Consider the following 52,518-nt stretch of genomic DNA (forward strand, 5'->3'; position numbering starts at 1 on the left):
ATGGGGCTGGGAGTTAGACAACCAAATTCAGCAAGCAGGAAGCGATTCTGTTCCCGAAGATTTTTTCTTTAACAATCCGGGGTCCTACACGATGAGCATTAACAACGGAGGTTGTACAGTTACATCAGAACCTTTGCACTACCAAACGGTTTCTTGTGAAGGTTGTCCAACAGCTAAACCTGAATTGAAAAGTATTACTACAAATAATACACCTTATTGCTCATATACGGTAGTGATAGAAATTTTAAACTTTAGTGGGACACCCTACCAAGCAACAATTTCAAACACATCCAACAATGCAATCATTACACCCGCATCATTTACAATCGATCCCAATAGTACATTCTATACCTTCACAATCATACCTACCGGTCCAATTATAGGCAGCACCACTGATTGGTTGTTACAAGGTAATGTACCGGGCGGTGAAAATGGGTACAACCCATGTCAGATTAGTTTTGGTTTAACAACGTACGAATGTGAAGAAAACAACGAATCTTCTAAAACAGCTTTAACTGAAACAGAATTGAGTCAAGGAGTACAACACCAAGTAAACCTATTCCCCAATCCAGCCAAAGAATCAGTTGCCGTGCAATACAATTTAAGCACCACAGCTGCGATCACTCTGTATGATTTAACAGGTAGAGCATTGGCCGAACATGCAACATCGAATGTCTCAGGCGAATGGAATCTAACCACGGGAACCTATCCCGCAGGTATCTATTTAGTGGTGCTCAAACAAACCGACGGTAAAGTTTGGCAACACAAATTAGTAATTGAATAAATAAACTTCAAACTCAAAACCACCCTTCTCAAAACGAGAAGGGTTTGGGTTTGAAAAAAATTACTATATTTATTCGCACCAAAATCTACGTTTCATTAATCTTTAAATACACAGTTATGTATAAAAAAATACTACTCTTACTATTAGTAACAACTTTCCCGTCTTACTCTCAATGCTTTGGAACTCTCTCTGTAGGCGGAGCTCATGTAACCACTATCAAACCCAACGGCACACTTTGGGGTTGGGGCTACGCAGAATATGGACAATTTGGCAATACTTCTTGGAATGAGCCATTACCAATACAAATAGGCACAGCCAATGACTGGGCTCTTGTAAAAAGTGGGGGTGCTAATACTTTTGTCATTAAAAACAATGGCACCTTGTGGGGATCCGGCGATAACTTGTACGGAGGATTAGGAATTGGAAGCACAGCTATTAATTCCAATGTCTTTTTACAAATTGGGTCGGCTACTAATTGGTCTAAAATAGCAGCTGCTCAATTTTTTACTATCGCTCTTAAAACCGATGGAACTATTTGGGGATGGGGTTTAAATGATTATTTTCAAGTAATTGGTGGCACAGTAGCAAATCAACTCGTTCCTGTTCAAATTGGTACAGCTACCGATTGGGTGGACATCGAAACTACATCAAATAGAACTTCTTTTGCCATCAAATCCAACGGAACACTATGGGCATGGGGAGCTAATGCTGGACACATGCTAGGTCCTTCTAGTATTTCAAGCCTTTCAACCCCAACACAACTAAACACCGCGACCGATTGGGCTAATTTATCAGCTGGAGCTGCTCATATATTGACTTTAAAAACCAATGGTACCCTATGGGTTTGGGGAGACAATACATATGGTCAACTAGGAAATAATACCACCAACACAAGCGTCAATCCTATTCAAATAGGTACTAATACATGGGTTCATATTTCGGCTGGTACACATACTTCCTTTGGAATCAAATCAGATGGCACCCTATGGTCTTGGGGTCGTAATAATAATGGTCAATTAGGTCATGGTACTACAACCAATATTCCAATTCCCACTCAAATTGGCTCTGCTACCGATTGGGCAACCGTTGATACCAACCAATATAATTTTACAGTAGCCACCAAAACCGATGGTTCGGTGTGGGCATGGGGTGATAATTATTTTGGAGAGTTCGGCAATGGCACTACTGTGGGTTCTACTGTACCGGTACAAATAACTTCTATTTGCGTGTTAGATACGCCGGAAATGACCGCTCCAAAACAAATAACACTCTACCCCAACCCAACAAAAGATATACTAACTATAGAACTAAATAACAAGAGCACATACGAACTATATTCTTTAAATGGAAGGCTAGTAAAAAAGGGAGCGTTAGAACAAGGCACCAACCAAATCTCGCTCGATACATTCACCTCAGGTTACTACCTAATCAAAATAACCGACGAACTTGGAAACACCTCCCATGAAAAAATCAGCAAACTCTAAATGTCTTTGCGTCCCGTATTTCCCTCCTCCTTGTCTCGTCCGAAGGCGGATGGAGGGGTTGTCCGCCACGGCGGACGGGGTGGTTCTTATCACTTAAAAACCAATTTCTTAAAAATCAGCAAACACTAAATGTCTTACTACTTAATACTAAAATCTTAACACCTTCAAAACCCTTAGAACCTCAGAACCTCAAAACCTCAGAACCTCAAAACCTTTAAAACCATGAAAAAATCAGTAGGACCTGACAGAACACAAACTATTATAAAATAAAATACAACCCGCTATAAAACAACAATCCCATCAATTTGATGGGATTATTTTTTTAACTAACTCCAATAAAAACAAAACTACTTTATTTACTTTTTAAAAGTTGCACCGCTTCCGTAGCATTCGAAAGTTCCGCATGTTTTAAAGCGGTAAAACCATTTTTACATTTTGCTTTTACATCTGCTCCTTTTTCCATTAAGAACTCCATAATTTCTGTTTGATTGTAACGGGCGGCATACATTAAAGGGGTCATGCCGTTTGTTTTTTCATTAACATCGGCTCCGTAAGAAACCATTTTTTTAACTACATCCAACTCTCCTTTGCTAATTGCAATACACAAGGGTGTTGCATAATATTTTGCATACACAAATTTCTCTGCCTCTGAACGATTAAAATCTGATACGTTGGAAGCTAAAGTAACATTACTAAAAGCCAATAAGGCCAATCCTAAAATACTGATCGTTTTTTTCATGATGATTGATTTAATGATTAATGATTGATTACTTATATAGACGACAAAAATTCCTAATCGTTACAAAATGAATTTCTTATAACAAAAATTTAACAGTTAACAATAAAAAAACCACGCAGTTGCGTGGCTTTATAATTATGATAAAAACGAACGGTTACAACGATGCCAAAAAGGCAACGACATTCTTTTCAATTCGTTCCTGTATATTTGAAATGTCGGCTTTAATAAAAGGTTCGCCTAAAATATTTTCATACAATTCAATATAACGTTCCGAAACAGTGTGGATATAGTCTTCTGTCATATTTGGAATTTGTTGGCCTTCTTTTCCTTGAAAACCATTGGCTATTAACCATTGTCTGACAAATTCTTTTGACAATTGTTTTTGAGCTTCTCCGCTATCTTGTCTTTCCTGATAGCCGTCTGCATAGAAATAACGCGAAGAATCGGGGGTGTGAATTTCATCGATTAATACAATCTTTCCTTCCTTCGTTTTTCCGAACTCATATTTGGTATCTACTAAAATTAAACCTTTTGAAGCGGCTATTTCGGTACCTCTTTGGTATAAAGCTCTAGTATATTTTTCAAGAACTAAATAGTCAGCTTCAGAAACAATGCCTTTTTCTAAAATGGCTTCTCGGGAAATGTCTTCATCATGCGAACCATTATCAGCTTTTGTTGTGGGTGTAATGATTGGCTTCGGAAAACGATCGTTTTCTTTCAATCCTTCCGGCATTGCAACACCGCAAAGTAAACGTCTTCCTGCCGTATATTCTCTGGCAGCATGTCCGGATAAATAACCTCTAATCACCATTTCCACTTTAAAGGGTTCGCATAAATGCCCCACTGCAACGTTGGGATCAGGTGTAGCAATCAACCAATTGGGAACGATATCTTCCGTAAGTTGCATGAATTTCGTAGCAATCTGATTCAAGATTTGACCTTTATACGGAATGCCTTTTGGCATCACTACATCAAATGCAGACAATCTATCGGTGGCAATCATGACTAAAATTTCATCATTGATGGAATAAACCTCTCGTACTTTGCCTCGATAAACCGATTTTTGGTTGGGAAAATTAAAATTTGTGGTCGTTATTGTATTCATAGTTGTGTGTTGTTGTGAAGTGCAAAAGTAAAAATTTAAACTCATTTTTAAAGTATCACCTCTAATATTATATATAAAAAAAGGACAACCGTTAGGTTATCCTTTTTTTATAATTCTACTTTTTAACTAGAACATGATGTTGTAAGTAACACCAAGACCTACAACTTGCAAATCGATATCGTTTTGAGCAAAAGTATGCTGGTAAAAACCATAGATGTTCCATTTTACATTATGGTATCCAATTTGTGGATTAATGTATAAACCTCCCGAATTATTGTCGGTGTTAGTTAAAAATCCATACCCTAAGTCTGTTCCTAAAAACAATCCTTTAGGTTGGAAATAATAACGAACAAAACCGGCCAAAGGAATTAATCCAAAATCTTGAAAATCGTCTTTACCAAAAAAGTGATTGTATCCTGAAGCTACACCAATTCCAAAACTAGGCGTTACAAGGTGTTGTCCTCTAAAATCGGCTCCTACCGTAAGTGAAGTAAAATCGGCTGTATCCCCAAGAGGCATACCTACATTTACTCCTGCCTTAAACCAAGAATTTTCCGGAGTGATAACCAGATCCTGAGCATACGAAAAAGTCACAGCTACCAAACTCAATGCTAAAAATACTTTCTTCATTTTTTTTTTGTTTAAATGTTATACTTCAATTAGACAATTATCGTGCCGAAAAGTCAGAATATTCAACGACACTGAACATTAGACTCTTATAACGCTTAGAACTGACAAATTATTTTTTCAATCGAACAAAAAAATGTAAAAGCCGCAACAACATTGTATAAATCAAATAAATAACCCGTTGGGTGTAATTATTTAATTCAATAGTATTCTGGATATTTTTGCCACGAATTCACAAATTATAAATTTAGTAAATGCAATAATTTGTTCATCTTTGATGAAAATTCGAATTTAATCGAATAATTAGTCTAAAAAATTGGTGGCCCGAGCGTAGCGAACAGACGAAGTAAATTAGTGGTAAAATTATTTGAAAATTTAATTACACCCAACGGGTTAAATAAATACAAAAAATAACAACAAAAAAGCGGCAATCACCCACAAAGGATATACGGTAGTATGCCAGCCCGGAATGATAGAAGTAAAAAAATCCATCGTGTTGGAAAGCACGAAAACAATAACTAGTGCAATGACCATAAGGAATATCTTTTTCATTGTATTGATTAAAAAATCCCCATCAAATGACGCATTTGATGAGGATTTACACATTTAAATAATTATTTAATCATGATTCTCTATGCTTTTGTAAGCATCAATAATTTTCTTCACCAAACGGTGTCTTACAATATCTTTATCGTCTAAGTAGATGATGCCAACCCCTTCAACATCTTTCAAAATCAACAACGCTTCTTTTAAGCCTGAAATGGTTCTTCGCGGCAAATCTACCTGTCCCGGATCTCCGGTTATAATAAACTTGGCGTTTTTTCCCATACGGGTTAAAAACATCTTCATTTGTGAATGCGTCGTATTTTGTGCTTCATCCAATATCACAAAAGCATTATCCAAGGTCCTACCTCTCATAAAAGCCAAAGGTGCAATTTGAATAATCCCTTTTAAAATATAATCTTCCAACGTTTGTGGCGGCAACATGTCTCGCAAAGCATCATATAAAGGTTGCATATACGGATCTAATTTTTCCTTCATATCACCCGGAAGAAATCCTAAATTTTCTCCGGCTTCCACTGCAGGACGGGTCAAAATGATACGCTTGACTTGTTTTTCTTTTAGTGCTTTTACCGCCAAAGCCACTCCGGTGTAGGTTTTACCCGTTCCGGCCGGTCCCACGGCAAAAACCATATCATTCTTCTGAATCAACTCCACCATTTTCTGCTGGTTAGGCGTCATCGCTTTAATTAACTTACCTCCTATTCCATGCACTAAAATCTTATCTTGATCGTGCATCTTGTGTTCCTCGGCAGAATTGCTTTGAATCACCCGATCAATAACATTGGTATCAATATTATTGTAACGTGTAAAATGTACCATTAATCTGTTAAAGCGATTTTCAAATTCGTCAAGCTCTTCCCGTTCTCCAAATACTTTTAATGTGGTCCCTCGTGCTACAATTTTAAGCTTAGGATAGTATCTTTTGATGGTTTCAAGATGGGCGTCTTGAGCACCCCAAAACTCTTTTGGGGCAATGTCGTGAAGTTCAATAATTCTTTCGTTCAAAAGCAATAGTTTTAAAATTAAAAAATAGGTTTTTAATTATTAGATTTGCATCACTCAAATTTAATGAAATTTCATTGAAGGTTTCACGAATAGTTATAAACAAAATGATGTCAATAATTACCCTTACTACAGATTACGGATTAAAAGACCACTTTGTCGGTGCTTTGAAAGGGAAAATTTTAACCGAGGCTCCCGATGCTAAAATCGTTGACATATCGCACAACATCGACCCGTTTAATACTACCGAAACCAGCTATATCATCACAGCAGCTTACAGTAGCTTTCCTAAAGGAACCGTTCACTTGATTGGTGTTGATGCCGAACGCAATTTAGAAAACGAACACATCGCCATGCTTTGGAATGATCATTATTTTATTTGTGCTGATAATGGAATTTTGAGCATGCTTACCCAAAAAATACTCCCGCAACAAGTGGTTGCCATTAATATTCATGACCGATTGACTGTGGATGCCACAGATATGGATGTCTTTAAAACCGTTGCTTGTCATCTGGCCAAAGGCGGTTTGTTGAACGTTATCGGACGGGAAATAAAAACGTTGAAACCCATAACCAACCTGCAGCCTATTGTTTCTAAAACGGGCGACTCTATAAAAGGGAATGTTATTTATATTGACCATTTTGGAAACGTTGTGGTGAATATTACCAAAAAACTTTTCATTGAAACCGGAAAAGGGCGACCTTATGAAATTGCCATTAAACCTAAAGCCTTAAAAACCATTTTACCCAATTATTCGGCCATCGCTCAATCGGGAAAATTTCCGGTGAAGAATTATGAAGGACAGAATTTGGCTTTGTTTAATGAAGCGGGGTATTTGGAAATTGCCATTTTTAGAAGTAATCCCGCTACGGTGGGAAGTGCTACTTCTTTATTGGGCTTGAATTATCGCGACACTATTACCATTAATTTTTTACCCACTGATTGATATGTTTATTCGAATCGTAAAAATGAGTTTTCATCAAGAACATATCCCGAAATTTTTGGGCAACTTTGATTTGATGAAAGAAAAAATACGAAATGCACCCGGAAACCGTTTTCTTGAATTGTATCAGGATAAAACCAATCCGGAAGTTTTTTTTACTTATAGTTTTTGGGAAACCGAAGCCGATTTGGAATCCTATCGGAATTCGGAATTATTTTATGACGTATGGCAGTTTACCAAACAATTATTCAACGCCAAACCGGAAGCGTGGAGCGTAGATAAAGTGGTTAGTTTACCTTAAATTAAAAACAATGAAAGCACTATTTTTAAAAGAAATACAATCCTTTTTTGGTTCCGTTTTGGGCTATTTGGTGATTGTATTGTTTTTACTGCTCAACGGATTATTTCTTTGGGTTTTTGAAGGAGATTTTAATATTTTAAACAGCGGCTTCGCCGATTTGAGTCCGTTTTTCACCTTTGCTCCTTGGGTATTGTTACTTTTAATTCCTGCCATCACCATGAAAAGTTTTTCCGACGAGAAAAAACAAGGCACGATGGAATTGCTTCTCACCAAACCTTTGAGCATTTGGGAAATTGTGAGTGGTAAATTTTTAGCCGCTTTTGTGTTAATTGTTTTGGCACTACTGCCCACTTTAATTTATGTGGTGGTTATTTCTAAACTGGGATATCCCGAAGGAAGTATCGATATGGGGAGCACTTGGGGTTCGTATTTTGGCTTGCTGTTTCTGGTAGCCGCTTATACCGCCATTGGTGTTTTTACTTCTACGCTGTCTACCAATCAAATTGTGGCGTTCATGCTGGCTGTTTTCATCTGTTTTCTTTTCTATTTTGGATTTGAAGGCCTCTCCAAACAAATGACCACTTTTTCAGACGGAATGGCTGCTTTGGGAATGGAATTTCATTATAAAAGTATGAGTAGAGGCGTTATTGATACCCGAGATTTGATTTATTTTATAAGTGTTACTGTTCTGTTTTTTACAGCCACTGTTTATCAACTTAAAAACTTGAAGAACTAATGAAAAAAATAAACAAAAAACTACTTATCAATTGGCTGTCATTAGTAGCGGTGCTTCTTGTTATCAATACAATCAGCTCCCATTTCTTCAAACGTTTTGACTTAACTGCTGATAAACGGTACACGCTTTCGGAACATACTCTGGAATTGTTAGCTTCTATTGAACAACCCTTGTTTATTGATGTTTTTTTAGACGGTAATTTTCCGAGTGACATCAAAAGACTGCAAGTGGAAACCAGACAATTGTTGGAAGAATTCAAAGCTTATAATTCCAACATTCAATTTCAATTCATCAATCCGTTAGCGGAAGAGGGAGATAAAGACGCACTAATCGAAGCTTTTTATGAAAAAGGCATGACGCCCATCAACCTCACCGTTGAAGATAAAGGCAAGCAATCACAAGAGATTGTTTTTCCTTGGGCCATTGCTTATAGTGGTGATAAAGACACCAAAGTTCCCTTGCTGAAAAACATGATGGGGGCTTCCACAGAAGAAAAAGTCATCAGCTCGGTGCAACATTTGGAATATGCATTTGCCAATGCCATTGCAACTGTTACCAAAGAAAAAAGTAAAAAAGTAGTGGTTCTAAAAGGCAATGGCCAACCCGAAGATGTGTTTATTGGCGATGCCTTGAAACAAATCAGAGAGAACTATTTCATTGCTCCTTTCACTTTGGATAGTGTGGCTAATAATCCTGAAAAGGTGTTAAAACAACTGCAAGGGTATGATTTAGCTATCATGATTAAACCTACCGAACGTTTTTCTGATGAAGAAAAATTGGTTTTGGATCAATATGTCATGTCAGGTGGAAAAATGCTGTGGTTGATGGATATGGTTTCCATAGAAATGGATAGTTTGTATAACGATACGGGAACCAGTTTGGCCTACCCGAAAGACTTAAATTTAAACGATTTATTTTTTAAATACGGAGTGCGAATCAATCCGTATTTGATTAAAGACATTATGGCTACACCCATTTCGTTAGCCACCGGTGCGGAAGGTTCTGCCACACAATACAAACAGTTTCCTTGGTTTTATGCTCCCATGATTTATCCGTCCAGCAAACATCCCATTGTGGCCAATCTTGATGGATTAAAATTTGAGTTTACCAATCCCATAGACACCTTAAAAAACAACATTCAAAAAACGGTGTTGTTGCAATCTTCTCCCTATTCAAAAGGCATTGGAACACCAATTGAGGTTTCGCTTGAAATGGTGTCGGAAAGACCTGAACCAACCGATTTTCAGAATAGCGGGCTACTACCTGTAGCCGTTTTATTGGAAGGAAATTTCAAATCGGCTTTTCAAAATAGAGTGTTGCCTTTCAAAACTGAGGGGTATAAAGAAACCAGTACGGCCACTAAAATGATTGTTGTATCGGATGGCGATGTCATCAAAAACCAATTGGATAAAAACTACCAACCGTTAGAATTGGGTTATGACAAATGGACCAATACCTATTATGGTAACAAGGAATTCATCCTAAACAGTGTCAATTTTTTGTTGGATGACAGCGGACTTATTAACATTCGAAGTAAGGAAGTCAACCTACCCTTGCTGGATAAAGAAAAAGTATATGACAATTATAGTCTTGCTCAATGGATAACTATTGGAGTTCCAATAACTATTGTCGTATTTTTCGGACTGCTGTTTATCTATATTCGAAAAAGAATTTATGGTAACTAGTGTTAATAAAAAACTTTTTGATATTGTTGAGTTAGAGTTATATTTGTGGTTATAAAAATTAAGCGAAATGAAGTTTATCGTATCGAGTTCCTATTTATTAAAACAATTGCAAGTTTTAGGTAGTGTTATCAACAGTAGCAACACCTTACCTATTTTAGATAATTTCCTTTTTGAATTAAACGATACGGTTTTGACTGTATCTGCTTCTGATTTAGAAACTACCATGTCCGCTATCCTGGAGATTGACAGTAAGAGTCAAGGCAGTGTTGCTATTCCGGCAAAATTACTTTTAGAGATATTAAAAACATTCCCGGAGCAACCGCTAACGTTCACCGTTGAAGAAAACAGCACCATTGAAATCAGTTCCAATTCCGGAAAATATGCCTTGGCGTATGCTCCCGGAGATGAGTTTCCAAAGGCAGTGGTTTTAGACGAACCTTCTGCCACCATAGTTCCTGCTGAAGTTTTAGCGTCAGCAATCAGTAAAACTATTTTTGCTGCCGGTAATGATGATTTGCGTCCGGTAATGTCCGGTGTGTTTTTCCAATTCTCACCACAAAGCCTTATTTTTGTAGCTACCGATGCTCATAAATTAGTAAAATACTCCAGAACGGATGTTACCGCTTCTGAAGTGGCGGAATTCATTATGCCTAAAAAACCGTTAAACATTTTAAAAGGTATTTTAGCCATGACCGATAGCGAAGTGAAAATTGAATACAACGACAGTAATGCCGTTTTCTCTTTTGATTCCTATATGTTAGTATGTCGTTTGATTGATGGAAAATACCCAAACTATGAGGCTGTTATTCCGAAAGAGAACCCAAACAAACTGCATATTGACCGAACACAATTGTTAAATTCTGTGCGTCGTGTTGCCATTTTCTCTAACAAAACTACGCATCAAATCCGTTTAAAAATTGCAGGTACTGAACTGAACATATCCGCAGAAGATATTGACTATTCAAACAAAGCTGAAGAACGTTTGACGTGTGATTACCAAGGTGATGACATGCAAATTGGTTTCAACTCACGCTTCTTAACAGAAATGCTAAACAACCTGCATTCTGACGAAATCATGTTGGAAATGTCTTTACCCAACAGAGCCGGTATTTTAACTCCGGTGGATGGATTAGACGAAGGCGAAACCGTTACGATGTTAGTCATGCCGGTGATGCTGAACAACTAAAAATAAAACACCACTTATTTATACTGAAAAAACCCTTATCTCAATTGAAATAAGGGTTTTTCTATTTCATCCATCTTGCTCTCCAAAATTTGATTCATGACAATAACCCCCACAAATAGCTCCCGCTCTATGTCATTCCGACGCAGGCTTGTCCCGCCTCGGCGGAAGGACACGAGCGACAGCGAACTGGCGAACCAATCTCATAATCAAATCACACACGCTGGTTCGAGCCTCCCGCCCCCTAACAAAAATTTAAAAATTATTCATAAAGTTTTTCAACACAAAAATCAAGAACTTTTCTACTTTCCTGTTGACTACTGCTTCTTTCAGGATATTTACTCTCATACCATCCCTACTCTCGCAACACCTTCTCCATATAAACCACTCCATCCAAACCTAATAACCTAACCAAATAAGTCCCTTTACTAAGCCCTTCCAAAGAAATACTATAATTGGATGTGCCGGTAAACTCGCCACGAAGCAGCTCCTGACCTAACAAATTATAAACCATGTACCCTTTTAAATCAGTAGCATCTATAAATAACATACCACTAGTAGGATTGGGATAAAACTTAACTGCGGGTTTTACTTGGTCACCTACCGATAACGGAGGTGCACATGGTGTATTTCCTAACTTGGCTATAAAAAAATCACTATAACCACCATTGGTAGTTAATGGTGCAATAGTAGGATGATTCAAAAAAATAGTACTTCGAGCATAACCACCAACCACATAATTTCCATTGTGATCTGTAGCAATTGCCATTAATTCTTCAGAAGCATTAAGACCTAAAACATCCGGGATATCATGCATGGCAAGTGGCACTCCTGTTTCTTTGTTAAAACGGATTAATACAGGTGCAACCCCGTTGCCATAAACGCGAGGCATAGCCAAGGTTCCCCAGTAATTCTCATGCAAACTTGTTCCGATAGCCACTTCATTTGCGTTAATAGCAATTGTTCTACCGTAACAATTATTACATCCATTCGATTGAGCAGCTGTATTACCAGTAGCAGGATTCAAATTTGTGCCCCATAATAAGTTACCTTGAGGATTTAGTTTGATCAGATAGGGACTTTGAGATTGTTGGGTAAAAGTATATCCAGCTAAAGAAGCAAATAGATTATTATTCGTTTGATTTCCGGCTAACCCTGTCAAATAAACATTAGAGGCTTCATCCGTAGTAACACTAATTATTGAAGCACTAAGAGTTGTGGGAGCAGATGCAACCTTCCGCCACAATTCCGTGCCTAGAGCATCTAAGGCATAAACTGCACCTCCAGTATTTAAAGGCACACCTTCCCATGTAGCACTGGTATTAAAAGGACTAACATAAAAATAATACCTACTATTTAAAGGATCACGATGAAGTTTAGTATAATTCAAATTAGTTATACCCGTATAGGGAAGCGGAATATTACTCAAGTAGTTTCCGTCCTTGTCATATTTTAATATCGTATGATATTCGCTTACACTATTTGGAACAACTAATGAACCATTTAAATGGTTACCTGGAGAAAAAACACAGTGCCAATGTAAAACACCACTTGGTTCTGCAATCAATGAATACCCAAAACCTCTTCCTTCAAAAAAACCGGGAGTAGCGACCGTTGTCACATTTTCATCTTGAGGCATGCGATGCCATAAATAATTACCATTTGTGTCGTATTTTATCAAGGCTATCCATCTATTATTAGGATCTGGTGTATTAGATGTACCTGGGCCTAAAAAAACATTTGGTGCATAATGTGGAGGTACATTTGTGTTATTAGTCCGAGCTGCATTTATTGTTGTAAAAGAAATATACAACCCTCCTAAGGTGTCGAGTGCCATTGAAATATAAGATTCACCTACATGTCCTCCTATAGTAGTATGCCATCTAAAGTTACCTTCACAATCAGTAGAAACAATATAAATATCATTATCTATTGAAGCAGTTCCATATTTAGTAATTGTCTGGCCCATGAACTGCGGATTAAAATTGGTTACCGTTCCGGCAAAATAGTAATTATTGTGCTGATCGATTTTAACGTCATAAATTTGTTCCAAACCTAATTCCCAAGATCCTGCACTACCTGCATTTTGATTACCTCCGCCACGATGAGCCCACTGCCAAGAATAAGTCTGTGCAAAACCACTAAAACCAAGTAGAAAAACAATCATAAACCCTAACAGGAATAGTTTCTTTCTTATACAAAATAGTGCTCTTTTCATAAATTTATCTTCCGTCTGTTAGTAAATTCAATTTTGAACTTACCGCAGTATTTATTAAAATTAAGATTAAAACCTATATAACTCAATGTCTACTCACGCAACACCTTCTCCATATAAACCACTCCATCCAAACCTAATAACCTAACCAAATAAGTCCCTTTACTAAGCCCTTCCAAAGAAATACTATAATTAGATGTGCCGGTAAACTCACCACGAAGCAATTCCTGTCCTAATAAATTGTAAACCATGTACCCTTTTAAATCAGTAGCATCTTTAAATAACATACCATTAGTAGGATTGGGATACAACTTAACTGCGGGTTTCACTTGGTCACCTACCGATAACGGTGGTGCACATGGTGTATTTCCCAACTTGGCTATAAAAAAATCACTATCACCACCATTAGTAGTTAAAGGAGCAATAGTAGGGTGATTCAAAAAGATAGTACTTCGAGCATAACCCCCAACCACATAATTACCATTCAGGTCTGTGGCCACTGTCATAAGTTCTTCCGATGAAATGACACCCAACACATCCTTAACATCATTCATCGCAATGGGAACTCCTGTTGTTTTATTAAATCGAACCAAAACCGGTGCTACACCGTCTCCATAACTACGCGGCATTGTCAAACTTCCCCATGAATTGGCCTGTAAACTCCCTGCTAATGCAACTTCATTGCCGTTCATCGTAAGTGAACGTCCCGGACAATTGCAATCATTTAGATTTGTTGCACCAGTAGAAGGATTTAAATTAGTACCCCACAATAAAGCACCACTGGAATTCAATTTAATAAGATATGGACTCGTTGAAAATTGAGTAAATGTATAACCCGCCAAAGAAGCATACATGTTATTAATAGTTTGATTACCTGCAGTACCGGTTAAATAAACATTAGATTGCTCATCTGTCGTTAATCCAACAATAGATGCGCTGAGAGTTGTTGGTGAAGAAGCTACTTTTCGCCATAACTCAATACCCGATGCATCTAATGCATAAACAGCTCCAGCTGCGTTAATCGTTTCTCCTTCCCAAGTTGTTGCAGATAAACCACTTGAATTAACAGGTGTAAGATAAAAATAATATCTATCATTAAGTGGATCGCGATGGAGCTTAGTATAGTTGGGTCCTGATCCTCCAGTAAAGGGTAGTGGTATGTGACTGAGGTAATTGCCATCTTTGTCATATTTTAAGATGACATGATACTCACTCACACTTGTTGGTACAATAAGAGCACCGTTCAAATGATTTCCCGGTGAAAATTGGCAATGCCAATGAATAGTACCATTCGGTTCTACTGTTAAAGAATAACCTGTTCCAAGTCCTTGAAAAAAACCAGGTTGGTTGGTTGATGTAACATTTTCATCTTGAGGCATACGATGCCATAAATAATTTCCACTAGTATCATACTTAATTAAGGCTATTCTTCTGTTATTTGGATTGGGATTGGCTCCATTAGTCCCAAAACCCAATGCCACACTAGGTGCATAATGAGGAGGAACATTCGTGTTGTTACTACGTGATGAATTAATCGTAGAAAATGAAATATACAAACCGCCAAGAGTATCAAGATCCATTGAAATATAGGATTCACCTACATGACCTCCTATAGTAGTATGCCATCTAAAATTACCATCACAGTCAGTAGAAACAATATAAATATCAGTATCGATGCTATTAGTTCCGTACTTTGTTATTGTTTGCCCCATAAACACAGGATTAAAATTTATGGCTGATCCTGCAAAGTAATAATTATTATTCTGATCAATTTTGACATCGAATATTTGTTCTAGCTGAGGTTGAAAGGAGCCATTACTCATAATGCTCTGATTACCTCCACCGCGATGAGCCCATTGCCACGAATAAGTCTGTGCAAAACCACTAAAACCAAGTAGAAAAACAATCATAAACCCTAATTGGAATAGTTTCTTTCTAATACAAAATAGTGCTCTTTTCATAAATTTATCTTCCGTCTGTTAGTAAATTCAATTTTGAACTTACCGCAGTATTTATTAAAATTAAAATTCATACCAATTGTACTCAATGTCTACTCTCGCAACACCTTCTCCATAGAAACAGCTCCATCCAAACCTAATAACCTAACCAAATAAGTCCCTTTACTAAGCCCTTCCAAAGAAATACTATAATTGGATGTGCCGGTAAACTCGCCACGAAGCAGCTCCTGACCTAACAAATTATAAACCATGTACCCTTTTAAATCGGTAGCATCGATATACAACATACCACTGGTTGGATTGGGATATAACTTAACTGCGGGTTTCACTTGGTCATCTACCGATAACGGAGGTGCACATGGTGTATTTCCCAACTTGGCTATAAAAAAATCACTATAACCACCATTGGTAGTTAATGGTGCAATAGTAGGATGATTCAAAAAAATAGTACTGCGGGCATAACCCCCAACAACATAATTACCATTGAGGTCTGTGGCCACTGTCATAAGTTCTTCCGATGAAATGACACCCAACACATCCTTAACATCATTCATCGCAATGGGAACTCCTGTTGACTTGTTAAATCTGACCAAAACCGGTGTTACGCCATCTCCATAACTACGTGGCATTGTCAAACTTCCCCAGGAATTGGCCTGTAAACTCCCTGCTAAAGCAACTTCGTCACCGTTTATTGTAAGTGAACGTCCTGGACAATTGCAATCATTTAGATTTGTTGCACCAGTAGAAGGATTTAAATTAGTACCCCACAATAAAGCACCACTAGAATTCAATTTAATAAGATATGGACTCGTTGAAAATTGAGTAAATGTATAACCCGCTAAAGAAGCATACATGTTATTAATAGTTTGATTACCCGCAGTACCGGTTAAATAAACATTAGATTGTTCATCTGTCGTTAAACCAACAATAGAAGCACTGAGAGTTGTTGGTGAAGAAGCTACTTTTCGCCACAGCTCCATACCCGATGCATCTAATGCATAAACAGCACCAGCGGCAGTAAGCGTTTCTCCTTCCCAAGTTGTTGCAGATAAACCACTTGAATTAACAGGTGTAAAATAAAAATAATACCTATTATTAAGTGGATCGCGATGGAGCTTGGTATAGTTAGGGCCTACTCCACCAGTAAAGGGTAGTGGAATATGACTAAGAAAATTGCCATCCTTATCATATTTTAAAATGGCATGAAATTCACTAACATCCGTAGGCACAACAAGTGCTCCGTTCAAATGATTGCCCGGTGCAAACCTGCAATGCCAATGAATGGTACCATTCGGCTCAACAATCAAAGAATAACCAAGTCCCCTTGTTTCAAAAAAACCGGGAGTATATACAGTCGTAACATTTTCATCTTGAGGCATGCGATGCCATAGATAACTCCCAGAAGTACTGTATTTAATTAAAGTAATAGACCTATTATTTGGATTAGGAGTATTTGAGGTTCCGGGTCCTAGAAAAACACCCGGTGCATAATGTGGGGGTACATTTGTATTATTGGTTCGTGAAAAATTAGCTGTTGTAAAAGAAATATACAATCCACCAAGATTATCTAAATCAATAGAAACATATGAAACACTTGCGTGCCCTCCTAAAGTGGTGTGCCATCGATAATTTCCTTCACAATCAGTAGAAACTATGTAAACATCGGTATCTATGTTATTAGTCCCGTACTTAGTGATAGTCTGCCCCATAAATACAGGGTTAAAATTAGTAACCGCTCCCGCAAAATAATAGTTGTTATCCTGATCAATTTTTACATCATAAATCTGTTCCAAACTTGGCTGCCAAGAGGCATTACTTCCTGCGTTTTGATTACCTCCCCCACGATGAGCCCATTGCCACTCATAGGTTTGGGAATAACCGAAAAAAGAAAAAAGAAAAAAGAAAAATGCATAGGTTAGTTGTTTTTTCATAGCTATATTGTTTTAAATTCAAATAAAAAAACCGCAGGCTTTGGGACACCTGCGGTATAAAGATACTTATTTTTTTACCAAAATTTGTTGCTGTAGGGCTTTCCCATTTGCAAAAAGTACCACAACATAGTTTCCGGTTGGTAATGCACTCACATCAAAAGGCACACTTCCTATGGCTTCCTTCAAATTTATTGAACCGCGTTGAATACCAAGCATATCATAGACTTTAATTTGCCCTTCATGAAAAGCTCCCAAATCGTAGTCAATTGAAGTAACAGTTACAGTAGGGTTAGGTACAATTTTTAAACTGTCAGGTTGTGATGCTATTCGTACTTCATTAGCTAACTCAACTTCTTTATCAGCAAAACAGATAATGTTTCCGTTTTTGTCTTTCAGTAAAAAACGAATAACAATTGTCCCTCCGGGATAGCTATTGGATGGAATAAAAGTGAGCGGATTAAAATGATGTGTTGTTCCGGCAGGTACATACGCACTTGACGGCACAAACACACCGTAGCTTTGTGGTGAAGAAATTTCAAGGATAACAGTACCACCTGAATTATTATGATAATACCCCTGAAGTTCAAAATAAGTGTACGGTTCAGTATACAAGTTTATCTCTTCAAAAACCAATGTTGGGTCACACTTTTCACATGAAATTTCTGAAATAATCAACGGATTACTCTTTACAAGACACAACTCATTTTCTAACGTTAAATCCAAAGAACCATTACCTCCCAGTTGATATACAGGGGAAAATCCTGTGCCAAAAGAATCAGGAACAGTATCCACATCCCAACTGAAATGGTTAAATTGAGCATTAGGTGCGGGTAATAAAATTTTAGTGGCCAATTCTTCCTTACACAATTCCACACAACCCGACGGAAACAACCACAAATAAATGGCAGGATCTTTAGGAACAAATAGCTGTTTGGTAACCGCACATCCATTGCCCGCAATATAAGTCACACTATATGCTCCACCGGCATTCACCACAGTACTTTCCCCGTTTGCACCATTACTCCATAAAAAAGTACCTCCACTTTGTGTTGCTGAAGCCATCAATTTAACTTCATAAGGATTGCAATTATATAAAACATATGAAACGTCCAATTCGGCAGCTTCTAACACAGTAACCTCAAACTCAGACCAAGACGAACAACTAGCGTTTAAGGCATCGCGAACTTCGATACGATAATAGTAGCTACCCGCAACACTTTCTGAAAAACTTAAGGTTGTTGGAGTGGAGACTGACCAATTTTGTAGTACAACACCATTGCGTAGCCAGCGTTTTTCTAAACTACTGCCACCACTCACTGTTGCAGTTAAAACAAAGTTCGTATCAGCACAGACAACATCCGGACCATTCAAATTGACGTTTGGTGCCGGGTAAAAGGTAACCGTAGTGGCAGGAGTACGTCGGTCTGAACAACCAAAATTATCATATAAAATCACCCAATAGGTACCACTTTGTGTAGGCGAATATGTGGATGAAGTCGCTCCAACTATAGGTAAACTACCTTGCATCCATTGGTAGCTAAACGGAGTACTTTGAGAGTTAAAATACGCCAATGATACTAATTCTCCGGAACAAAAGACACCTCCACCATCTATTTCTCCATTTGTATAATCTGCAGACGAAACAATATCTTCCGTTGAAACAACATTAGAAAATATACAGCCGTTAGGGTCTGTTATAAATAAAGTTATTGCCACTAAATTTCCATTGCTATCTTTTAAATTAATTATGGTTGGTAATATATTATCTTGGGGATTAGGTATTATAAAACCGGTGCCGTCAAATCGCCATTCATAACGATAACCTGCCATAGTTGGAGTATTCAAAGTTAATAATACCGCTTGTTCTGTACAATTAGGGCTATGAGAAATAGTAAAACTCGTATCGGGATCACCATCTAAAGTAAGCGTGGTTTCCGACATACAACTAATTATATCCGGATAAAGCGGATGGCTCAATTGCAATCCTAAGGTATAGGTTCCCGCTGTTAAAGTGGTGGTATTATAAGTTGAATTAGGACCCGACTGAACAGGTGAGCCATTTATATAAAATGTATAAACCAAATAATCTAATTCTGCGTCAGTTAATATATGTGTAGAATTATCTAAAAGGGTCAAATCATACGAACCTTGACCTAAACAGGATAATTCATAACGAATATCAGACAGGAATGGAACATTGATTTCTACAGCATCTTGTACCATACACATTTGTCCTTCTCCATTGAGGTAGTAAACCCTATAGAAAACCACATAATTACCTGGATAAAGCACTTCAAAATTTGCGGTGGTATCCGTAGAAGAGGTTAATGTCAATCCTGTAGTAGAAGGATAAAACCAAGTTACATTAGCAGGTGTGTGTGTAAAAGATCCGGTTAATTGAAAAGAATAACAATTACTTTGATTAGTTATAGAGGCACTAACCACCGGTGTAAAGCTCAACGCACATGAAGCCTGTGGACAATATTCGTAAATTGCTATTTTACGCGATTTACTCACACATCCATTATCTGCAATGGCCAACGCATAATACTCTCCAAAACCGGTAGCATTAGTTATCGTAATATTTACACCACTTCCCACATAAATAGGTGTCGTTCCATTTTCTTTATACCATTCTGGTGCTCCTACCAAAGTTAATCCTCCTTGCACATTTGCAGTTAGATTGACACTAAAGTTGCCGCTAGAGTCAAGACATATCCCATAATTATAGCCGGGTGTTATGGCAATTCTAGGAGAAGGTAATACGGTAACTTCACCAAGTAAGGTAGCAGTAGTATCACATCCATTGGGGTTAACAATTGAAACAGTAATTGTTTGTAAAATGTCGGTATCGTAAATGTTTTGAAAGTTGAGCATACCACTCGCAAAAGTTGTTCCGGGAGAAGTAATAGTTTGAGAATACGTAGACCCGTTTCCTAAATCCCAAATAATTGTCCCGAAATCAAGTGTAATATCTGATTCTATTTCTAAAAAGAAAGGGTTAAAATCACCGGCACAGATAACTGTTTGAAGCAAATTCCAACTTAAAGTTGGTGTCGCAGCCAAGGTTACATCAAACTCGAACGTTTCTACTTTTCCACAAAAGCGGATATCCAAATATACTTTACCTAAATTGGTTTCTGAAATTTCATTCCATGAAACAGATACCGTGTCAGTCCCTTGCCCTGCCGTAATGTTTCCAAAATTAGTGTTACCCGTTACACTTTCAATACGCCATGTTATATCTTCTACATCACTCATATAATCAAAATCAAATGTAAACGCAGTAAAGGAACTTGGACAAAAAGTTGATAAATTATTTACATTCTCAATTTCTATAACAACCTCTTTTGGATAAACTTTTAAAATGAGAGGCTCTGTTGGACAAAAGGGAGACTCATTCCGCTGCATTTGAACAATTACCTCATAATAACCTGTAGAAGGTACTGGATCATCAAAAATAAGTACCACTGAATCTCCTGTATTCGGACCTTGAATGGTGCCACCAACAGTAGACCAAACGAGGCTAAAACCACTGGCCGCAGACGGCATAGAATAGGTATAAGGCTGGCTTTTACAAACTAAATCATCACCGGTAATAGTAGAACTTAAAGAACCTGTTTCATAAACAGAAATAAATATAGTCTTATCTTCACAACTATCCGGCGAAGAAGCAGAAAGAGCATAAGTCCCTGCTTGAGTAAAAAGATAATTGAAACTGCTTCCTGATCCAACATTAAGTACAGTTTGACCTAAACTTAATTGCCAAGTGGTATTGGGGAAATTAGTTGAATAATTACCTGTCGATCCTTTACACAAAGCTATATCACCAAAAATGTCCTGACTTTCATCAATGTTTAATGTAAGCGTTGCTACACCGCCACACCCGGTTAATTCATTTTGATAAACACATTTTAATAAATAAATTCCGGGATCTAGAGCACTCACAACAGCCTCATTCAACTGATCGGTTTGTATTACATTTGTTGCTGTTGTACCACCTGATAGGTAAGTGATAGACCATTCAAAAAAAGTGCCTGGCCATTGCGGCAATGTATAACGATACTGGTTAAAAACACATAGCTCTGTTTCACCTTGAATTGCTCCATTTTGTTTTATAACAGGAATCTTTACTGTTGTCCAAACAGGACATTCACATTCATTTAAAGCACTTAAATAACCAAAACCTTCGTCATCCACATCATCCCAAATGACTTGAACAGAATTTGAATCAGGATATGAAACAATATGGCCACCCTCCACTTTCCATTTAATCTCACATTCCGCTCCTTCTACAGTATAATTTTCAATGGCTCCCTCACATACTACTGTAGGACAGCTTATCGGTAAAGCAGGTCTGTTTATCCGTATATTTAATGCATATTTTGCAATACAATGACATTCATTTCTAACCTCCAAAATCACGGTATAAGGCCCTGAATTCATATATGTATGAGTGGGCTCAAATTCAGAGGAATAGGTACCATCTCCAAAATCCCAAAAATAAGAAATCAATTGTGTACCTCCATCAGGATGAGAATTGTTATTAAAATACAAAGGTACTTCGGCACAAAAATCCATATTCACATTGATTCCGGCAACGGTAAAATCAGCAACAGGTCCTTTAATAATATCTACACAAAAAACTTTTTGTATTACGGTTTGGTCGATGAGTGTAATTGTAAAACTGACAAAACCGCTTCCAAAAGATCCCCATGTGATGGCAGCGTGTAATTGATCTCCGGATAGGGAACTTATAACTCCTCCGGAAACACTCCAATCAACTTGTGCAATGCTATTGCCTTGAAGGCTATAGTTAACAACACTATTTTCACAGGTTTTAGTACAGCTACCTTCTCCTATGGTTTCGATAAATACCTCTTTTATCCTGTCTTCTTCATAAGCCAAGCATCCTACTTGAGAATCCCAATAAAAAAGAATACCGGATTGTTGAGCAAAAAGTGTAGTACTACAACTTAGCAATACGAAAAGAAAGAGGAATAATCCTTTGTGCAAGGACAAATACCTGATGGTGTTTTTAATTTTCATTTTATTTAGTTAAATTGGTTAAAACGTAGAATCGCGTTTGACAATAAAAAAGCACAAACGAATTTCAAGGTGTACTATAAAAAATAAAATAAAAACATCACCGGTTACATGAGAAGTACACGCTAGTGTAATTTACAGAATAGACAAAACGTATTTCTGTAAAAAACAGTAACAGCCAAATTTAACTTTAAAACTAAAGGCGGTCAATACGTAAAAACACTTAATTTTCAATATAATTTAACTAGTGAAAACACTTAGTCATAAAAACCACAGAACATATAGGAGATGTTTTGTATTTGTAATGTAATATGTAAGGTTTTTATTTAACTACATTACCTTATAGAATATTACATGATGGAAAAAAATCCCAAACTAATTTGACGTAGTATGGGATTTACATGAATAATAATATTTTTTTAGTTATCTACTGGGATTTCAATCGCTGGCGGCGGCGGCGGAAAACAATAATTTCTACCTTCATAGAAATAGATAAAGAACATTAAATCACTACCATAATTACTTTTATTAAAATCGTCAATTATTTTCTCAAAAAGTTGATTCAATTCATCTAAATTATCTTGTTTATTATAAGAAAGATCAACATTAAAATAACTTTTATTATCTTCTATTCTAGCACCAGCTTTCAAATTGTTCAAAACATTATCATAGGAAGACAATTCATGGTTATACAAAATTTTTGTATTAAAAAAACATACATTAGCATTTGTCTTTGAAGGTGCATTAAAAATGTCTAAATAATAGCAATCAATTTGCATTTTATTTTTAGTTTTTTTAATACTAATTACTTCGATTGCATCTGAAGGATAATCTCTCTTTTCATTTTGACTTAAAAATACTTTTATTTTACTTAATTCTGTTTCATATTTGGAGTTACAATTGATTAGAATTATATAAATTATTAATAAAAAAAAATATTTTAAAATTTTACCAGCTTTCATCACTTAATATATTTTAAATAATTTTTGTCTAATCTTAAGTATTTTGATGGTTCATAGTTAATTGCTGGTCGTCCTGCTGGTCTAACTTTATTGTATTTATCTTTAGTTATTTTTGGCATATATATCGAAATATCAGCATTTGGTGAATGTTTTAATCTACGTAAGGCATTCATACTATCATTGGGTGATGGATTAAAATCATTGGATGTTTCCCCCGAATGATTATGATAGTGGAACACTAAATTATTATCGTTAAAACCATCCAATACACCCTCAAATTTTATTGCTTGATCAGTCGAAGGTATCCACTTTCCATTTTTATTAAAACCACCTGTGTATCTACCCAATGCAACAATCATATTATCTTTGCTTCCATTACCTTGAAGAGTCCATTCAGCATCTGCATTCTGTGAAAAAAATTCAAATAACTTTAACAATTCAGCTTTAGAATTTGAAGTAGTATAAATTCCCGTTAAAATAGTATTTTTATCTGAGTGATGTTGGGCTTTTATATTATCTCTTTTAAGTAATAATCCTGATAAGATATTCGTATTGTTAATTTTAAGACCATTTTTTTTGTCTCCATTATAATCTTCTAATGAATAAATCATATCAAATTTGTCCTTAGTTTCTTTAGCTAATTTCACATTCCCTTCGGTGTCATAAGTATACTCATGCATACCATCTGGATCAATTATATTTATGGGATTTTGATAACAATACCTGTATGGTGTCCAACCAGGATCTTGCTCTGTCATTGGATCCACACTCAACCAAATACTAATCTTCGGATCATAATACCTCGCCCCGGCATAATACAAACCGGTCTCTTTATCCAACTCATGTCCCGTAAACTTCCAACGGTTTTCATAGTCAGCCGTTTGACTATGCTGTTCAGCCATCGTTTCACCGAAAGGTAAATTTAAGAAAAATTCGTAAGGTAATCCGTTAATGTCTGTTAAAAATGTACCGGTACCTAAATGATCTGGATGATAATAATAAATTTGGTCCTCCGCTCGAGCAACATAAGTACTTTCCGCCTCCGAAGCTGTCGTATCGTTGGACTCCGCTTCTTTCTCAGAATTCGGTATATAGTTTTTAAATCGCAGTTGGCCTTTTATACCACCTTGCTCCAAATAGATTTTCAAATCGGTTTGTTGTAGTAATTTATGCTCACTAACGCTACGCCCCTTAAGTTTCTCGAAACAAGAAGACCCACTGTCCTCCGGAAACAAAGAATCAGCATGATCTTGTCCAACACGGGCTGCAATACGTTGGCCTCCGGCATAATAATGTTTACTGTATACACCATCGGGGTCCACAACTAAAAACGCACTTGGATAGGAAGTGTAGTTCCCCATTTGTATCGAAGTGTCCACCAGTTGTCCGTTTTCATATAAAGCTTCCATCGACGAAGAAGCTTTCAATACACGTTGACCTCCGGCATCATAAATGTAATGATGAAGTTGTTTGTCGACAGCAACTCGCAAACGATCAGATTCGTCCCATAAGTAATACTTTTCAGAATTATTTTGATCATTCCTATAAGTCATATTTCCGTTTTGATCGTATTTAAAATACTCAAACTCATTGGTAGAATTATTATCTACTCGCTCTAGTATATGGGTTCCTTCATAATAGCTGTAATCATGAGCATACGAATTAGGTAAAAAGGAAGCTCCATTTTTAGAATGATCTTGAGTTTTATTGCTTATACCATGAGTAGAATTATAAGTAAGACGCCGCTGCCCATAAATCCTTTCGTGTGGACAAATAAATTAATAAAAACTACTCTTAATTTACCTTTCAATAAAAATAGTAAAAAATATAATAGTAATCTAGAACTGAAATTAGTTTAATGGCATCAAAATATTTTTATAATCCACACCAAAAGATTCGTTTGAATCGGAGGGTGAATTGTTTCGGTTTTTTATGTTTTGATTTCAAAATGCAATGATAAATAATCACTGTTGGGTGATGTGCTTTCTTACTCGGGTTTGATTTTTACAATTTTGTTGTCTTTAATTATCACAAGTTCAGTATTCTTCTGTTTTTTAAATTCAATTAATTTTTCATAAACTTTTTCAAGTCCGATTAGTATTTTATCTTTTAATTCTAATTGTTTTTCAACGGTTGTCATATGCTTTTAGTTTTTTAAATTTTAATTCATCAATAATATTTAGCTGACCATCAATTGTTTTTATCGCCAAAAGTTCGTGTTTCCCTTCTGAGTTGTCAAATATCAATGTTCCGTCAACAATTGGCAGATAAATTTCAAAAAGATTTTTTATTCCATTAAAATAACGTCTTTCAATGACTTCAGGTTCAATGTTATGTCCACCTTCTGAAACTCTAATCTTAACTCGTTCTTTTGCTAATTCCACATTTTACAACCAAAAAAATAACAACGTAATTGTATATCCTTTTTCACGAGCTGTTTTAATTTTGTTTTTGTAACTCCTTGTAGAGAGTGTTGTTTCAAAAGCAAAACTTTTATTTTCTTTAAGTAGTTCGTTAATTCTGTTCAACATTATTCGACCAGATTCAAATGCAACATTTTCAGGTTGAAAAGGTGATAAACCTTTCGCAATTTCGTCAGCATTTACAAACTCTTTACAGTTAATAATGTCAGGTAAAATTGTAAAAGAAGCGGTAGTTTTTCCTGCTCCATTACAACCTGCAATTATGTAAAGATTTTTTTCTCTCATATTGCAAATTTACGAAATAAATTTCAAGTATTTTTTTTCTGTGATTTTACTTTCAGCATTAGAATAGCCCTCATAAGAACTTACATGACTCCTATGGATACCATTTTAAGTTCCCCTCCTTATTTATACAAAAAAACCCTTACTTCAATTGAAATAAGGATCTTTCTATCATATAAAAAAGCTACTTACGGAGCAATATACTCATACGTTGACTGCAACCCTAAAGGAATTCCTAAAGCCCAATACGCCAAAAGGAATATCGTCCACGCAATCATAAACGCGATGGAATACGGAATCATCATGGAGACAAGCGTACCAATTCCCGTGTTCTTGACGTACTTCTGACAATAAACCACTACCAACGGGAAATACGGCATTAACGGCGTCACGATATTAGAAACCGAATCCCCTACACGATAGGACGCTTGCGTTAAATCGGGAGAGATACCCAATTGCATTAACATCGGTACCATAATCGGAGCAATTAACGCCCATTTTGCCGAAGCAGAACCAATAAACAAATTGACAAAAGCCGTCAATAAAATAATACCTACAATGGTAATTTCCGGTGCGAGTGCCATCGCTTTCAAAGCAGATGCTCCTTTTAAAGCCAATAAAGCTCCTAAATTGGATTTGGCAAACGCATCGATAAACAACGCACAGAAGAAAGCCATTACGATATAATAACTCATCCCACTCATGGATTTGGTCATGCTGTCAATAATGTCTTTTGATTTCTTGAACGTGCCTGACATCATACCATAAACCACACCCGGAACCAAGAAAATAATAAAGATTAAAGGAACAATAGAACGCATCAATGGAGCTGTAAAAACAGCAATCTCACCGGTCTCTGCTCGTAACGCAGAATCAGCAGGTGCGGCCCAAAAATACAAGCCTAGTAATAGCAATAACATGATACCACAAGACACCCAAAAGGCTTTTTTCTCTTTTGCGTCTAAGGAATCCATTTTGGGTTGTTCTTCTGAATTGACTTCAACGGTTACACTTCGCAATCTTGGGTCTACAATTTTTTCAGTAATGTACCAGCCCAAAAGCACAATCAACAAGGTGGAAGCTGACGTAAAAAACCAGTTGTTCAACGGGTTCAATTGAATGGCAGGATCAATAATTTGTGCTGCCGATTGTGTAAAACCTTGTAATAACGGGTCAATTCCTGACGGAATAAAGTTGGCACTAAAACCTCCTGAAACCCCCGCAAATGCAGCGGCTATTCCCGTTAAGGGATGACGGCCTGCAGCATAAAAAATAACACCGCCTAGTGGAATTACCAAAACATAGCCCGCATCCGTTGCCGTATGAGACACTATGGCAACTAAAATCAACATGGGAGTTAGTAAGGCTTTCGGTGTAAAGCTCAACATCGTTTTTAATCCGGCATTGATGAATCCGGCATGTTCGGCAACACCTACACCTAACATGGCAACTAACACGATGCCCAGCGGTGCAAAACTAGTGAATGTGGTGACCATATTGGCCAAAAAAGCCGCTAATGACCCACCGCTTAATAAATTGATAATGGTAATAGGTGCTTGTGATCTTGGGTCTATCTCTGCAAAAGATACCGTTGAAAAAAAGGCAGATAACACCCATATTAACAGCATTAAAACAAAAAATAAAATAGCAGGATCAGGGAGTTTGTTACCCTTCCGCTCAATAAAGTCAAGAGCCTTAGCTACAAAGCCCTTTTTGGTTTGTTGAATTTCTTCCATGGTTAGTTTAATTTGCAACTAATATACTATTTTCATAAGTACGATTGCAAATCATCACGGATTTATTACTAACAGAAAAAAGTAAACCCTATAAGTCATATAAGTTGCTACTATACTTTAAGAGGATAAACTTTGCCTCAACTAGTTTTGAACTTAACCTGTTGTGTAAGTATTGAAATCTCTAGTATCAACAGTTGCTTTGTCATTCCGACGAAGGAGGAATNNTTCCTCCTTCGTCGGAATGACAAAATCGATAGCGTTTTGTGATAGTAAGTAGGAATTAAATAATTCTAATTGCACCCAACGGGTTTTAAACTTATAGGACTTATAGGGTTTAAACAAACCCTTTTAAAACTTTTAAACTTTTTAAACCTTTTAAACCTTATTAAACTTTTAAACCCTTACTTCTCATGTATCGCCAAAATCGGTACTTTCACATGATACGCTAATTTCTGTGTCAAACTTTGGTTAAATAACTCTTCAAAGAAACCGCGTTTGTAGTTGAGCATGGCCAATAAATCCACATTATAGTCATTCGTAAAGTCGAGAATACTCTGTTTGACATTTTCATTTTCTATGATATGAAACACCACTTCATCGTCTTTAAACAGAAACTTCCAATCTTGAATCACCACATCCTTCACGTCTGATTTTGCTGTTTTGATATACAAACAGTGCACTTTTGCTTTGAAAGCTTGAGCGAGTTGTATCACTTGTTTGAGAGCTTTGATGTCTTTTTCTTTAAAACGAGTAGTAAAAACAATGTTCTTAATTTCGTTGAAAGCCGCTTCTTCGGGAACACCAATAACAATTGCCTCAGATTCGATGATTACGGTTCCGGTATTAGACCCTAAAAAGGTTTCTTTTAAACCACTGGCTCCTTTGGTACCCATCACCACATAATCTATGCGTTCTTCTTTAACAATTTTCTTGATGGCCCAAATCAAATCACCGTGTTTTAAAATGTGACTCATTTGTACGTGACCCAAATTATTCTCCTCGGCTATGCGTCGTAAAATCGGAATTTGGTCTTTTAGATTTTCAAAGTTTTCCAATTCAATAGAATCATATACTTCTTTTAAGGTACTTGGCAAGCCTCCCATATGCAATTGAGGCAACTCATAAACGTGCAATACAAACAACTCCCCTTTTGTTACTTCGGCCAATTTCAAAGCATAAACAAAAGCATTTAGTGAAGCTTTTGAAAAATCGGTTGGATATAATATTCGTGTCATGACTGGTGGTTTTTTAATTTCTAACGTAAAGTTACGCTTTATGATTCAAAAGCCGCATGATATTTATCAATTGTTATGTTAAATCGACCTGTAAATTGTTAAAACACCTCAAAAGCAACTGCTTCTTTAGAGCGAATAAAATTGTTACTTTTGTAAAAAAAAGAAAGCATGATTTTAAATGAAACCATTGTCGCATTAGCCACGCCATCCGGCTCGGGAGCCATCGCCATTATCCGACTGTCAGGTAAAGAGGCCATTGCGGTTGCGGCTTCCGTTTTTCAATCGGTTTCGGGAAAAGACATCACGAAACAAAAAACACATACGCTTCATTTAGGACACATTGTGGATGACAAAAAAGTAATCGACCAGGTGTTGCTTTCTATTTTCAAAAATCCAAATTCCTATACAGGTGAAGATGTGGTGGAAATCTCCTGTCACGGTTCCACTTTTATTCAACAACAAATCATACAACTGTTTTTACGAAAGAATTGTCGCTTGGCAAAACCCGGTGAGTTTACCTTACGAGCGTTTTTAAACGGCAAACTCGACCTATCCCAAGCGGAAGCGGTTGCCGATTTAATTGCTTCTGACAATGAAGCCTCCCATCAAATTGCCATGCAGCAAATGCGGGGTGGCTTCAGCAATGAGATTGCACAACTGCGTCAAGAACTATTGAACTTTGCTTCGTTGATTGAATTGGAATTGGACTTTGCCGAAGAAGACGTGGAGTTTGCAGACAGAACACAGTTCAACGAGTTGCTTACGCGTATAGCCTTTGTATTAAAACGACTGATTGATTCGTTTGCCGTGGGCAATGTGATAAAAAACGGTATTCCGATTGCGATTGTAGGCGAACCCAATGTAGGGAAGTCTACCCTATTGAATGCGTTATTGAACGAAGAGCGAGCCATTGTTTCCGACATTGCCGGCACCACTCGCGATACCATTGAAGATGAATTGGTGATTGACGGCATTGGTTTCCGATTCATCGATACGGCGGGTATTCGGGAGACTACGGACCATGTGGAAAGCATCGGGATTAAAAAGACGTTTGAGAAGATCGAACAGGCACAGGTGGTAATGTATTTGTTTGATAGTTTCAGGTTTCAGGTTTCAAGTGCAGAGTACCTGAGTGAAATTGAAAAGGTGAAGAACAAATACCCTTTAAAACCATTACTTGTTGTGATTAACAAAATTGATTTGTTAACCCAAGAAGAATTACTGCACATTCACCAACAACTTGAAACGTTAAACCTGAAACCTGAAACCATCTCAGCGAAACAAAACATCGGCATCGACGAACTCAAACAAACCCTCCTTTCTTTTGTGAACACCGGTGCGTTGCGAAATAACGAAACCATTGTTACCAATTCCCGTCACTACGACTCGCTTTTAAAAGCCCTGGAAGAAATCCAAAAAGTAAAATGGGGCTTGGAATCAGGAATCAGTTCTGATTTAATGGCGATTGACATCCGCGAAGCCTTGTATCACTTTGGTGAAATCACAGGCGAAGTGACCAATGATGAGCTGTTGGGGAATATTTTTGCTAATTTTTGTATTGGGAAATAGGAAAACAAAACATCACAAAACATCAACAAGTAAACGAGTTAATATATTGTTAATCAATATTTTAACTCGTTTTTATTTATATTTTTATTTGGATATTATGCGATATTTTGATTAAATTTGTACCTCATTTGTACCTCGAAATATCAGCCTGAAAAAAAGTAATTTTTTTGGCGAAATTATGGCACATATAGACACACATAGACACAGTGAGACACTTAAAGTCACATTTCTATGAGTACAAACATTAGGATTACAAGAATCTGTGAATTCTGTAAAAAAGAATTTACGGCAAAAACAACAAAGACCAGATATTGCTCCCACATCTGTAATAGAAGAGGGTACAAGGAACTGGCAAAACAAGTAAAGATTGCAACAAGCAACAAGCAAACAGAACTTATTAAGAATCCTGATCTTGAGAAAATAAGAATTCAGGAATTTCTTAATATAAATCAGGTAAGCCAATTGTTTGGAATAAGTCGCCGAACTGTTTACAGGATGATTTCACGAGGGGAACTTGATATTGCCAAATTTGGCACAAGAACTGTATTGAGAAGGTGTGACCTAGATGCTTTTTTTTCATTGCCAACAGCATTTGAAACAGAAAAATCGATACAGAAGTTTCCTGGAATAGAAAACTGTTATACCATTACTCAAATACAACAAAAGGTTAACATATCATCAGGGGCACTCTACACGCTTATACAAAGACAAGGAATCGCGAAATATTCGATTGGGAAATATACATATGTGGCAAAAAATGATATTGACATAATTTTTAATATAACTGAATATGGGGAAGAGTAATGTAACTTTAAGAAAAAAAACAATATCAAAAGATAGAATGTCCTTATATCTTGATTTTTATCCTCCAATCTTGAATCAAAAAACAAATAAGTTAACAAGAAGAGAATTCCTTAAGCTTTATATATTTGAAAAACCAAGAAGCCAAACTCAAAAAATTTCTAATATTGAAAATATCCGGGCAGCTGAATTGATTCAAATCAGAAGACAAAATGAAATTAATAAGGAAAACATATATTCCTCATTTGAACAAGAACAGCTTCAAATACAAGAAATCGGGAAAACTTCTTTCTTGAAATATTTTAGAAAACTTGCAGAAAAAAAGAATGATAATAATCTAAGTACTTGGAAATGCAGCATAACTCATTTTGAAAATTTTCTTGAGGGAAAGCATCTCCAATTCAAAGATGTTACCATTTCATTGGTGGAAGACTTCAGGGATTATCTTTTGAAAGCAAAAAGCCTTAGAAATATTGAAAAAACATTGTCCCCTAATACAGCATTATCTTATCATAACAAACTCAAAGCTACACTAAAAAAAGCATACAAAGAAGGAAAGTTAAGGACTGATATTAATGCAAGTGTAGATTCTATTAAAGAACAGGAATCACAACGTAACTTTTTGACTATTGAAGAGGCAAAAAAACTATTCAATACTGATTGCTCTAACGACATTGTGCGACGTATTTCTATTTTTTCGACCTTAACAGGCATGAGGTATTCGGATATAGCAAAACTGAAATGGTCAGAAATAGAGTATTTTGAAAACGACGGCTATTATATAAGGTTTAAACAAAAGAAAACCGAAAGATTGGCAACAATGCCAATCTCAGACGATGCCCGTAATATCTTGGGAAAACGCGGGGATGAAAGTCAAAATGTATTTTTTGGATTAAAAAAATGGGATGTGGATCGTGTCTTGCCAGTATGGATTACTAGAGCTGGCATTACTAAACATATTACATTCCATTGTTTTCGTCATACTTATGCTACTCTACAGATATCGTTAGGCACAGATATATTTACCATATCAAAAATGCTGGGACACAAAAATGTAAAAACAACACAGATTTATACAAAAATCATTGATGAGAAAAAACGCGAAGCAGCAAACAGGATTAATCTTAAATAAAGACAAGCTATCTGTCTTTATTTTTTCTAGTGGAGTTGAGTTTCAACTCCACTTCCTGTTGTATTTCTGCAATAGTTTTGATCCGTCCAGATTTTATCCAATCTAGTAACTCCGTTTTATAAAAATACAATCGTTTTCCTTGCTTATTAACAGGAATCTCATTCTTGCATACCTTGGTATATATTGTAGCTACAGAAAGATCTAACAGCTTTGAAGCACCTGATATAGTTAGGAGTTCCTCATCATCATTTCCTTTTAGTTGGCTTTTATTTTTCAATAATTTTTCAATCTTATCTAGCTTTTTATAAAGTTTTCCAACCATTTTTGGCAGATCCTCTAATGTAAATTGTTTCATTAAATCACTTTGAGTTAAAAAATTTTAAGTGCATCTGTGCCCCTATTTCCATAAATATCCCCTACTTGTCTATTCCAATATTCCTATTCCTTTACATTACAAATAATAACTAATCTACAAAACAATATCACTAGCTTAAATCCAATGTCTTTCAATGGATTTGTTTGGCATTTGATGTAAATTTTCCAAAAAAGGAAAATTTATCAAAATTCTCTTAGAAGATAGATACATTCTCCAATTACAATACCCTCCTTTCTTAAAAACAACTTTCTTCATCCACATCAGTTATACAAAATCAATAAATCTAATTGGAATAGAACTTTTTCCAATGCGAAACGGATAAAAAGGCAGCTAAGGTGTAATGGGCATCCTCCGCACCACCCTACCAAAAGACTACGGCATAAACGGTTTCCTCCCCAAAGGGTACCCCTCCAATTATTCCGTTTCCTTTTGGTTTTTGCAATTGCCCATACCCTATGAAGGCTTTCTTTTTTTCCGTTTTTTCTTTTGGAAAAAAGCTTTGCGGAGCAGGAAGAAAAGGAAATGTAACAGTATTATAAATCATTTAAACAAGAAAAACTATGAACATTACAGGAAGACTGACAAGGGATGCAGAAGTACGCACAACGTCACAAGAAAAACAAGTAGTAAACTTTTCAGTAGCGACAAACGACAACTACCGCAACAGACAAGGAGAACGTGTAGAGCAAACAACATATTTCGACTGCTCCTATTGGATAACCCCGAATGTAGCCAAACTACTTACAAAAGGCACTTTGGTAGAATTATCGGGACGAGTAAGTACAAGAGCATGGACAGGCAAAGACGGAGAGCCAAGGTCAAGACTGAATTTCCATACTTCGCAAATCAAACTGCACGGAGGTGGAAAGAGAGCAGAAACCGTACAGGTTACTACACAAACTGAAAGTAGCAAGGGAACACCAAAGGGAACAGAGGACGACCTCCCATTTTAACAACGAGTATTTAAACATTTAAAATCATTATATCATGGCACACAACATTAATTTCAACGAGAGAACAGGACGTTATTCATTCTTTAGCGTACAACAAAAAGCATGGCACGGTTTGGGGCAAATCGTGGAGCAATACCCAACAAGCGAAGAAGCTATCAAGCACGCAGGGTTAGATTACGAAGTCGTAAAATCCCCAATATTTACCAAAGGTTCGGGCATTATTGAAACAGCTAATGGCATCGAGATAGGCAGTAGCGAATTGGAAGTACCCAACTATTTCGCCAACATTCGCACCGATAACAATACAGTATTGGGAGTAGTCGGTAAGGATTACCACATTGTACAAAATCGTGAAGCCTTTAATTTCTTTGATGCCATTGTAGGCGGTGGTGAGGGTATTCTCTATGAAACCGCAGGAGCGTTAGGCAACGGAGAACGCATATTTATTACAGCCAAATTGCCCGATTATATCCGAGTTGGTAATGGGGATGATGTAACGGAAAAGTACATTTTCCTAACCACTTCGCACGATGGTAGCGGTAGTATCACAGCCGCGTTTACACCTGTTAGAATTGTTTGCCAAAATACGCTGAATGCTTCACTTCGCAATATGACCAATGTAGTCCGTATCAAACATACTTCGGGAGCAAAACAACGTATCGATAACGCTCACAAGATTATGGGACTTGCCAACACATTGAGCAACCAATTAGAGAACATTTTTAACGAGTGGGCAAAAGTGAAGGTATCAGACCGAGAGGTGAGAAAGCTAATACAGTTGGCACTTTGCCCAAATAAAGAAACGCTTGACCTCATCAAAAAAGGTGCAGAAGATGAAATCTCCACCGTGTTCAAAAATACGGTTGAGGATGCTTTTGCCTATGCGATGGTAAGCGACACTCAGCAAATGGACACTACCAAAGGCACATTATTCGGAGCGTATAATGCGGTTACAGGCTACTATCAGAACGTGAGAAATTACAAGAACGATGAAGCCAAGTTGCAATGTATTGTATTGGGTGGTACTGCCCAACTCAAATCACAGAAAGCATTTGAATTGTGTAGTGATTTTGCATTAGAAGGTGCAGAAATCCTAAATCTTAATTAAATAACCACAGGCTACCACTTTAAACGGTGGTAGCCTATAAAAATAAAAACTATGGCAAATTGGTGCAGTATTACGGTTGTTTTCGAGGGAAAACCCGAAGCAATCAAACAGATACAAGAGCTTTTCCAAACAATGAAGGAAAAGGAAGATAAGACCGAAGAAGGGCAACTGCCCGACTTTTCGAGCGATACCAACGGAGGGTATTTCTTCAATATTTATTGGAACGAGGGAGACGAGGGCGTATTTCAGTATGAAACAAAGTGGTCGCCCAATACAGAAGTGTTAAGAAACATAGCAGAAAAATATAAAGTGATTTTTATACAGGACTATGAGGAAATGGGAAACGGAGTATATGGCAGGGCAAGTTATCAAAATGGGATTTTGGACGATGTGTGTTTAAGCGATGAAGAACTGGAAACCTATTCTTTTGATGAAGAAACGGACACTTACCATTTCGAGGGGGAAACATACGATAGCAATTGTGAGATATTGGAAACGCTTTTAGAACGCAAACTATCATTCCTATGAAAATAACAGACTTGAACGGATGCTCCATTGAGGTAACGAACCTTAAAGAAGCTATTGAAATGGCAAGGCAATACAAAGAGTACCGCCACGAGGATAAAAGTTTCTCCGAGTTCGACAAACGACAAAAAGCCTATTGGGAGGATATGCACGAGAAACTCAAAGCAATAAAAAAGCAAGTAACAATAACTAAAATCGAAAAGCAATGAACACAAATTTTTTCAATCAAATACAGCAGTTGGACTTTACAGGAGTATTGCAACTGAACATTTCAAAAGGAATAGAAAGCAACCTAATTGTAACGGTTATGCTCAACAACGAACAATGCGGAGATAACGCCAAAAACGGTATTCCCCCATTGACATTTAACGCCACGCCCCAAGAATTTGACGAGGGATTTTTTGAGCAGATAACCAAACCTATACAAAAGGTATCGGGATTAATGGTAGATATGGAAAAATTCCTAAAACAATTGGAAGAAGTTAAAAAGCAATCCGCAATCGAAAAGGAAAAAACCGAGAAAGCCAAAAAGGAGAAAGAAGCCAAAGACAAGAAGTTTAAAGATGCAATCGCAAAGGTGGACGAGTTGGAGAAAGAGGGCAAATTCCGTGAAGCGTGGATAAAAGTTCCTGATATAACGGAGTTTCCCGAAAAAGCGGACGAGATACGCAAACGCAAAACATCATTGTCCGACAAGTTTGGAACACCGAGCCTTTTCGTGGCAATGGAAGAAGCAAAACCCGAACCGCAAAAAGAGGAAGAAGTTACTGCCGATTATCCCATTGATGAAGCGGACGAAGAAGAACAGTATTAACACTTAAAAACGAGCATTATGTTATTAGCAACCCAATTAGAGCGAGTATTCATACTCAAAGATAAAGGACAGGACATCAGATTGACCGACCCCGAACCACGTTGGAGCGTGGAAGCCGTAATGAATTTTTACGCCAATATGTACCCGATTTTGACCACTGCCAAAGTATCTGCACCGCAAATCAAAGATGATGCAGTAGAGTACAAATTTGAGAGCGTAATGGGAACGAAAGGTTAACCAAAATTATAAAACGATGAATTATGCAACGCAATATCATATCGGGAACAATCAGCATACCCGAACAGAAACGACAACAGCAGTTATACCGACAATTGAGCGAGTTCGCAAATTGGCTACAAAGACCAAAGGACACAAGCCAAGTGCAGAAAGACAAACAGAAATCCGTCCCCATAGCAATGCTACCAATGGTATTCTAAAATGTACGTTTCTACCAAAATTGAAAACAGCACAATCTGTACAGGCTTGTCAGAAAACGGAGAGTGATTTCTATAAGTCCCTTTCCAAACTTGGCGACCATTACAGTATTGAACCAATGCAGACCAAAAATTTTGAGTTTCCCTACAATATAGCATTGGCTATGTGGGATATGGAAGCCAAAATAAAACGCACCCATATCAATTGGGATAGTTTCAAATTGGTACAGGACAGTAAGAAAATCTACTTCAAAAGTGAGGAACGATACAGTACAGGTACAACCTTGTATTATATTCCTATTGTACCACTCTTTCAAATGCTCAAAGACCCCAAGCGTAAAAAGACCACACAGCTACTTATATCAGTATGCAGTTATCTGTACCATATCGCCCAAATTCCATATTACAGGCAGGAAGACAGTTATTTGTATTGGCTCTACGAAATGATGAACGATTGGGTGGAACAAGACGATGAAATAGACGAAACCGAAGCGTACAAAAGTGAGTTGAGAAATGCCGAATATTTAGGCGATAAAATTGAACAAAAGCTATTCAACCGTATTAATCTAAAGATATTTGAACAGCGTTTGAGCCGATTTAAAAGCCTTGATACATTCGACAGGGAATGTTGGCAAGTTGCTTGTAATGCCTTTGCACTTTATACGGAATATCCCACAGCAAGCATATTCAGAAACGCACCATTGCCTGAACAAGACCCCTATGATGATGATTACGAAAATGAAGTAATCGGAATGGAAAAGTACATTTCATTTGTCGCAGATACAAAAGGTTGGCTATATGAAAGCATTGCAGACAGCATCAACAATGAATTTAACGAATATGGAGCAATGGAAGAACCTACCATATCCAAGCGATTTGATGGAAGCGAAATACCAACAACCAACCTCGATTTTGAGAACCGTCTGTTTGATTTATTGAATGATTTGAGTGGATTATTATACGAATACAAAATAATAGAAAAATGAATAATACAACCGACATAACAGACCATTTTGGCACATTGTACCATCCAAAATCTGCTTTGGTTTTTTATGAAGCCAAAGGAACTGAAACCGATATGTATGTGGAGCATTTCGATATGGACAGCAACGGAACGCCTATCAATGCCCATCCATTAACCGTAAAGGAAGCTAATGTTTTGGCAAAAGCTTTACAGACCGATGAAGAAAAGAACCCAGCCTTTTTAAAACCAAAAGGAATCTTACCGACAAACATTCTGCATCTCAATCCGAATGTTGAAAAAGGTACAGTATTATGGTACACCAAAGCACAGAAAAGGCAACTGTATTTTGTGGATAGTTTGGGCATACCCAGCGGAATGGCACAAGTACCGCCAATGCTTTGGTTTGCCAATAAAAATAGCCTTTCGGTATTTGCTTTGGCAAACGACAGAAGACCAACCGAGAAAACGCCATTGCATTACGTACCCTTTTTCAATATCTACGAAAAGGGCAATGTATGTATGGGTACGGTAAGTATTGACATTAAAAATTCGGCTTCGGTTGAGGAATTTATGCAAGCGTGGGAACATTATTTTTTCAATTCCTATTTCAGCCATTCATTATGCGAAAACTTGACGAAAAAAAACATTGTAAACCTTTGGAAAGACCTAGTCAATACAGACAAACCCTTTCCTAAAGAGGTATTGAAAAAGAATAATAAAACCCTTAAAAATTTATTGTGATGAATACAGAAAAAACCGCAGTCCATTTTACAGACGATTATCTGCTCAATCCAACCAATCCGATTTCGGTAAACCTTATCGGAGCAGGTGGCACAGGCTCAAAAGTATTGACCGCTTTAATAGAAATAAACGAAAGTTTGATTGCGTTGGGACACGCAGGGTTACAAGTCCGCCTTTGGGATGATGATGTTATCACATGTGCCAATTTAGGCAGACAGCGTTTTGCAGAAAGTGAAACAGGATTGTACAAATCCGTTGCTTTAATCAATCGTTGCAACCGTTGGGCAGGTACAAATTGGAAAGCCGAAACGGTAAAATTTGAAAAAGACAATTTTGGAAGACCACCCGAAAAAGCAAGAGCAATCATTACCATTACTTGTGTGGACAATGTACAGGCGAGGTTTGGCGTTGCTGAAATTCTTAAAGAAGTAAGTTACCGCAGACACTACCAAGACGAGCCAAAATATTGGTTGGACTTTGGCAACAGCCAACATACAGGACAAGTGCTACTATCTACTATCAGAGAGGTAAAGCAATCCAATTCAGAAAAATACAAAACGGTGGCAAGCCTGCCATTTGTTACTGATGAATTTGGCGAATTACTGAAGCAATCCGAGCAAGAGGACAACACGCCAAGTTGCTCACTTGCCGAAGCGTTGGAACATCAAGATTTATTTATCAATTCATCACTTACACAAATGGGTTGCTCTTTGTTATGGAACTTGTTCCGCAGGGGAATGACCGAATACAAAGGATTTTTTCATAATCTGAAAGACTTCCGTACCCACCCGATTAAAGTTGCCTAAAAGCCAAAATCGGCGGGCAAAAATGCAATTCCTCGCTACGGTCGGAAACGCATTTTTGCATTTAAAATTGGTGCAATCCCTTTGTCAAAATGCACCTCACATTTTATCAAACAGGTTGCGGCATTATTTGTGGGATATTCATTATCCCATTATTTGTTTTTGCAACAACTTCTTTTCTTTTCACATTTGCGACCAAAGAAAAGAAGCAAAAGAACGTCGCTATTTACTAATCCATCTTTATTACAAAACCAAAAATGTGTATTTTTGATACAACATTATCTTTTTAAAAGATGACGTTCCCAGAACAATAAAGACCTAATTACAGAATAAACTTATTTCAAATAAATTATGAAAATCAAAAAAATACAGAACCACAACTTGTTTGCCTACAGGAGATTACGAAGGGCTATCGGGTATCTAGGCATTTTTCTTCCGATAATTCTTGTTATGTTATCTCTTTTCAAATTTTTTGATACAGAAATTCAGGAGTCAATAAGCCATTATTATTTTACTAACTTAAGGGAAATATTTACCAGCACGTTATGTGCCGTAGCCTTTTTTCTGATATGCTACAAAGGGAATGGAAATAAATCCATTTGGAAAAACGACAATTTACTTACTAATATCGCTGGGTTTATGGCATTGGGTGTTGCATTTATCCCCACCTCTCCATTGGAAGGAGCCTGCATGAAATGTACTTTTATTAACTTTGGTTTAGAATGGTTACATTATGTATTTGCAGCTGTACTCTTTCTCATCTTCTCAGTATTATCAATCAACGTGTTTACTATTGGTCAACAACCCAATAGAAATATTCCTGTAAGCATTTTTAATGAAAATCACATCTACAGATTTTGCGGATATTCCATATTGCTTTTCATTGTTTTGATTCCTTTTTCATTGTTTAAGTATTCGACCCTTGTCTTTGAAGCACTATCGCTTTTTATGTTTGGAATATCCTGGTTGGTAAAAGGACGGGCATTGGGTGATCAGGGTATAATCGGAGAGAAATTATACAGGGAACACAACACTTGTAATACAGTAGAAATGATTGAGGAATAATCTTAAGTGGGTGAATTTTTCTCGATGAAGCACCATAAGAGTTTTTATATCTTTTGTAGGCAGAAGTAAATCTATAGATTAGTTCTCTTTTTTCTCTGGAATATGTATTTCAGTTGTAAAATTTTTAGTTGTATTTTCCTTTTTCAGCCTTGAGTGACCCCATATAAAAAATATACCAGCGAGGATTAAAATATAAGCCAGTAGTTTTCCAAGCCGTTCAAAAAAACGAATAAGCACTAATTTCTCATAACTTGAAAAACCTTCCCCTCCTGCGAAATTAGTCCTGTAAAAACGTCTTCTGTTAATCCAGTATCTCAAACCAAATCCAAATAAGAGGGATAAAATTCCCATTACCAATAAAGTGTAATCCATATCTGTGCTGTTTAAAGATTAAATAGAAGAAATCGTCTTGTATGTAAATTTATATAATACCGGGAATAAGACCAATATTAAAGCCAGCCCAATTTAGGCTGGCTTTGGTAATAAATCTTTGAATTCTCTTAATTACTACTGTTGTTAAACTGAAAACTTATCTTCTTTTCATTTCCAAAATTGTCCGAGATCCATACATCAAATGATTCTGATTCATTTGAATGTGAAGTATAATATAATCGGAACTGCTCTGCCGGCAACGGGTATAGATCGTTAGGCAGATAAGGAAAGCTGTTGTATAGACGTAAGGTTCCTTGTCCGTCAAACTGAAAGTACCTGATAAAATAATTTGTACCCTCATAATTGCCGTTTCTCACTATAGTAAAACGTATCTCTACTGTCTGTCCGTTAGCTACTTGGTTGGGAACGGGCATCACATTCACTTCGAAAGGGAAATCCGATTGAATGTCCAAATCGTTATCACACGAAATAAAGAGGCTGGCTCCAATAATCAGGCTTAAAACCACCAATACCGATTTAAGTTTCCCTGAAAAATGTTCTCTATTTAAACTGATTAACTGTTTCATATTTTTTTTTATAAGTTATATCTTAATCCTAATCCGGCGGACGGACGGAATTGTTCCAATGAAGTGCCCCAAAGTATTTTTGCCCTTCCCTGAACGAGAAAAACAAAACGGTCAGATAAATAGGTCTCCAACGAAAGATGTACCCCTCCTCCATAAATAAAACCCTCTTCACTGCGTATTTTCGCTCCGTCATACAATATGACTTTTCCACGGTTAACCGTTTCATAACCGGCAACAGCCGTCACACCTGCATTCAGAGCAATATTCCTTCTAGTATCTCCCAACAAATAAAAACTGTATCCACCTTCAGCCGTATAAGTTTCTAAGGGAATGTCAATATCTCTGTATTTATAATATTCATGGGTGTATTCAAATACCCATAACTCATAATTACCATTTTTGCCATTGACGGTCATTCCTATTTTCAGGTAATACTCTTGAAAAGATTCCTTACCGGATAAGATTCCAGCTCCGATTTCAATTCCTTTTTGCTTAGGCAGCATTCGTTGTGCATGGGTAAAGCCGATGCTCATTAAAACGAGCATTACTGTACAGATATATTTTTTCATTTTACTGTTTTTAATGGGTTACTAAAATTTTAAATGTAAATCCTTAATCAGTTGGGATTTTACCAAATCGGAGTTCTCAATTTTCAGTATCTGGTGTCTGCCACCATTCTTCTCAAAAATTTCGATTAATAAGACCTTATCGTCGGCAATGGTAAACTGGTCTAACAGGAACACATTTTGTTCAATTGTTTTTCCTCCAATCTCATCCAGTGGTCTGTAAATACGAAGTGGTATCATTGGTCTTTCCTGAACTACGGTACGCTTAGCTACCTTTTTGTCCACCACTTTGAAATTGATAAAATCAATTTGGAAAGGCACATTTGTACGGTTTCTGAATTCAGTATGAAAATAGTATTTACCGTTGTGGATGTAAATTCCTTTTAGAATAAACTGAATTCCGAAATTTTTAGCCCCAATATGCTTTACAATACGTTTGTCTTTTTTGTAGATAGTTTCCAGTAACAAATTTGCCAACGAAGGAGAATCTATTCCCAATTCTTCAAACAGAGCTTCGTTTTCCATACTTCTGTTTACGGATTTGCGGATCTTTAGCAGATCAATATTCAGTATCTCAGGACAAGCGGCATAAAGCACATTGAAATTGTAGAAATGTCCATCATCAGTAATCACCGAAAAGTTCGTTTCTTCCTTAAAATCTTTAAGTGCAGCTTTGACACGCAATACATTTTCCGCATCCTCAGCCTTTCCTGCAATTAAGTTCCCACTACCTAAATCCACATAACGGATAGCCGCCGGAAAAATAAGATGGGAAGTCTTGTCATAAGTTACTTCCATATTGAAAGGTTCGATTCTACCTAAAGGAAGTGTTGTATTCTTTGATAAATTTTCCTGTGCATTAGACAGGGTTACATAACCAACAAATAAGGCTAAAGCCAATACGTTTTTTAAAATCTGTTTCATCTTTCTGAGTTTTTATATAATTACTATTATTTTTTAGGTACCAAAAAAAGCTGGTGACCTGCTTTGAGTGTTATCTTGGGGGTATTCATTTTTTTGGAAAAATAACCGGAAGTTCCCTGTACTAGTCCTTTGCTTAAATCTGCTGTCAGTTGCTGACCCGGAGATGAAGTCAACATTATATTCGTTCCGGTAGAGTTTCCCATTCCTGAAGCAATTTCTTTTAAAGCGTTCATCTCAGGAGCATAAGGAACATATAACCCCTGCTGTCCATCCAGATCATAGGCTATAATATCTACAGGAAGAATAGAACCTTCCAATTCCATCGAAGTTACTTGTAACATTAACCTACCATTGTTCATTTTTACCGATGCAGTAGTTAATAATGTCCCTATTGGAATAATCCTGTTTCCAACACGTGCCGATTCCAATAAACGAAGACGGACACTACTGCCTATAGAAACGGTTTGCATGTCATGCACACAGGCACGTATGCTGTTTTTAGGAGCAGAAGGTTCTAAAACGCTTCCCACAGTATGGAAATTTCGATTACGCTGCTGACTCCAGTCGTCCAGAAATTCTGCATTTGTCGGTTCTCGATACAGAGAAGATATCGGTTGCTTTTTAACAGAAAAGACCGGTTCTATAGGTTCTCTCCGAGTATTTCCTTGAGCACTTGTTTTAGATTTAATTGTATCGCCTGTCTGTGGAAAATACTTGGCGGCCATTTCATATGACTTCTCCATTAATATTAACTGGTTTTCCATCGGATTTTGCGGACTTTCTTTTTGTGCCAGTTGCCCTTTCAATTCTTCCAGTTCCTTGCGTAAAGCATCGGTTTCACGATTTCCTTCGTAAAATGTTCCCAAAGTGTTTTGCATATTACGGTAGCTGTTCAGAGCTGCATTAGTTTTGCTCTGTGGTTTTCCGTAAGAATTGACAACAGCTTCTTCTTCCAGTTGTTCAATATCAGGTTGCTCCATTTCAGTACTGTCCGTATTCCAATAATCAGATAAAGCCATCAGTGTAGCTTTTTTTTCCCTTTCTTTTTGTTCCATCATTTCCTGCTCGTAAGCCTTTTGCTTGTCTGCCTGCAGTCCTGCATCAGTAGCCTGTGGAACAGCATCATTAATTCCTACATCTTCAGGCAGCTTTTTATTAGGCTCTGGAGCGAAAATCATATACAAACATCCTAAAAAGACTATTATCATTAACCCGAAAATCATCGGTTTCTTGAACCGTTCAATCCTGCCGGATGAAATATTCTGCGGGTTATCGGAGTCCGTTTTTCGGTTTCCTTCTGTTACCAGAATATCTGGTCTCTTTTTTTCGTTTTCTTTCATATTATCATTTTTATTGGTTATTATTAAACTTTTGTACGCTGTCTGCTTTGGGTATATTCATCTTTTTGATAGCTGGAATCTGAATATGCCTGATTTCCATATTTTTATCTTGCTTTGTGAATTCAGACCATTCACTTGCAACAGTGATAATCCCCAGCAATACATATAGTCCCAAAGCAATTAATATGGCTTTTTTTCTCTGTTGGGGAGAAAGGTTTTCACACCATTCTTCTATCCGCTTATTCAACGCATCTAAATAGTCTAAAATCTTTTTCATAATCTTTTATCGTTGAATGACCTGTATATCCTTGTTTTCCAATACACCGAATTTTTCAATGGTAAATCCCTGCGGGTTGTTATCCGAACGCACCGAGTTAACCAAAAGGCAGGAAGTAATAAGACTTCTCTGGGTTACATTACTAGAACGGATGATAAACTGCTTGGCAAATGTTTTTACCAAATATGGATATTGGTTAAAATCACATTGGATGCTGTCCACCTCAATACGTTGCTGTACGTTACCGCTTATGATGCGATTGTAATAGCCCTTTTCGGATAAGTCCTTATAGTAATCAAAAGCACTTTTATCAGCCAGGTAAAAAGCCCGTTTCATATTACTTTCAATTGCCTGCTTATCCGGTGCTAAAGTGAAAAACAACTCGTGAAAGCGACGGATATGCTCACGGGCTTCTACCGGCTTGTTGATCGAGGCATCCTGAGAAAGTGCCACCATAAGGGATTTCCCATTATCCAGCACATAAATTTTTTGTCTTTGTTTTTCGGCAAACTGATACGAATTCCATACGGTATAACCGGAAATGCCAATGCACAGCAAAGCAAAAACAAGGGCAAAAAGCCTGATTTGTCTAAAACTATTTTCTATGTTCCTTAAAATTTTAAATTCCATTTTTCATTTATTTTAAATTGGTTAATACGCGTTATTTTTTCAAAAGCTGTCCGCTGATATTGCCTGCCACTGACCCTGTACCAGCACCTGCAAGATTTCCTGCTTTTTGAGCCGATTGGTTCACGTTGCGGTTATAATTACCCATACCTCCGGCCTGAATAACCCAACCTGTTACAGTCGGTATCGTGAAGTAGCCAATAATTCCAATAATCATGAAAATAATATACACGGTGTTCGAGGTATCGGGAATAAATGCCGGATCTGACAAGCTCTCAATATCATTTTCCAGAATGAGTGATTGTATCTTGGCTAGCATAGAACTGAACAGGTCAGCTACCGGAAGCCATAAATACACACTAATGTATCGGGTGAGCCACTGGGTAAGCGTGGATTGAAAGCCATCCCATACCGAGATTGCAAAGGCAATCGGCCCCAAAATGGACAGGACTATCAGAAAGAATGTCCGTATTGTATCTATGACGAGTGCTGCTGCCTGAAAAAGTACCTCCAGTAATTCCCTAAAAGAATCTCGGACACTTTTTTCCATATTATACATTGTCCTCTCGATATACATTCCCGACATCGTTGCAAGGTCTGAAGGCGACCAGCCCAATTCTTCAAGTTTTTTGTCAAATTCCTCGTTTGATACGAGATAAGCTGTTTCAGGATTACGGAGCATGGCTTCCCTTTCTAATTGGTCTTTCTGTTGTTGCAATGCATGCAGGTCAAGCACCTGACCCTCCAATATATTATGCGTACCGGTTACTACAGGGCTCAATACAGCATTAATAGTTCCCAATACAATGGTAGGAAAGAACATAATGCACAAGCCCAAAGCAAAAGGTCTTAAAAGCGGATATACATCAATCGGTTCCGCACGGCTGAGTGCCTGCCAGACTTTAAGAGCAATATAAAACAAGGCACCTAATCCCGCAACACCCTTCGCTACAACAGCCATCTCCGCTGAAAGCGGAAGCATTTCGTCATATAATGAGCGTAATACCTCATGAAGATTGTTAAATTCGACAGCTAAAATCATACTTTACCAGTATTTTTGATTGGCAGTTCCATAAAGTTGCAAGACACGTTGGCTGTCATTTTGTTTTTTGGCTCTTAAAAAACTTATGGAAATATTCTTGTTAGTATAGTATCGTACCAGATTATGGTAGTCTTTCACTTCTTTATATACCCTGTCGATAATATCCATTCGCTCCTTATCATTCAGTGACAAACTTGAAGCATTTATAATCTGCTTCAGTTCTTTAAGCAGTTCTGTACTTTCATTTAAAAGCTGTGAATACCCATTGGCAATTGCAGCGAGCTCCTGCGGTGCGAAATTGGGATCGTTCATCATCTTTCCAAAGTTTGTCACGTAGATTTCTGATATATCACCTACCATTAGTACTGTCTGTTGCACCTTACGTGCGTCTTTTACCAGATTGTTGACAGCTTTCAGGGCATCATAGTACTGTTTCCCTTGATTATACACTTTTTCAACTTCCTTGAAGTTTTTGATCACATTGGTAACTGTGGAAGAAGTCTGAACGATTTCCTGTGCACTGTTCACAATACTCTGTGCCAAATTGGTAGGATCGGTCACTACCCATTGGGCTTTTGCGGACGGTGTCGCAACTAACATCAGTACTGCACACACCATGAACATTAATTTTTTCATTGTTTTAAAAATTTAAGGATTAATAATTAGTTATATTTTCTCTTCTTTGGGAAGCAATACGTTTGATTGCCAATTCTACATTTCCGTCCAGGCTTTCCGCGAGCTGCATCACTTCCATCTTTTCCGTTTCTTCGGTAGTATAAGCGAGATACTCTTCGAGTGAAACTTCGGTGGCATAGACCGCCGAGTGCGTTCCACCCAAGCCTATCCATACCTCTTTGTAAAGTCGTGAGGGATTATTGTTCATGTTGATAGATAATACCTGTGCTTTTTCCTTGTCGGTCAATCCGAGCATTGCCTGAATGTCATCGAATTTGTTCATGTACTTTCGCTGATCGAGCAAGATTTTGCAATCTGAATTATTGATAATGCTCTCCTTGACAATGGGCGACTGGATTATGTCGTCAACTTCCTGAGTTACGACAATAGCTTCTCCAAAAAATTTCCTAACCGTTTTAAATAAATACTTGATGTACTCCGCCATTCCTTCTTTTGCAATGGCTTTCCACGCCTCTTCAATTAGAATCAGTTTACGAATACCTTTGAGCCTTCGCATCTTGTTTATAAAAACCTCCATGATGATGATTGTCACTATTGGGAACAAAATTTTATGATCCTTAATAGCATCAATTTCAAACACGATAAAACGTTTGGATAGCAAGTCTAACTGCTTATCAGAATTGAGAAGGTAATCATATTCACCACCTTTGTAGTAAGGTTCCAAAACATTCAGAAAATTGGAGATATCAAAATCTTTTTCCCTTACTTGTTTTTCTTCCAATACCTTACGGTAATCGCCTTTTACATACTCATAGAAACTATTAAAGGATGGATAGGAATCATCTTTTTTAATACGCTCGATATAACCACTCACGGCATTGGAAAGAGCAACCTCTTCTGAACGGGTTGGCGGTTCATCATCACGTTTCCAAAGTGTCAGTATCAAAGTCTTGATACTCTCTCTTTTTTCAATATCAAACACACCATCATCAGTATAGAATGGATTAAAAGCAATAGGATTGTCTTCCGTATATGTGAAGTAAACACCGTCTTCTCCTTTGGTCTTTCCTTTGATTAGTTCGCATAAACCTTGATAACTGTTTCCAGTATCAACTAATAGTACGTGAGCACCCTGTTCATAATATTGTCTAACCATATGATTAGTGAAGAACGATTTTCCCGAACCTGATGGACCCAAAATAAATTTGTTCCGGTTCGTAATAATCCCACTCTTCATTGGCAAATCCGATATATCCAAATGAATAGGCTTTCCAGTTAGGCGGTCTGCCATTTTAATTCCGAATGGTGATGGCGAATTCTGGTAATTTGTTTCTTCGGTAAAGAAGCACAAAGCCGGTTCTATAAACGTGTAAAAGCTTTCTTCACTTGGAAAATCCGCAGCATTACCTGGGATGCCCGCCCAATAAAGTGTCGCCACATCAGTAGTGTTGTGTCTGGGTTTGCACTCCATCAGTGCCAAAGCACTTCCGGTATCGTTCTTTAATTGCTTCAACTCATTTGGATCATCCGACCATGCCATTACATTAAAATGGGCGCGGATAGAAGAAAGCCCGAAAGAATGTGCTTCGTTCAAATACCGTTCAATCCACTCTTTATTTATCTGATTACTTCGGCTGTAGCGTGCCAACGAATGCATGTTCCTTGCCGACTTTTCAAATTTTCTAAGGTTTTCATCACTATTATCAATAAATAGGTACTGGTTATAAATGTGATTACAACTCAATAGCAAACCTACAGGAGAAGCAAACGATAAACGGCAGTCACTTCGGTCGGTGGAAAGTTTTTCATAACGATTATCTGCTGACACTGTTGCTGATAAATCATCCGTATCAGACAAGGTGTGCAGGCATAATCTTTTATTCCCTATACGCAATTCTTCAGCACTTAGAGCAATATCCTCCATCGGACTGTTTGCTTCTTTGGAAAGAGTAAGGTATTGTTCCAGTAACCCTTGTTTTTCACCATTCCCGATAATATCTTCTTCGCTCAGACGGACAAGTTCAACAAATCCAGAATCATTCATAATTCGTTCAAACTGTGCAACGGCTTCCATGAAACGGTGAATTACTTCCTTATCCCTGATTTCTTTCGGAATTAAAGTTCCTTTGCAAAGGGATGAAAAATTGCTTTGCATCCGCATACGCTCTTTGGAAGTTTTGGTCAGAAACAGATAGCAATAATGGTTCAAAAATGGTCGCTCGTTGAAATGGCGTTGATAGGATTTTGCCAAAAAACTCTGGTCTTCCTTTGCCATATCTGGAGCATAACTTTCTTTGATGTACCAATCCTGTTTGTGGATAACCGTATAGTCTGGCAGGGTTTTGATAGCTTTATGCCAAGCGGAATGAATAGCTTCATATTCAGCAGAGGCCACTGTGAACAGTTCCGGTAAATGAACTTTGAAACAGGCGGTAATATCGGCATCTTTAGAAAGAATACAATTATTTTCTATAGCCATCAAAGGAAACTTATTCTCTAAAGTTGATATTTTGGATGCATTTCTCATTACCTGTTGTTTTTTGAAAGTTGAACATAACGATGAATAGATTTTCGACAGAGGATGTACTGAGGATGCCTTTTCTTAGCACCAATTTTCATTAATCCGTGTTCGCCATATTTTTTATTGAGAGAAAAGGTCTGCCAGATGATTAGTGATCCTCCACCAGTTCCTAGAAACAGGCAGATATACGAATTCACACCTGCCATATACAGAATCATTACCAAAATGAGAATACCCAAAAGTCCACCTGCAAAAATGAAGAGATACTGGGATTTAAGCCCCTTAAATTCAACTGTCCTTCCGATTCCTTTATTGATGTTGTAGCTTGCCATCTTTATCACCACGTTTAAAGGAAAAAGGCTTGTAATATTGTAGCTGCCACAATTAGGAATATACAGGCTCCAAACCAGCTAGCTGCTGTTTTTGATGTATCAGGATCACCGCTGCTAAATTTGTTATATACCTTGACGCCTCCAATAAGCCCTACCACAGCACCTATGGCATAAATAAGCTGTACTGCCGGTGCGAAATAGGAAGTGACCATTTGCGTTGCCTCATTAATACCGGCTACGCCGTTACCCTGTGCAAAGGTTTCCGATACTGCTAGGAGTACTACTCCCAATAACAGAACCTTTTTTGTTTGTTTTTTCATGATTTTAATTAATTAGGATTATTACTAATACCCACGTTACGCAGGCTTATGAGACAAATCTAAAGGAGATATATTGCTGAATTAATGAATTGTCTTTGAAAGGAATATTTTGTCATTATAAGACTGAAAAACTGACAAAACTTCTTATATTAGCGTGTTTTAATTTTCTTTAAACTCAATTATTTTTTGAAAAACACTATTACATACTTGGACAATAATGCAACTACACCTGTTGACATTAGAGTTATTGAAGTTGTCACTTCTTATTTCCGCGATATATATGCAAATGCATCTAGTAATTATTCTTTTGGGAATAAGGCAAGACTTGCTATAGAAGATGCTAAAATCAATGTAGCAGAATTGATAAATTCTGATTCAAACGAGATTTATTTTACTTCAGGAACAACAGAGAGTATAAATTTTGCTCTGAAAGGATTAGCATTACATCCCAATAATAATAAAAAGCATATAATCACTTGTCAAACAGAACACAAAGTAGTCATAGAAACTTGTCAATATCTTGAGACTTTAGGATTTAATATAACATATTTACCTGTTGATAGAAATGGAACAATTGACTTAGATCTCTTGAAGAAATCAATCAACATAAATACTCTATTGATTTGTATCATGTGGGTAAACAATGAGACAGGTGTTATTCATCCTATAGAAGAGATTGGAAAAATAGCAAAAGATGCTAATATTTTCTTTCTATGTGACGGAACACAAGGAGTAGGAAAATCTCTAATCAATGTAAATGATTCTAATATAGATGTACTTTGTTTCTCAGGCCACAAAATGTATGCTCCAAAAGGCATAGGGGGAATTTACATAAATCAGAGTCTTACAAAGCAAAATATAATACAGCCATTAATTCATGGAGGGGGGCAAGAAAACGGCTTAAGAAGTGGGACTTATAATGTACCATTGATTGCAGGACTTGGAAGAGCATGTAGTATTGCTCAGGAAGAAATGAAAGAAAATGAAGCTCATATAATGCATCTACAAAATTTTCTTGAGAATGAATTATCACAAATTGATGGAGCTTTTATTAATGGTAAATCAGCCCCAAGGATTTACAATACGGTTAATGTATGTATACCATATTTTGATACTGAAATCTTTATAGGAATGAATAATGATATAGCAGTTAGCAATGGATCAGCCTGTAATTCGGCATTAGTCCAAGCATCACATGTATTGCTTGCAATGGGATTAAGTAATAATGATGCTATGAATAGCTTGCGAATTTCTTTAGGAAAACATAATACAAAAAAAGATATTAATTTGTTAATGCAACGAATTAAGAATTTTATAAATAAATAACTAACTAATCACTTTACGTATATTGAAAGCTTTATTCGAATCTATATATAATTGCAAAACGGAATCAGATATTGATAATCTAATTTCTGATAATTCTTATCTTTCTAATACAGAAAACTGGTTTCCAATCGGGCAAAATGAATCTAATTTCAGCATCATTGAAAATCAGCAATCCAATCCTATTGCCGCTTTAGTAGAAAAAGTAACCAATTCAATAGATGCTACACTGATGAAAAAGTGTTTGGAGCTAGGTTTAGAACCAAAAAGCAAAGAGGCTCCTAAATCAATGGATGAAGCAATAGATATTTTCTTTCCCGATAATAAAAATTGGGATTTGAATACTTTCAGAAGAAACCAAGCCGAAGATATACAGATTATTGCTGATGGTCCCACAAAACAAAGTTCTGTAATTATATATGACAATGGAGAAGGTCAACATCCTGAAGATTTTGAAAACACCTTTCTTTCCTTGATGAAAGGGAATAAAAATGAAATTCATTTCGTACAAGGTAAATACAATATGGGAGGCAGCGGTGCTATTGTATTTTGTGGAACTAAAGGCTATCAGCTAATTGGTTCTAAACGATATGATGGTTCAGGTAGTTTCGGCTTCACACTAGTTAGAGAACATCCTTTATCTAAAGATGAATTAGAAACCAAAAAGAATACATGGTATGAGTATTTAAAAATTGACAACAAAATTCCTGCATTTGATACTACAGAGCTTGATTTAAAATTACTAAACAGGAAGTTTAAAACGGGTTCAATTATCAAGATGTATTCTTATCAAATGAAAGGAATATCAGGTTTTGCTCAGGACTTGAATCAAAGTTTGAATGAATTTTTATTTAAGCCCGTTTTACCAGTTTTTACAATTGACACAAAGGAACGATATCCTAACAATAAAGTTTTAGAAACTACAGTTTATGGATTACAAAGGCGTTTGGAGGAAGAAAAAGATTATGTTGAAGATTGGTTTTCTGAAGAATATGAAGATATTTTATTCGGTAAAATGAAAGTTACCTGTTACGTTTTCAAAGCGAAACAGGAAGGTAAAACAGTCAAAGAAACCAAAGCCGATATTCAAAGGAGATATTTTAAAAACAATATGTCAGTTCTGTTTTCTATGAATGGACAAGTACATGGTCACTATACTACTGAGTTTATCACCCGGAGTTTAAAATACAATCTACTTAAAGATTATCTTTTAATTAATGTAGATTGTACAAAGATGAAGTATGAATTTAGAAAAGACCTTTTTATGGCTTCTCGTGATCGATTAAAAAACGGAGCAAAAGCAGAAGAGCTAAGAGACTATTTGAGGAAAAAATTAACTAAATCCAAACTAGACGATATAAATAAACGCAGAAAGGATTCTATAGGGCTAGAAAGTGAGGACACTTCTGAATTGATTAAAAGCT

The 52,518-nt window shown here is 36.9% G+C and carries 50 protein-coding genes and 1 pseudogene; 22 read left to right on the forward strand and 29 right to left on the reverse strand.

The window, feature by feature from the left end:
- Both B3L86_RS03880 and B3L86_RS03885 read left to right on the forward strand, forming a co-directional pair.
- Positions 1 to 784, forward strand: a 784-nt coding sequence (locus B3L86_RS03880; RefSeq protein ID WP_291115223.1) for a T9SS type A sorting domain-containing protein, incomplete at its 5' end; no start/stop codon positions are given.
- A gap of 116 nt (positions 785 to 900) precedes the next feature.
- Entirely contained in the window at positions 901 to 2,268 is a 1,368-nt protein-coding gene (locus B3L86_RS03885) for a T9SS type A sorting domain-containing protein (RefSeq protein WP_291115225.1), read from the forward strand.
- A gap of 352 nt (positions 2,269 to 2,620) precedes the next feature.
- On the opposite strand, the gene B3L86_RS03890 is transcribed toward B3L86_RS03885, so the two are convergent.
- The 5 genes from B3L86_RS03890 to B3L86_RS03910 form a co-directional block, all read right to left on the reverse strand.
- Positions 2,621 to 3,007 carry an ankyrin repeat domain-containing protein gene (locus B3L86_RS03890; protein WP_291115227.1) on the reverse strand — a complete coding sequence of 129 codons (387 nt, stop codon included), beginning with the start codon at positions 3,005 to 3,007 and terminating at the stop codon, positions 2,621 to 2,623.
- Between the two features lie 154 nt (positions 3,008 to 3,161).
- Positions 3,162 to 4,112 carry a phosphoribosylaminoimidazolesuccinocarboxamide synthase gene (locus B3L86_RS03895; RefSeq protein WP_291115229.1) on the reverse strand — a complete coding sequence of 317 codons (951 nt, stop codon included), beginning with the start codon at positions 4,110 to 4,112 and terminating at the stop codon, positions 3,162 to 3,164.
- A 126-nt stretch (positions 4,113 to 4,238) separates the two neighbouring features.
- On the reverse strand, positions 4,239 to 4,742 hold the full coding sequence (locus B3L86_RS03900) for a hypothetical protein (protein ID WP_291115231.1): 504 nt from the start codon (positions 4,740 to 4,742) through the stop codon (positions 4,239 to 4,241).
- Between the two features lie 390 nt (positions 4,743 to 5,132).
- The gene (locus B3L86_RS03905) at positions 5,133 to 5,345 is read right to left on the reverse strand and encodes a hypothetical protein (RefSeq protein ID WP_291115233.1); all 213 of its coding nucleotides are present in this window, start codon (positions 5,343 to 5,345) and stop codon (positions 5,133 to 5,135) included.
- A gap of 12 nt (positions 5,346 to 5,357) precedes the next feature.
- Entirely contained in the window at positions 5,358 to 6,308 is a 951-nt protein-coding gene (locus B3L86_RS03910; protein WP_291115235.1) for a PhoH family protein, read from the reverse strand.
- A gap of 107 nt (positions 6,309 to 6,415) precedes the next feature.
- Here B3L86_RS03910 and B3L86_RS03915 point away from each other — a divergent pair, with 107 nt between their 5' ends.
- The 5 genes from B3L86_RS03915 (at position 6,416) to dnaN (ending at position 11,157) form a co-directional block, all read left to right on the forward strand.
- Entirely contained in the window at positions 6,416 to 7,252 is an 837-nt protein-coding gene (locus B3L86_RS03915) for an SAM hydrolase/SAM-dependent halogenase family protein (RefSeq protein ID WP_291115320.1), read from the forward strand.
- A 1-nt stretch (position 7,253) separates the two neighbouring features.
- A complete protein-coding gene (locus tag B3L86_RS03920) occupies positions 7,254 to 7,550 on the forward strand; it encodes a putative quinol monooxygenase (RefSeq protein WP_291115237.1) in 297 nt (98 codons plus the stop codon).
- Between the two features lie 10 nt (positions 7,551 to 7,560).
- Positions 7,561 to 8,286 (forward strand): gliding motility-associated ABC transporter permease subunit GldF, encoded by a 726-nt coding sequence (gene gldF / locus B3L86_RS03925; RefSeq protein ID WP_291115239.1) that lies wholly within the window; start codon positions 7,561 to 7,563, stop codon positions 8,284 to 8,286.
- Positions 8,286 to 9,971: a gliding motility-associated ABC transporter substrate-binding protein GldG gene (gene gldG, locus B3L86_RS03930; protein ID WP_291115241.1), complete on the forward strand. Its 1,686-nt coding sequence runs from the start codon at positions 8,286 to 8,288 to the stop codon at positions 9,969 to 9,971. The genes gldF and gldG overlap by 1 nt, the downstream gene beginning before the upstream one ends.
- 67 nt (positions 9,972 to 10,038) lie before the next feature.
- Positions 10,039 to 11,157, forward strand: a complete 1,119-nt coding sequence (dnaN, locus tag B3L86_RS03935; RefSeq protein ID WP_291115243.1) for a DNA polymerase III subunit beta — start codon at positions 10,039 to 10,041, stop codon at positions 11,155 to 11,157.
- Positions 11,158 to 11,509: 352 nt separating this feature from the next.
- On the opposite strand, the gene B3L86_RS03940 is transcribed toward dnaN, so the two are convergent.
- From B3L86_RS03940 to B3L86_RS03985, 10 genes and pseudogenes are all read right to left on the reverse strand, one after another.
- Positions 11,510 to 13,372, reverse strand: coding sequence for a T9SS type A sorting domain-containing protein (locus B3L86_RS03940; protein ID WP_291115245.1), 1,863 nt, complete (start codon positions 13,370 to 13,372; stop codon positions 11,510 to 11,512).
- Between the two features lie 89 nt (positions 13,373 to 13,461).
- Positions 13,462 to 15,330, reverse strand: a complete 1,869-nt coding sequence (locus tag B3L86_RS03945) for a T9SS type A sorting domain-containing protein (protein ID WP_291115247.1) — start codon at positions 15,328 to 15,330, stop codon at positions 13,462 to 13,464.
- A gap of 89 nt (positions 15,331 to 15,419) precedes the next feature.
- A complete protein-coding gene (locus B3L86_RS03950) occupies positions 15,420 to 17,258 on the reverse strand; it encodes a T9SS type A sorting domain-containing protein (protein ID WP_291115249.1) in 1,839 nt (612 codons plus the stop codon).
- A 66-nt stretch (positions 17,259 to 17,324) separates the two neighbouring features.
- The gene (locus B3L86_RS03955) at positions 17,325 to 22,307 is read right to left on the reverse strand and encodes a PKD domain-containing protein (protein ID WP_291115251.1); all 4,983 of its coding nucleotides are present in this window, start codon (positions 22,305 to 22,307) and stop codon (positions 17,325 to 17,327) included.
- A 416-nt stretch (positions 22,308 to 22,723) separates the two neighbouring features.
- Complete coding sequence (locus tag B3L86_RS03960) at positions 22,724 to 23,266, reverse strand: hypothetical protein (protein ID WP_291115253.1); 543 nt, start codon at positions 23,264 to 23,266, stop codon at positions 22,724 to 22,726.
- Positions 23,266 to 24,819, reverse strand: coding sequence for an RHS repeat domain-containing protein (locus B3L86_RS03965; RefSeq protein ID WP_291115255.1), 1,554 nt, complete (start codon positions 24,817 to 24,819; stop codon positions 23,266 to 23,268). Before B3L86_RS03965 ends, B3L86_RS03960 begins: the two co-directional genes overlap by 1 nt.
- A gap of 434 nt (positions 24,820 to 25,253) precedes the next feature.
- Entirely contained in the window at positions 25,254 to 25,406 is a 153-nt protein-coding gene (locus B3L86_RS03970; RefSeq protein WP_291115257.1) for a hypothetical protein, read from the reverse strand.
- Positions 25,393 to 25,974: pseudogene (locus B3L86_RS03975) on the reverse strand (zeta toxin family protein). The gene B3L86_RS03970 and the pseudogene B3L86_RS03975 overlap by 14 nt, the downstream one beginning before the upstream one ends.
- A 185-nt stretch (positions 25,975 to 26,159) precedes the next feature.
- Complete coding sequence (locus B3L86_RS03980) at positions 26,160 to 27,707, reverse strand: AbgT family transporter (protein ID WP_291115259.1); 1,548 nt, start codon at positions 27,705 to 27,707, stop codon at positions 26,160 to 26,162.
- A 401-nt stretch (positions 27,708 to 28,108) separates the two neighbouring features.
- Positions 28,109 to 28,942, reverse strand: a complete 834-nt coding sequence (locus tag B3L86_RS03985; protein WP_291115261.1) for a universal stress protein — start codon at positions 28,940 to 28,942, stop codon at positions 28,109 to 28,111.
- 168 nt (positions 28,943 to 29,110) lie between these two features.
- On the opposite strand from B3L86_RS03985, the gene mnmE reads away from it, so the two are divergent.
- The 3 genes from mnmE (at position 29,111) to B3L86_RS04000 (ending at position 32,444) form a co-directional block, all read left to right on the forward strand.
- Complete coding sequence (gene mnmE / locus B3L86_RS03990; protein WP_291115263.1) at positions 29,111 to 30,511, forward strand: tRNA uridine-5-carboxymethylaminomethyl(34) synthesis GTPase MnmE; 1,401 nt, start codon at positions 29,111 to 29,113, stop codon at positions 30,509 to 30,511.
- Positions 30,512 to 30,742: 231 nt separating this feature from the next.
- Entirely contained in the window at positions 30,743 to 31,315 is a 573-nt protein-coding gene (locus B3L86_RS03995; RefSeq protein WP_291115265.1) for a helix-turn-helix domain-containing protein, read from the forward strand.
- On the forward strand, positions 31,302 to 32,444 hold the full coding sequence (locus B3L86_RS04000; RefSeq protein ID WP_291115267.1) for a tyrosine-type recombinase/integrase: 1,143 nt from the start codon (positions 31,302 to 31,304) through the stop codon (positions 32,442 to 32,444). The genes B3L86_RS03995 and B3L86_RS04000 overlap by 14 nt, the downstream gene beginning before the upstream one ends.
- A gap of 7 nt (positions 32,445 to 32,451) precedes the next feature.
- Here B3L86_RS04000 and B3L86_RS04005 read toward each other — a convergent pair whose 3' ends face one another.
- A complete protein-coding gene (locus B3L86_RS04005; RefSeq protein ID WP_291115269.1) occupies positions 32,452 to 32,799 on the reverse strand; it encodes a helix-turn-helix domain-containing protein in 348 nt (115 codons plus the stop codon).
- 382 nt (positions 32,800 to 33,181) lie between these two features.
- Entirely contained in the window at positions 33,182 to 33,364 is a 183-nt protein-coding gene (locus tag B3L86_RS04010) for a hypothetical protein (RefSeq protein ID WP_291115270.1), read from the reverse strand.
- Positions 33,365 to 33,380: 16 nt separating this feature from the next.
- Here B3L86_RS04010 and B3L86_RS04015 point away from each other — a divergent pair, with 16 nt between their 5' ends.
- The 10 genes from B3L86_RS04015 to B3L86_RS04060 all read left to right on the forward strand — a co-directional run bounded on the left by B3L86_RS04015 (position 33,381) and on the right by B3L86_RS04060 (position 40,227).
- Positions 33,381 to 33,773, forward strand: a complete 393-nt coding sequence (locus B3L86_RS04015) for a single-stranded DNA-binding protein (protein ID WP_291115272.1) — start codon at positions 33,381 to 33,383, stop codon at positions 33,771 to 33,773.
- Between the two features lie 34 nt (positions 33,774 to 33,807).
- The gene (locus tag B3L86_RS04020) at positions 33,808 to 34,881 is read left to right on the forward strand and encodes a DUF932 domain-containing protein (RefSeq protein WP_291115274.1); all 1,074 of its coding nucleotides are present in this window, start codon (positions 33,808 to 33,810) and stop codon (positions 34,879 to 34,881) included.
- Between the two features lie 51 nt (positions 34,882 to 34,932).
- A complete protein-coding gene (locus B3L86_RS04025) occupies positions 34,933 to 35,409 on the forward strand; it encodes a hypothetical protein (RefSeq protein ID WP_291115276.1) in 477 nt (158 codons plus the stop codon).
- Entirely contained in the window at positions 35,406 to 35,615 is a 210-nt protein-coding gene (locus B3L86_RS04030; protein ID WP_290859407.1) for a hypothetical protein, read from the forward strand. Before B3L86_RS04025 ends, B3L86_RS04030 begins: the two co-directional genes overlap by 4 nt.
- A complete protein-coding gene (locus B3L86_RS04035) occupies positions 35,612 to 36,220 on the forward strand; it encodes a PRTRC system protein E (RefSeq protein WP_291115278.1) in 609 nt (202 codons plus the stop codon). The genes B3L86_RS04030 and B3L86_RS04035 overlap by 4 nt, the downstream gene beginning before the upstream one ends.
- A gap of 18 nt (positions 36,221 to 36,238) precedes the next feature.
- A complete protein-coding gene (locus B3L86_RS04040; RefSeq protein WP_037438461.1) occupies positions 36,239 to 36,457 on the forward strand; it encodes a PRTRC system protein C in 219 nt (72 codons plus the stop codon).
- Positions 36,458 to 36,473: 16 nt separating this feature from the next.
- Positions 36,474 to 37,640, forward strand: a complete 1,167-nt coding sequence (locus tag B3L86_RS04045) for a hypothetical protein (protein WP_291115290.1) — start codon at positions 36,474 to 36,476, stop codon at positions 37,638 to 37,640.
- Positions 37,637 to 38,359 carry a PRTRC system protein B gene (locus tag B3L86_RS04050; protein ID WP_291115292.1) on the forward strand — a complete coding sequence of 241 codons (723 nt, stop codon included), beginning with the start codon at positions 37,637 to 37,639 and terminating at the stop codon, positions 38,357 to 38,359. Before B3L86_RS04045 ends, B3L86_RS04050 begins: the two co-directional genes overlap by 4 nt.
- Positions 38,359 to 39,165 (forward strand): PRTRC system ThiF family protein, encoded by an 807-nt coding sequence (locus B3L86_RS04055; protein ID WP_291115294.1) that lies wholly within the window; start codon positions 38,359 to 38,361, stop codon positions 39,163 to 39,165. Before B3L86_RS04050 ends, B3L86_RS04055 begins: the two co-directional genes overlap by 1 nt.
- A gap of 447 nt (positions 39,166 to 39,612) precedes the next feature.
- Positions 39,613 to 40,227: a hypothetical protein gene (locus B3L86_RS04060; protein WP_291115297.1), complete on the forward strand. Its 615-nt coding sequence runs from the start codon at positions 39,613 to 39,615 to the stop codon at positions 40,225 to 40,227.
- Positions 40,228 to 40,305: 78 nt separating this feature from the next.
- Here the strand turns inward: B3L86_RS04060 and B3L86_RS04065 are convergent, their stop codons facing one another.
- The 12 genes from B3L86_RS04065 to B3L86_RS04120 all read right to left on the reverse strand — a co-directional run bounded on the left by B3L86_RS04065 (position 40,306) and on the right by B3L86_RS04120 (position 49,771).
- A complete protein-coding gene (locus B3L86_RS04065; RefSeq protein WP_291115299.1) occupies positions 40,306 to 40,599 on the reverse strand; it encodes a molybdenum ABC transporter permease in 294 nt (97 codons plus the stop codon).
- A 128-nt stretch (positions 40,600 to 40,727) separates the two neighbouring features.
- Entirely contained in the window at positions 40,728 to 41,186 is a 459-nt protein-coding gene (locus B3L86_RS04070) for a DUF3872 domain-containing protein (RefSeq protein ID WP_291115301.1), read from the reverse strand.
- Positions 41,187 to 41,194: 8 nt separating this feature from the next.
- A complete protein-coding gene (locus B3L86_RS04075; protein ID WP_291115303.1) occupies positions 41,195 to 41,731 on the reverse strand; it encodes a conjugal transfer protein TraO in 537 nt (178 codons plus the stop codon).
- A gap of 45 nt (positions 41,732 to 41,776) precedes the next feature.
- Positions 41,777 to 42,676 carry a conjugative transposon protein TraN gene (gene traN / locus B3L86_RS04080; protein ID WP_291115305.1) on the reverse strand — a complete coding sequence of 300 codons (900 nt, stop codon included), beginning with the start codon at positions 42,674 to 42,676 and terminating at the stop codon, positions 41,777 to 41,779.
- A 26-nt stretch (positions 42,677 to 42,702) separates the two neighbouring features.
- On the reverse strand, positions 42,703 to 44,016 hold the full coding sequence (gene traM / locus B3L86_RS04085) for a conjugative transposon protein TraM (RefSeq protein WP_291115307.1): 1,314 nt from the start codon (positions 44,014 to 44,016) through the stop codon (positions 42,703 to 42,705).
- 10 nt (positions 44,017 to 44,026) lie between these two features.
- Positions 44,027 to 44,293 carry a TraL conjugative transposon family protein gene (locus B3L86_RS04090; protein WP_290859433.1) on the reverse strand — a complete coding sequence of 89 codons (267 nt, stop codon included), beginning with the start codon at positions 44,291 to 44,293 and terminating at the stop codon, positions 44,027 to 44,029.
- 6 nt (positions 44,294 to 44,299) lie between these two features.
- Positions 44,300 to 44,923 carry a conjugative transposon protein TraK gene (traK, locus tag B3L86_RS04095; RefSeq protein WP_290859435.1) on the reverse strand — a complete coding sequence of 208 codons (624 nt, stop codon included), beginning with the start codon at positions 44,921 to 44,923 and terminating at the stop codon, positions 44,300 to 44,302.
- 31 nt (positions 44,924 to 44,954) lie between these two features.
- A complete protein-coding gene (traJ, locus tag B3L86_RS04100; RefSeq protein WP_290859437.1) occupies positions 44,955 to 45,962 on the reverse strand; it encodes a conjugative transposon protein TraJ in 1,008 nt (335 codons plus the stop codon).
- Positions 45,963 to 45,965: 3 nt separating this feature from the next.
- On the reverse strand, positions 45,966 to 46,598 hold the full coding sequence (locus tag B3L86_RS04105) for a DUF4141 domain-containing protein (RefSeq protein ID WP_290859439.1): 633 nt from the start codon (positions 46,596 to 46,598) through the stop codon (positions 45,966 to 45,968).
- Between the two features lie 19 nt (positions 46,599 to 46,617).
- Positions 46,618 to 49,125: a TraG family conjugative transposon ATPase gene (locus tag B3L86_RS04110; protein ID WP_291115310.1), complete on the reverse strand. Its 2,508-nt coding sequence runs from the start codon at positions 49,123 to 49,125 to the stop codon at positions 46,618 to 46,620.
- Positions 49,125 to 49,451, reverse strand: coding sequence for a DUF4133 domain-containing protein (locus B3L86_RS04115; protein WP_291115312.1), 327 nt, complete (start codon positions 49,449 to 49,451; stop codon positions 49,125 to 49,127). The genes B3L86_RS04110 and B3L86_RS04115 overlap by 1 nt, the downstream gene beginning before the upstream one ends.
- Before the next feature lie 14 nt (positions 49,452 to 49,465).
- The gene (locus B3L86_RS04120) at positions 49,466 to 49,771 is read right to left on the reverse strand and encodes a DUF4134 domain-containing protein (protein ID WP_291115314.1); all 306 of its coding nucleotides are present in this window, start codon (positions 49,769 to 49,771) and stop codon (positions 49,466 to 49,468) included.
- A gap of 186 nt (positions 49,772 to 49,957) precedes the next feature.
- Between B3L86_RS04120 and B3L86_RS04125 the strand changes: the two genes are divergently transcribed.
- Both B3L86_RS04125 and B3L86_RS04130 read left to right on the forward strand, forming a co-directional pair.
- Complete coding sequence (locus B3L86_RS04125) at positions 49,958 to 51,097, forward strand: cysteine desulfurase family protein (RefSeq protein WP_291115316.1); 1,140 nt, start codon at positions 49,958 to 49,960, stop codon at positions 51,095 to 51,097.
- Between the two features lie 22 nt (positions 51,098 to 51,119).
- Positions 51,120 to 52,518: ATP-binding protein (locus B3L86_RS04130; RefSeq protein WP_291115318.1), on the forward strand; the 1,399-nt coding region annotated here is incomplete at its 3' end.

Origin of the sequence: Flavobacterium sp. UBA6135, from assembly GCF_002428305.1 — a bacterium.
Classification (GTDB): Bacteria; Bacteroidota; Bacteroidia; order Flavobacteriales; family Flavobacteriaceae; genus Flavobacterium.

Coding starts and splice junctions, on each gene's coding strand:
- gldF (WP_291115239.1), top strand. CDS start 7,561: ATGAAAGCACTATTTTTAAAAGAAATACAATCCTTTTTTGGTTCCGTT.
- B3L86_RS04040 (WP_037438461.1), top strand. CDS start 36,239: ATGTTATTAGCAACCCAATTAGAGCGAGTATTCATACTCAAAGATAAA.
- B3L86_RS03905 (WP_291115233.1), bottom strand. CDS start 5,345: ATGTGTAAATCCTCATCAAATGCGTCATTTGATGGGGATTTTTTAATC.
- B3L86_RS04010 (WP_291115270.1), bottom strand. CDS start 33,364: ATGATTTATAATACTGTTACATTTCCTTTTCTTCCTGCTCCGCAAAGC.
- traM (WP_291115307.1), bottom strand. CDS start 44,016: ATGAAAGAAAACGAAAAAAAGAGACCAGATATTCTGGTAACAGAAGGA.
- B3L86_RS04030 (WP_290859407.1), top strand. CDS start 35,406: ATGAAAATAACAGACTTGAACGGATGCTCCATTGAGGTAACGAACCTT.
- traK (WP_290859435.1), bottom strand. CDS start 44,923: ATGGAATTTAAAATTTTAAGGAACATAGAAAATAGTTTTAGACAAATC.
- dnaN (WP_291115243.1), top strand. CDS start 10,039: ATGAAGTTTATCGTATCGAGTTCCTATTTATTAAAACAATTGCAAGTT.
- B3L86_RS04070 (WP_291115301.1), bottom strand. CDS start 41,186: ATGAAACAGTTAATCAGTTTAAATAGAGAACATTTTTCAGGGAAACTT.
- B3L86_RS03885 (WP_291115225.1), top strand. CDS start 901: ATGTATAAAAAAATACTACTCTTACTATTAGTAACAACTTTCCCGTCT.
- B3L86_RS03945 (WP_291115247.1), bottom strand. CDS start 15,330: ATGAAAAGAGCACTATTTTGTATTAGAAAGAAACTATTCCAATTAGGG.
- B3L86_RS03890 (WP_291115227.1), bottom strand. CDS start 3,007: ATGAAAAAAACGATCAGTATTTTAGGATTGGCCTTATTGGCTTTTAGT.
- B3L86_RS04000 (WP_291115267.1), top strand. CDS start 31,302: ATGGGGAAGAGTAATGTAACTTTAAGAAAAAAAACAATATCAAAAGAT.
- B3L86_RS04105 (WP_290859439.1), bottom strand. CDS start 46,598: ATGAAAAAATTAATGTTCATGGTGTGTGCAGTACTGATGTTAGTTGCG.
- B3L86_RS03985 (WP_291115261.1), bottom strand. CDS start 28,942: ATGACACGAATATTATATCCAACCGATTTTTCAAAAGCTTCACTAAAT.
- B3L86_RS04090 (WP_290859433.1), bottom strand. CDS start 44,293: ATGAAAAAGATTTTAGACTATTTAGATGCGTTGAATAAGCGGATAGAA.
- B3L86_RS04050 (WP_291115292.1), top strand. CDS start 37,637: ATGAATAATACAACCGACATAACAGACCATTTTGGCACATTGTACCAT.
- B3L86_RS03900 (WP_291115231.1), bottom strand. CDS start 4,742: ATGAAGAAAGTATTTTTAGCATTGAGTTTGGTAGCTGTGACTTTTTCG.
- B3L86_RS04020 (WP_291115274.1), top strand. CDS start 33,808: ATGGCACACAACATTAATTTCAACGAGAGAACAGGACGTTATTCATTC.
- B3L86_RS04005 (WP_291115269.1), bottom strand. CDS start 32,799: ATGAAACAATTTACATTAGAGGATCTGCCAAAAATGGTTGGAAAACTT.
- gldG (WP_291115241.1), top strand. CDS start 8,286: ATGAAAAAAATAAACAAAAAACTACTTATCAATTGGCTGTCATTAGTA.
- B3L86_RS03995 (WP_291115265.1), top strand. CDS start 30,743: ATGAGTACAAACATTAGGATTACAAGAATCTGTGAATTCTGTAAAAAA.
- B3L86_RS04110 (WP_291115310.1), bottom strand. CDS start 49,125: ATGAGAAATGCATCCAAAATATCAACTTTAGAGAATAAGTTTCCTTTG.
- mnmE (WP_291115263.1), top strand. CDS start 29,111: ATGATTTTAAATGAAACCATTGTCGCATTAGCCACGCCATCCGGCTCG.
- B3L86_RS04065 (WP_291115299.1), bottom strand. CDS start 40,599: ATGGATTACACTTTATTGGTAATGGGAATTTTATCCCTCTTATTTGGA.
- B3L86_RS03940 (WP_291115245.1), bottom strand. CDS start 13,372: ATGAAAAGAGCACTATTTTGTATAAGAAAGAAACTATTCCTGTTAGGG.
- traJ (WP_290859437.1), bottom strand. CDS start 45,962: ATGATTTTAGCTGTCGAATTTAACAATCTTCATGAGGTATTACGCTCA.
- B3L86_RS03950 (WP_291115249.1), bottom strand. CDS start 17,258: ATGAAAAAACAACTAACCTATGCATTTTTCTTTTTTCTTTTTTCTTTT.
- B3L86_RS04025 (WP_291115276.1), top strand. CDS start 34,933: ATGGCAAATTGGTGCAGTATTACGGTTGTTTTCGAGGGAAAACCCGAA.
- B3L86_RS04075 (WP_291115303.1), bottom strand. CDS start 41,731: ATGCTCGTTTTAATGAGCATCGGCTTTACCCATGCACAACGAATGCTG.
- B3L86_RS04015 (WP_291115272.1), top strand. CDS start 33,381: ATGAACATTACAGGAAGACTGACAAGGGATGCAGAAGTACGCACAACG.
- B3L86_RS03895 (WP_291115229.1), bottom strand. CDS start 4,112: ATGAATACAATAACGACCACAAATTTTAATTTTCCCAACCAAAAATCG.
- B3L86_RS03965 (WP_291115255.1), bottom strand. CDS start 24,819: ATGACTTATAGGAATGATCAAAATAATTCTGAAAAGTATTACTTATGG.
- B3L86_RS03970 (WP_291115257.1), bottom strand. CDS start 25,406: ATGACAACCGTTGAAAAACAATTAGAATTAAAAGATAAAATACTAATC.
- B3L86_RS04035 (WP_291115278.1), top strand. CDS start 35,612: ATGAACACAAATTTTTTCAATCAAATACAGCAGTTGGACTTTACAGGA.
- B3L86_RS04060 (WP_291115297.1), top strand. CDS start 39,613: ATGTTATCTCTTTTCAAATTTTTTGATACAGAAATTCAGGAGTCAATA.
- B3L86_RS03960 (WP_291115253.1), bottom strand. CDS start 23,266: ATGAAAGCTGGTAAAATTTTAAAATATTTTTTTTTATTAATAATTTAT.
- B3L86_RS04120 (WP_291115314.1), bottom strand. CDS start 49,771: ATGAAAAAACAAACAAAAAAGGTTCTGTTATTGGGAGTAGTACTCCTA.
- B3L86_RS03915 (WP_291115320.1), top strand. CDS start 6,416: ATGTCAATAATTACCCTTACTACAGATTACGGATTAAAAGACCACTTT.
- traN (WP_291115305.1), bottom strand. CDS start 42,676: ATGAAACAGATTTTAAAAAACGTATTGGCTTTAGCCTTATTTGTTGGT.
- B3L86_RS03980 (WP_291115259.1), bottom strand. CDS start 27,707: ATGGAAGAAATTCAACAAACCAAAAAGGGCTTTGTAGCTAAGGCTCTT.
- B3L86_RS04115 (WP_291115312.1), bottom strand. CDS start 49,451: ATGGCAAGCTACAACATCAATAAAGGAATCGGAAGGACAGTTGAATTT.
- B3L86_RS03955 (WP_291115251.1), bottom strand. CDS start 22,307: ATGAAAATTAAAAACACCATCAGGTATTTGTCCTTGCACAAAGGATTA.
- B3L86_RS03920 (WP_291115237.1), top strand. CDS start 7,254: ATGTTTATTCGAATCGTAAAAATGAGTTTTCATCAAGAACATATCCCG.
- B3L86_RS04055 (WP_291115294.1), top strand. CDS start 38,359: ATGAATACAGAAAAAACCGCAGTCCATTTTACAGACGATTATCTGCTC.
- B3L86_RS04045 (WP_291115290.1), top strand. CDS start 36,474: ATGAATTATGCAACGCAATATCATATCGGGAACAATCAGCATACCCGA.